This is a genomic window from Mycobacterium scrofulaceum, from assembly GCF_001667885.1.
Classification (GTDB): domain Bacteria; phylum Actinomycetota; class Actinomycetes; order Mycobacteriales; family Mycobacteriaceae; genus Mycobacterium; species Mycobacterium scrofulaceum_C.
In genome coordinates, this window is the sequence record NZ_LZJW01000075.1 from 113,230 (window position 1) to 169,018 (window position 55,789).

The window sequence follows — 55,789 nt, forward strand, 5'->3', positions numbered from 1 at the left end:
GAACTGGTGGCGCGCACCTCCCTGACCGAGGACGAGATCGGCGAGTATTCGGGTGAGCGCAAGGAGATTCGGCCCGTCACCATCTCGACGTACCAGATGATCACCCGCCGCACCAAGGGCGAGTACCGGCATCTGGAGCTCTTCGACAGCCGCGACTGGGGCCTGATCATCTACGACGAGGTCCACCTGCTGCCGGCGCCGGTGTTCCGGATGACGGCCGACCTGCAGTCCAAACGACGCCTGGGCCTGACCGCCACGCTGGTCCGGGAAGACGGCCGCGAGGGTGACGTGTTCTCCCTGATCGGCCCGAAGCGCTACGACGCCCCATGGAAGGACATCGAGGCGCAGGGCTGGATCGCGCCGGCGGAGTGTGTCGAGGTGCGGGTGACCATGACCGACAACGAGCGGATGATGTACGCCACCGCCGAACCCGAAGAGCGCTACAAGCTTTGCTCGACGGCGCATTCGAAGATCGCGGTGGTGAAGTCGGTGCTCAGCCGGCATCCCGACGAGCAGACGCTGGTGATCGGCGCCTACCTCGACCAGCTCGACGAGTTGGGCGCCGAGCTCAACGCGCCGGTGATCCAGGGGTCGACTCGAACCAAGGAACGCGAGGAGTTGTTCGACGCGTTCCGCCGGGGCGAAGTGTCCACGCTGGTGGTGTCGAAGGTCGCCAACTTCTCCATCGACCTGCCGGAAGCCTCTGTGGCGGTTCAGGTTTCGGGAACGTTCGGCTCGCGCCAGGAGGAGGCGCAGCGGCTGGGCCGGTTACTGCGCCCCAAGGCCGACGGCGGTGGCGCCATCTTCTACTCCGTGGTGGCGCGCGACAGCCTGGACGCGGAGTATGCCGCGCATCGGCAACGTTTCCTCGCCGAGCAGGGCTACGGCTACATCATCCGCGACGCCGACGACCTGCTGGGACCGGCGATCTAGCCGCCGAGTCGCTCTCGGGGCCGTGCGCCACTCTTCGAAGTCGATATCGCCGGCGATATCACTTCCCGGGGCCCGCCCATGGTCCCGCCCGATGCCGCGCATCCGATGGCCGTCGTCCCCGAAGCGCCAAGCCGTGCAGACCCCTCCGGCTAAATTGCCTAGTGCAATTGTTGCATAGTGCTATGATAATCTCGAGCACGCCACCCGTCGAGGAGGGCCGCACATGAAGATCGCCGTTGTCGGCGCCGGCATCGCCGGCCCCACGCTCGCGTACTGGCTGTCCCGGTACGGCCACGAAGCAACTCTCATCGAGAAGGCGCCGCGGCTGCGTACCGGCGGCTATGTCGTGGACTTCTGGGGCGGCGGGTATACCGTCGCCGAACGCATGGGACTGACCGCCGAGTTGCACGCCGCGGGTTACGCGGTGCGCGAGGTGCGACTCGTGGACCGCAATTCGCGACGCGTGGGCGGGTTCGCGGCGGAATTGTTCCGGCGCAACGTCGGTGGGCGATTCGTCACGGTGCCCCGCGGTGACCTGTCGGCCATGATCTATCGCGCCATCGAGGGCCGCACCGAAACGTTGTTCGGTGAAAGCGTTTCGGCGATCGATCAGACCGACTCCGGCGTGCGGGTCGCACTCGAGGGCGGCGGGACACGGCAGTTCGATCTGCTCATCGGTGCGGGTGGCGTTCATTCGCCCGTGCGGGACTTGGTATTCGGCCCCCCATCCCGATTCGAAACCGACCTCGGCTACCGGGTCGCGGCGTTCGAGGCCGAGGGCTATCAACCGCGAGACGAACTCGTCTACCTCGCCTACACCATGCCGGGGCGCATGATCGCCCGATTCGCGATGCGCGGCGAGAGAACCATGTTTCTTTTCGTTTTCACCCCCGACCACCTGCCCGGCCGCGACCCACGAGATGTGCCGCACGCCAAGGCAATCCTGCATGAGGTCTTCGGCGACGCGGGCTGGGAGTGCCCGGAGATCCTGCGCGCCCTCGACGACGCCTCCGACGTGTACTTCGACCGCACCAGTCACATCGTCATGGATCACTGGTCGAACGGGCGCGTGGCGCTGATCGGGGACGCCGCGGCCGCGGTTTCCTTGCTGGCGGGCGAAGGGACGGGGCTCGCGATGGTCGAAGCCTACATACTGGCGGGCGAGCTCAATCGCGCCGGAGCCGATCACGGGGAGGCGTTTCGTCGCTACGAGCGTCGGGTGCGGCCGATCGTCGAGGCAAGACAGCGCTCGGCCCGCGTATTCGCCACGATGTTCGCGCCGAAGACGGCGCCGGGCCTGTGGATCCGCAATCAAGGGTCCAAACTGTTGAACGTTCCGCGGTTGGCCGACTGGGTCGTCCGCAGCGAGTTCCGCGACGACATCGCATTACCCGAGTACGCCGCATAGCCGCGGGCGCAAGGCCTTTCGAACCATGCGGCGTTCGCCGAACTTGATATCACCCGCGCTATCAAGTTCGCGCACGCACACATGCCCCATGACCAGCGGCGCCGAGGCGAACTAAAGCGACAGAATCGTCGCCGACGCCGTGCCCGGCGCGCCGTAGACCTGCGCCAGGCCGACGCGCGGATTGCCGGGCACCTGACGCTCCCCCGCCTCGCCACGCAACTGACGCACCAGCTCGTGCATCTGCCGCAGCCCCGACGCCCCGATCGGCTCGCCGTTGGCGATCAACCCGCCGTCGGTGTTGACCGGCAATGAGCCGTGGATCTCGGTCGCGCCGTCGGCCAGCAGCTTTTCCTGTTCGCCGTCGGAGCAAAGGCCCGTCTCCGCCATGTGGATGACCTCGTTGCCGGCGTCGGTGTCCTGCAGTTGGGCCACGTCGACGTCCTCGGGACCGATGCCGGCGGCCTCGTAAGCCGCCTTGGCGGCGTACACCGTCGGCGACACGTCGCCGTCCAGCGGGGCGAAGGTGGCGTGCACCTCGTAGGCACCGTAACGGCGCGTACGGATTTCGCACGCGCGCACATACACCGGCTTGTCGGTGTACTTGTGCGCGATGTCCGCGCGGCACATGACGACCGCGGCGGCCCCTTCGTCGGGCGCGCAGAACATGTACTGCGTCAGCGGGTAGTTGAGCACCGGCGAGTTGAGGATCTCCTCCTCGGGAATCGGCTTGCGGCGGAAGGCGTTCGGATTCAGCGCGCCATTGCGGAAGTTCTTCGCGGCCACCTTGGCCAGAGTGGCCTGCGAGATGTTGTGGTCGTGCAGATACTTGTTGGCCTTCATCCCGAAGAACTTGGTGGTGACGAACTGGCCGTTCTGTGCGTACCACTGCGGCAGCGCCAGCTTGGCGGGGTCGTCGGTGAACGCGCCGCGCGGGTGCTTGTCCAGCCCGATGGCGATGCCGATGTCGTACTTGCCCAGCCGGATGGTGTCGGCCGTCTGTTGGATCGCGCTGGCCGCCGTGGCGCACGCGTTGAACACGTTGGTGAAAGTGATGCCGGTCAACCCGACCAGACGCGTGACGGCGTCCGGGTTGGACACCTCGTGGCTGCCGCCGAAGCCGAACTGGATGTCTTTCCAGTCGACCCGGGCGTCGGCCAGCGCGGCTTGGATGGCCTCGGCGCCCATCTGCATCGCGGTCTTGTCGAACCGGCCGAACGGGTGCAGGCCCACGCCGATGATGGCGACATCGTTTGTCATCTCAGTCTCCCTATGGGTGGATGGTGGCGATCGCCACTAGACCGGCTGAAAGGCGAACGTCATGATTTCGGCGCCCTCTTGATCGGTGGTGAGCGGGACCATCGTCAGCTCGACCTCCTGACCGAACCGCAGTTTGGCCGGGTCGTTCTCGGTCAGCCGTCCCTCGACTCGGATCACGTCGTCCAGCTGGACCAGCCCGACGCCGAACGGGACGAAGTCCTTGCCGGTCGGGCCCGCGTATGGGGCCCCGGGCGGAAAGCCCTGGGTGGTCCACGCGACCAGCGTCCCGCGGCGCGGCAGGAGCACGTCGGTCATCTCGCCGAGGCTGCAGCGCGGGCACCACTGCTGCACCGGGAAGGTCGTGGCGCCGCAACTGCCGCACCGGCTGCCGATCAGCTGCGGGCTCTCATCGGGCCAGGTCGAGATCTCGGGGGCGAGCGCCTTTTGCATCGGGGGATCCTCCACAAGCGTCCACGGTGCGGCCAACAGAATGTTGCTCACTGAACCGTATAACAGCTTTCCGAAAAGTGGAAACCACATTCTCATTCCCGGTGGCGGGCCACGCTGCCGGCCCCGATATCTTGAGACCGCCGCCGCAACCGAGGAGACGACCATGCCAGTCACGGTGATACTCGAACTGCAGTTCAAGCCCGACGCGGTGCCGCAAGGGCGTGACGTGATGGGCCGGGCGTTGCGCGACACCCGGGCATTCGCCGGCAATCTCCGTACCGACGTGCTGGTCGACGAGGACGACGAGGCCCACTGGCTGATCTACGAAATCTGGGACACGGTCGAGCACGACGAGGCCTACCGCGCCTTCCGCGCCGGCGACGGCAAGCTGACCGAGTTGCCGCCGCTGCTGGCCGCGCCCCCCGTCAAGAAGCGGTACGTCACTTCCGACATCTGAGGGGCTAGCTGAGGGCGGGAATCACCTCTCGCTCGAACAACTCGATGCCGGAGCGGTCGTACGCGGCCTCCGGGAAATAGCAGATGGCGTATTCGCAGCCGAGGTCGCGCAGCTTGGCGATCCGCTCGATCACCTGTTCCGGTGTGCCCGTCGCCGAATCGGGTCCGCTACCTGCGGCGAGCATCGCATCCGCGGCCGCCTCGGGCACATGGCGGACGAGGCGGTCGCGGACCCGCTGGAGCCGGTCCTTGACGTCGGCGTCGGACGTTCCGACAACGGCGTTGACGTTGGCCGAACGCACGATGGCATCGAAGTCGGTACCCACCTCCCGACAATGCTGTGCCAGCACCTCCGACTTGTGTGCGAACGCCTCGGGTTCCGCCGTGAAGTTCGTGTACTGCGCGTATTTCGCGGCGATACGCAAGGTCACCTTCTCGCCGCCGCCGGCGATCCACAGCGGAATCCCGTTGTGCTGCAGCGGTTTGGGGGCAACGATGGCGCCGTCGACCTGGTAGTGCTTACCGTCGAAGCTGACCTTGCCGTCCCGCCAGGCATCCCGCATGATCTGCACGCCCTCGTCCAGCCGGCCCAGCCGGACGCCGGCCGATGGGAAACCGTAACCGTAAGCGCGCCACTCGTGTTCGTACCAGCCCCCGCCGATGCCCATCTGGATCCGCCCGCCGGAGATGATGTCGGCGGTCGCCGCCACCTTGGCCAGGTACACCGGATTGCGGTAGCTCATCGCTGTGCACATCTGGCCGAGTTTGATCCGCGACGTGACGGCGCCGTACGCGGACATCAGCGACCACGCCTCGTGGGTGGCTTCGCCGGTCGGAATCGGGACGGTGTGGAAGTGGTCGTAGACCCAGAGCGAATCCCAGGCGCCGTTATCGGCGTAGCTGGCCAGGTCGCGCATCACCGCCCAGTGCTGCTCCGGTTCGATGTCGACCAGATCCATTCGCCAGCCTTGCGGGATGAAGAGACCGAAGCGCATAGCAATGGACTCTAGCCGCGACGGTTCACAGCAGATCGATGAGTGACGCCCGGCCGGCCGCTGACATCGCAGCCGTGAACCTACCCCCGCTAGGCTTACCCATCGTCAAGCGAGCGGGAGGTCGGCATGCGCGTACTGGTCTCCGGCGCCAGCATCGCCGGTCCGGTGCTGGCCTACTGGCTGAACCGTCACGGCTTCGACGTCACGGTCGTCGAGCGCGCGCCCGCGCTGCGCAAGACCGGCGGCCACGCCGTCGACCTGTTCCGCCCCGCGATGGAGATCTCGGCCGAGATGGGCGTTTTGCCCCGGATCGAAGCGCTCGCCACCGGAACGAACCGCATGATCATGCATCGGGAAGGTCGCGCGCGGCCCGTCGAGATCGATCTCACCAAGATCTACGCCGCCACGTCGGACCGGCACGTGGAGATCATGCGCGACGACCTCAGCGAAATCTATTACGCCGCCGGTCGCGACGACGTCGAGTACCTGTTCGGTGACACGATCACCTCGATCGACCACGACGGCGAGGTGACGTTCGAGCATGCCGCCGGTCGCCGGTTCGACGTCGTCGTCGGCGCCGACGGGCTGCACTCCAACGTCCGGCAGCTGACCTTCGGCGACGAAGCCAACCTCACCCGGTTCCTCGGCGGCTATCTGGCCGTGGTGTCGACACCCAAGGCGCTCGCCGGCCGCGGCCAGATGACCTGCCACGTCGGCGTCGGCCGCCTCGCGGCCATCTACACCGCCGAGCACCTCGACGACGCGCGCGCCGTGTTCCTGTTCCGCAGCAACCGCGAATTCGACTATGACCACCGGGATGTCTTGCGGCAGAAGGACTTGTTGCGGGCGGCGTTCGCGAACATGCACGAGCAGGTGGACGATTGGCTCGGCGAGGTCGACCGCACGCCGGCCTTCTACTTCGATGCCATCAGCCAACTGCGACTGGACCGATGGTCACGCCGGCGCGTCACCCTCGTCGGCGACGCCGGCTACTGCCCGGGCCCCGCGGTGGGCGGTAGCACCAGCCTCGCGGTGCTCGGCGCCTACGTATTGGCCGGCGAACTCGCCCAGGCGGACGGCGACCTCCTGCGCGCATTCTCCGCCTACGAATTGCAGATGCGTGAGCCGGTACACCAGAGCCGCGCGTTCGCCCGCGGCGCCGCCAGGGGAATCATCCCCGGATCGCGGCTCGGGGTGTGGGCGCTGACCCGGGGAGCGCAACTGGTTTCGGCGATGCCCGGGTCGGTGTCGCGATCGCTGGCCCGACTGAACGCCAAGGGCGTCCGGATGCACGACTCGATGCGGGTACCCGACTACAGCGCGACCGATCTACAAGCGAACGAAGGGGACAACCGCCGATGGAACTAACCGGTGTGGGGATCTGGAGCAGTCAGCTGCGATACGGCGACCATCCCTCCCATTGCCGCGACACTTAAACCACGGCGACGACACGCCGTAGCGCGCCGCCGTGGTTTAAGTCTCGCGGCACCACACCACGCAAAAGCCCCCGAAGACAAGCGCTTCGGGGGCTTTCGCGACTGCGAGAACTACGTCAGCGAGTCCGGCGGCAGGAAGCGGTCGCCGTACTTGGCGGCCAGCTCGCGTGCCCGCGCCACGAAGGCCTCCTTGCCGATACCGCCCGGACCCTCGTAGCCGACGATGAACTGCGCGCTGCCGCCGGTGTACGGCGGGAAGCCGATGCCCATGATCGAGCCGATGTTGGCGTCGGCGGTCGACGTCAACACGCCTTCGTCGAGGCACTTCTGGGTTTCCAGCGCCTCGGCGAACAACATCCGGTCGATCATGTCCCGCAGCGGCGGCTGCGACGAGCCCGACTTGAACGTCTCCCGCAGGCCCGGCCACAGACCGGTGCGCTTGCCGTCGACGTACTCGTAAAAGCCCGCGCCCTTCAGCCGCGACGGGCGGCCGATCTCGATCATCTTCTCCACGACCGCCTCCGCCGGGTGCGGCTCGTATTTACCGCCGGCGTCCTCGACACCCTTGCGGGTGGCCGCGGCGATCTTGTGCATCAGCTCCAGGTTGAGCTCGTCCGAGAGCTGCAGCGGCGGGGCGGGGTAGCCCGCCTGCGAGCCGGCGTGCTCGATGCTGGCGGGCTCCACGCCCTCGCCCAGCATCGCCAGGGCCTCGTTGACGAAGGTGCCGATGACGCGGCTGGTGAAGAACCCGCGGCTGTCGTTGACCACGATCGGGGTCTTCCCGATGGCCAGCGTGTAGTCGAACACCCGGGCCAGCGCCTCGTCAGATGTCTTCTCGCCCTTGATGATCTCGACCAGCGGCATCTTGTCCACCGGAGAGAAGAAGTGGATCCCGATGAAGTCCTCCTGGCGCTTGACGCCGGTCGCCAGACCGGTGATCGGCAGCGTCGAGGTGTTGGATCCCAGCAGCGCGTTCGGCTCGACGATGTCCTCGATCTCCTGGAATACCTTGTGCTTGAGTTCCTGGTTCTCGAAGACCGCCTCGATGACGAAGTCGACGCCCTTGAAGTCGGCGGGGTCGGCGGACGGAGTGATGCGGTCCAGCAGCGCCTTGCTCTTCTCCTCGGTCGTCTTACCGCGCTGAAGTGCCTTCGCCTCAAGCTTTTCCGAGTAGCCCTTGCCCTTCTCGGCCGCCTCGATGCTGACGTCCTTGAGCACCACGTCGAAACCGGCCTTGGCCGACACGTACGCGATGCCCGCGCCCATCATGCCGGCGCCGAGCACGCCGATCTTGTTGATCTTGACCGGCTCGATGCCGTCGGGCCGCGAGCCACCGCCGTTGATGTGCTGCAGGTCGAAGAAGAACGCCTGGATCATGTTCTTGGCGACCTGGCCGGTGACCAGCTGGGTGAAGTAGCGGCTCTCGATGCGGGTGGCCGTGTCGAAGTCCACCTGCGCGCCCTCGACGGCCGCGTCCAGGATGGCCCGCGGGGCGGGCATCGGCGCACCCTTGAGCTGCTTCTTCAGCAGCGCCGGGAACGACGGCAGGATGCCGGCCAGCGCAGGGCTGGACGGGGTGCCGCCGGGCATCTTGTAGCCCTTGGCATCCCACGGCTGGGTGTGCGAGTCCGGGTTGGCCTTGATCCACGCCTTGGCGGCGGGGACCAGTTCGTCGACCGAGCCGACCAGCTCGTCGACCAGTCCCATTTCCTTCGCCTTCGCCGGCTTGAAGCGGGTGCCCTGCGACAGGATGTTCATGAAGGCGTTCTGGATGCCGAACATCCGCACGGTGCGGGTCACGCCGCCGCCGCCGGGCAGCAGGCCCAGCGTCACCTCGGGCAGGCCCAGCTGGCTGCCCTTGACGTCGGCGGCGATGCGGTGGTGACAGGCCAGCGCGATCTCCAGGCCGCCGCCGAGCGCGGCGCCGTTGATGGCGGCCACGACCGGCTTGCCCAGGGTCTCCAGGGTGCGCAGGTCGCGCTTGATGTCCTCGACCTCGGTGAAGACGTCGCCGGCGTTCTCGGGGCCGGCGTTGATCATGCTCTTGAGGTCGCCGCCGGCGAAGAACGTCTTCTTGGCGCTGGTGATCACCACGCCGGTGACCGAATCCTTCTCCGCCACAAGGCGTTCGACGGCTTTGTGCATCGACTCCTTGTAGTGCTCGTTCATCACGTTCGCCGAACCGGTGGGGTCGTCGAGCGTCAGCGTGACGATGCCGTCGTCGTCCTTGTCCCAAGCGATGGTGTTCTCTGCCATGGTCTTAAACCCTCTCGATGATGGTGGCGACGCCCATGCCGCCGCCGATGCACAGCGTGATCAGCGCGCGACGCGCGTTGCGGCGCTCGAGCTCGTCGACCATGGTGCCGGTGATCATGGCGCCGGTGGCGCCCAGCGGGTGGCCCATCGCGATGGCGCCACCGTTGACGTTGAGCTTCTCGTCGGGGATGTTGAGGTCCTTCTGGAACTTCAGCACCACGGACGCGAACGCCTCGTTCAGCTCGAACAGGTCGATGTCGTCGACGGTCAGCCCGGCGCGGTCGAGGACCTTTTGGGTGGCCGGGGTCGGGCCGGTCAGCATGATGACCGGGTCGGAACCGCTGGTGGCGGTGGCGACGATGCGCGCCCGCGGCGTCAGGCCCTGCGACTTGCCGGCGGCCTCGGAGCCGACCAGCACCAGCGCGGCGCCGTCCACGATGCCGGAGCTGTTGCCGCCGGTGTGGACGTGGTTGATCTTCTCGACGTAGTGGTACTTCTGCAGCGCCACGTCGTCGAAGCCGCCCATTTCGCCGATGCCGTCGAACGCGGTCTTCAGCTTGGCCAGGCCCTCCATCGTGGTGTCGGGCCGCATGTGCTCGTCGTGGTCGAGGATGACCAGACCGTTCTGGTCACGCACCGGCACCACCGACTTGGCGAAGTAACCGCCCGACCAGGCCTCGGCGGCCTTCTGCTGCGACCGCAGCGCGTAGGCGTCGACGTCCTCGCGGGAGAAGCCCTCGATGGTGGCGATCAGGTCGGCGCCGATGCCCTGCGGCACGAAGCCGATCCGGTAGTTGGTCTCGGGGTCGGTCGCCCAGGCGCCGCCGTCGGAACCCATCGGCACGCGGCTCATCGACTCGACGCCGCCGGCCAGCACCAGGTCGTCCCAGCCGGAGCGCACCTTCTGCGCGGCGGTGTTGACGGCCTCGAGGCCCGAGGCGCAGAACCGGTTGAGCTGCACCCCGCCGGTGGTCTCGGGCAGCCCAGCCACCAGCGCCGCGGTCCGGGCGATGTCGCCGCCCTGGTCACCGACCGGGGACACCACGCCGAGGATCAGGTCGCTGATCAGGTTCTCGTCGAGGTCGGGGTTGCGCCGGCGCAGCTCGTCGACCAGCCCGACGACGAGGTTCACCGGCTTTACCTCATTCAGCGAGCCGTTGCGTTGCTTGCCGCGCGGCGTGCGGATGGCCTCGTAGATGAAGGCTTCTTCGGACATGTGGAGTTCCTCTTCGCAAGTGGGTTTCGGATCCGTATTTAAGGTAGGTCCGGATACCGCACCCTAACAAAGTGCCCGGCCAACCTGTTGGTTGGGCCGAGCGCCGCTGGTGAGCGCCCGACGGTGCGGCCGGCCGCACACTCGGCTGCCAATGCGCGGCCAGCCGCACACTCGCCTCGTCGGCCACCCTAAGCTCGACCAGCATGACGGTGTCGCGACTGCGTCCGTACGCGACCACGGTGTTCGCCGAGATGTCGGCGCTGGCCGCGCGGGTCGGTGCGGTCAACCTGGGTCAGGGCTTCCCCGACGAGGACGGGCCGGCGGCCATGTTGAAGGCCGCCCAAGACGCCATCGCCGAGGGGAACAACCAATACCCGCCGGGCATCGGCGTGGAGTCGCTGCGGCGCGCCATCGCCGCCCAGCGGCGGCGCCACTTCGGCATCACCTACGACCCCGACACCGAGGTGCTGGTGACGGTCGGGGCGACCGAGGCCATCGCGTCCGCGGTGCTGGGCCTCATCGAGCCCGGCTCGGAGGTCCTGCTCGTCGAGCCGTTCTACGACTCCTACTCGCCGGTGCTGGCGATGGCCGGCGCGCACCGGGTGGCCGTCCCCCTGGTCCCCCACGGCCGCGGCTTCGCCCTGGACGCCGACGCGCTGCGCCGGGCGGTGACGCCACGCACCCGCGCGCTGATCATCAACTCGCCGCACAACCCGACCGGCACGGTGCTCAGCGCCGCCGAGCTGACCGCCATCGCGGAGGTCGCGGTCGCCGCCGACCTGTTGGTGATCACCGACGAGGTGTACGAGCACCTGGTGTTCGACCACCACCGGCACCTGCCGCTGGCCGGCTTCGACGGCATGGCCGAGCGCACGGTCACCATCTCCAGCGCGGCCAAGATGTTCAACTGCACCGGCTGGAAGATCGGATGGGCTTGCGGCCCAGCGCAACTCATCGCCGGTGTGCGGGCGGCCAAACAATACCTGAGCTACGTCGGCGGCGCGCCGTTCCAGCCGGCGGTCGCCCTCGCGCTGGACACCGAGGACGCGTGGGTCGCCCAGCTGCGCGGCTCGTTGCAGGGCCGCCGCGATCGGCTGGCCGCCGGGCTGTCCGACATCGGCTTCGAGGTGCACGACAGCGCGGGCACGTACTTCCTGTGCGCCGACCCACGCCCCCTCGGCTACGACGACAGCGCCGCGTTCTGCGCGGCCCTTCCGGAAAAGGCGGGGGTGGCCGCCATCCCCCTGTCGCCGTTCTGCGACCCGGCCGCCGCGCACGCCTCGGCACAGGCCAAGGTGTGGAATCACTTGGTGCGCTTCACCTTCTGCAAACGCGAGGACACCCTCGACGAGGCGATCAGGCGGTTGGCCGTCCTTCGGTGACCGGCCGGCTACCCGGCCGGGCCGTAGCCCTCGATCACCCGCTTCCGCAGACCCTCCAGTGCGGCATGGAGGATCTTCTTGCGCGCCCGGTTGACCCAGAACTCGGGCAGCGGCGCCCACGGTTCGACCGTGATGGTGAATCGCACCCGGGTCTTGTCGTCGCTCACGCGGCTCAGGTTGTACTCCCCGTGCTGACCGCGTTGCTGGGCGGTTTTGGCGGCGTCCCACACCATCCAGTCTGGGCCCCAGTGGTATTCGAGCAATTCGGTGTCGTGAATGCCCGTGACGGCGATGGTGACCTTCACGTGGTGCGGGCGACCGTCGGGATATTTGTCGACGACCTCCACCCGCTTGTGCACCGAGGACCAAGACGGCACGGCGTCCATGTCGGCGAGCGCCTCCAGAATCACCTCCGGGGGCGCGTCGATCACAATTTCCGACGATGCTTGAACGGCCACTGCTAATAAGTTAGCAACCGCTCAGGTGGTCCAGAAGGCAAAATGCGTGCCGCCGGCTATTCCGATTCGGCCGACCCGTTGACGTGCTTTACCAATTCACACAATCCCTTTACCGCCGAGTCGAGGACGCTTTCGCTGGCCCGCCGGACGATGAAGGCGGGCATGGGTCTACCGGGTTCGACCGTCACGTCGAAGCGCACCCGGGTCTTGTCGACGCCCTCGGGGGTGAGGTTGTACTCGACGTGCTGACCGTGCTGCTGGGACGTCCCTTTGGCGTCGTAGACCACCCAGTCGGGGCCCCAGTGATATTCCAGGATCTCCTTGTCGACGAGCCCCAGAATTTTGATGGTGGTTTTTACGTGGTGCGGCCGACCGTCGGGATAACGGTCGATCACTTCGATGTTTTTGTGGAGCGGCGACCACGACGACAGGACGCCGACATCTGTCAGCGCCTCCATGACCACTTCGGGCGGCGCGTCGACGACGAATTCGCGTGATGCTTTTACGGCCACTGAGCTCAACCTAGCAACGTCGGCCCGGGTGCGGATCGATTCGGCGTAAAACGCGGGCTACCAATCGATTTCGGCAAGGGGCGTGGTGGCCGCCGGCGGCCGCCCGACCGGTGCCGCGGGGGTGCGCGAGAAGCGCGGGCCGGGCGCGGCCTGGTCGACGCCGTGGGCGGTGATCACCGTGGACCGTGCCCTCAGGTGGTCGTCGGCCGCCGCTTCGCTCCACGTCAGCACCGGGGTGACGCACGCATCGGTGCCGGCGAACGTGGCCGTCCACTCGTCGCGCGTCCGGCTGGCGAAGCGTCGCGCGAAGGCGTCGTACATCTGCGGGTAAGACCCGACGTCGAGCTGGCCCGGCACCTCGTCGGCCGACAGGCCGAGACCGGTCAGCAACGCCGCGAAGAACTGGGGCTCGATGGCGCCGACGGACATGTACTTGCCGTCGGAGGTCTCATAGCAGCGGTAGAACGGGGCGCCCCCGTCGAGCAGGAACGACTCGCGCCGGTCCCGCAGCGCCCCAGTCGACTTCATGGTCCACATCATCTGGGCGAGCAGGCTGACGCCGTCCACCATCGCCGCGTCGATGACCTGGCCGAGGCCGGACCGCTCGCGTTCGTAGAGCGCGGCGGCGATGCCGAGCAGCACCAGCATCGAACCACCCCCGAAGTCGGCGACCAGGTTCAGCGGCGGCATCGGGGGCCGGTCGGCGTAACCCAGCGCGGAGAGCGCGCCGGTCCGCGACAGGTAGTTGATGTCGTGGCCCGCCGTCCGGGCCAGCGGCCCGTCCTGCCCCCAGCCGGTGATCCGCGCGAAGATCAGGCGCGGATTGACCGCCGCGCACGCGTCGGGACCGATGCCGAGCCGCTCGCAGGTCCCCGGCCGAAAGCAGTCCAGCAACACGTCGGCCTTGGCGGCCAAATCGAGCAGTGCCGCGGGCTGCGTCTTGACGTCGAGGTCGACGATCCGCTTCCCGCGATGCAGCAGATCGCGGTCCTCCGCCGGCATCGTCAACCCGCCGGCCGGGCGCCGCACCCGCACCACGTCGGCGCCGAGGTCGGCGAGCATCATCCCCGCGTGCGGGCCCGGTCCGATTCCGCCGAGCTCGATAACCTTCACCCCGGCCAGGGGCCCGGCGCCGCCCACCGCGACTACTTGCCCTTCTTCACTTTCAGCACCCGCTCGCGCAGCGCCTTGGTCGCGGAATCGATCGTCCCCTTCACGGCCCGTTTCAGGACGAAGCCGGGCAGTGGCACATTCGGATCCGCGAGGAGCTCGAACTTGACCAGGGTGCCGTCCCCCTGCGGTATCAGGGTGTACTTGCCGTCCTGCGCCTTCTGCTGCGAGGAACTCACCAACGTCCAACTCACCGCGTCAGCCGACCAGGTGTAGGCCACCACCTGGTCGTCGGTGATGCCGGCGACCTTCACCTTCATCTTCACCTGGCTGGGCCGCCCGTCATCGCCGGTCGACAGGATCTCCGCACTCTGATGGGGTTCGGACCACTCGGGCATCGCCTCGAAATCGGCGATGACGTCCAGGATCTCCTCGGGACTGGCTTCGATGACAATGTCGCGGGATTCTTTGAGTGCCATGGCCCGCACGATACTGAAACGGCGTGGCCCCCGGAATGAATTCGACCGAGGTACCGTCGTGCTTGTGCCTGACAACCAGCCCGTCTACACCGTCGGCGACTACCTGTTGGACCGCCTCGCCGAACTCGGCGTAACCGAGATCTTCGGCGTCCCCGGTGACTACAACCTGGAGTTCCTCGACCACATCGTCGCGCACCCGACCATCCGCTGGGTGGGCAACGCCAACGAGCTGAACGCCGGTTACGCCGCCGACGGATATGGTCGCCTCCGCGGAATGTCCGCAGTGGTAACGACTTTCGGTGTGGGCGAACTGTCCGCGGCCAACGCGATCGCGGGCAGCTATGCCGAGCAGGTGCCCGTCGTGCATATCGTCGGCGGCCCGTCCAAGGACGCGCAGGGCACCCGGCGCGCGCTGCATCACTCGCTCGGCGACGGAGACTTCGAACACTTCTTCCGCGTCAGTCGCGAGATCACCTGCGCCCAGGCCAACCTGATGCCGGCGACCGCGCGCCGCGAGATCGACCGGGTGCTGTCCGAGGTGCGCGAGCAGAAACGGCCCGGGTACATCCTGCTGTCAACCGACGTGGCCCGGTTCCCCACCGAACCGCCCGGGGACCCACTGCCCCGCTACACCGGCGGTACCAGCCCGCGCGCGCTGTCGATGTTCGTCGAGGCCGCCTCCGACCTCATCGGTGACCACCAGCTGACCGTGTTGGCCGACCTGCTGGTGCACCGGTTGCAGGTGGTCAAAGAGCTCGAATCGTTGCTGGCGGCCGACGTGGTGCCCTATGCGACGCTGATGTGGGGTAAAAGCCTGCTCGACGAAAGCTCCCCCCATTACCTGGGGATCTACGCCGGGTCGGCCAGCGCCCCCGCGGTGCGCACCGCGATCGAAGAGGCGCCGGTGTTGGTGACCGCCGGCGTGGTGTTCACCGACATGGTCAGCGGCTTCTTCAGCCAGCGGATCGACCCGGCCCGCACCATCGACGTCGGGCAGTACCAAAGCACCGTGGCCGGCGAGGTCTTCGCCCCGCTGGAGATGGGCGCCGCGCTGGAGGCCTTGGCCACCATCCTGACCCGGCGCGCGATCACGTCGGCCCCCGTGGTGTCGCCACCGGCCGACCCCCTGCCCCCGCCTCCCCCGCGCGATCAACCGCTGACGCAAGAGATGCTGTGGGACCGCCTCTGCATGGCCCTCACACCGGGCAACGTGGTCCTCGCTGATCAGGGCACCTCGTTCTACGGCATGGCCGACCACCGCCTGCCGCAGGGCGTGACGTTCATCGGCCAACCCCTGTGGGGCTCAATCGGATACACGCTGCCCGCGGCGCTGGGAGCCGGGGTGGCACATCCGGACCGGCGTACGGTGCTGCTGATCGGTGACGGCGCCGCGCAGTTGACCGTCCAAGAGCTCGGCAACTTCTCACGGGAAGGGCTGTCGCCGGTCATCGTGGTGGTCAACAACGATGGCTACACCGTCGAACGGGCGATCCACGGAGAATCGGCGCCCTACAACGACATCGTGAACTGGAAGTGGACCGACATCCCCAACGCGCTGGGGGTTGCCGATCACCTCGCGTTCCGGGTGCAGACCTACGGTGAGCTCGACGACGCCCTGATCGCCGCGGCGGAGCATCGGGACCGCATGGTGCTCGTCGAGGTGGTGCTGCCGCGGCTCGAAATCCCGCCCCTGCTGGTCGAACTCGTCCAGCCGATGTCGCCGGACGGCAGCGTTCGCCGCTAGGGGCGCTGCCTGCTCAGGGCCCCGGGCGGGTGGGGGCGCCGTTCGGATCCGATGATCGCAGCATCGCCTGGACGGTTCTCCGGCACCGCCCGCAGTCGGCGCCCGCCCCGCAGGCCTGGGCGACGTCCTTGGTGGTGCAGGCCCCGGCTTGCACCGCCTCGGTCACCGTTTGGCTGGTGACTCCGTTACACAGGCACACGAACATTCGCGCGGGCCGCTCAATCCGCCTCGATGCGCATCATGTTGGAGAATCGACCGACGAAGACCGGCGGGTAGGGCCCCACCCCGGCGCCGCTCATCCACTCGGCCGCCGCGTCGGGGTGCTCGATCCACCGCCGCGCGCTCTCTTCGTCGGGCAACTCCGACATGATCAGCACCTCGTGCTCATCGTCGAAGGCCTGAAAGATCCACGTCTTGCGGATCCCGGCCGCCACGAATCTGTCTCTGGCCGAAGCGACTTCGGCGGTGAGCGCCGAAACGTCGTGGACGGAGGCGATGGTGGCGACCACGACGCCGGGCGCCCCGGGAGCAGCCGGTGGCTCCGGGACGAACCTGTGGACGATTTCGCCGGCGAAGACCGCGGGAATATCGTCGACGCCGGCCGCATCGAACCACTCGAAGAAGACGCGCGAGCGCAGCAGCTCGACGATCGGCTCGCGACTGTGGACTCCGATCATCACCAGCACCCGGCCGTAGTCATGCGTGGAGGTGTAGACCAGGACGTGATGGGCGCCGATGTCGGCCAGCGCCGCCTGTCTGCGCTCGAGCAGCGGCCAAACCCGGCTCGGGTCGGGAACGCGATAGTCCGAAGCGATGACCATCGAATGAATGTCGCCGTCGCTCAACGGAGTTGATCCTTCATCACTTTCCCGGTCGCATTGAGCGGCAGCTCGTCGAGAAACGCGATGGATCTCGGCGCTTTGAATCCAGCCATCCGCTCCCGGCACCATATCAGCAGGTCATCCTCGGAGACCCGGGTTTTCGCAACCACAAAGGCCTTGCCGACCTGGCCGAGTCGCTCGTCGGGAACCCCGATCACGGCGGCCTGGGCCACGGCCGGGTGCTCCAGCAGGTAGCCCTCGATCTCCGCCGGGTAGGCGTTGAACCCGCCGACGATGAACATGTCCTTCTTGCGCCCGTCGATGCGCAGCCGGCCCGCCGCGTCGAGGCGGCCCAGATCACCGGTGTGCAACCACCCGTCCGTATCGATCGCCGCGGCGGTGCCCTCGGGGTCGTCGAGGTACCCCTGCATGACGCCGTAGCCGCGGACCAGCACCTCGCCGTCATCGGCGATGCGCACCTCGACCCCTTCGCAGGGCACGCCCGCGGTGGTGGCGACGTCTTCGAACGAATCTCCCGGCAGCGACAGCGTGACGTTGCCGGCCTCCGTGAGCCCGTATCCGGTCATCAGCGTCTGGAACGGCAATTCGTCATGGATGCGACGGACCAGCTCGACGGGAATGTCGGCGGCGCCGGTCACGCCGGCCCGCAGGGTCGACAGCTTGGACTTGTCGGGGACGGTGAGCAGTGAGTGGTAGAGCGTCGGAGGTCCGGGAAGCATCGTGATGCCTTCGCGCGCAATGAGTTCCACCACGGTTGCGACGTCGAACACCGCCACCGGCAGCATCGTCGCGCCCCGCAGGAACGACGTGATCAGCCCGGCCTTCAGGCCGAAGGTGTGGAAGTAGGGGTTGATCTGCAGATAGCGGTCACCCTCGCGCAGATCGGCGAGCGTCGCCCATTCCTCGTACATCCGCAGCGTTTGGCGATGGTTCATCATCGCGCCCTTCGGGCGGCCGGTCGTACCCGAGGTGAAGATGATGTCGGCGATGTCGCCGCCGCTGACCGCTCGCTCGAACGGTGAACCGCTGGACAGGAAGTCGGACTTCAGATCGATGACGGGCGTGCCCGCGGACGCGGGGTAGTCCTGGCCCAGAAAGCCCTTCTGGACCAGGACGGCCTTGACCTTGCTGCGGGCGATGATGTCGCCCGCCTCCTCCGCCTTGAACCGCGTGTTGACCGGCACCAGCACACCGCCCGCGGTGAGCAGCCCGAAGGCCGCGATGATCCACTCCGCGGAATTCGGCGCCCAGACGGCGACGCGATCACCCTTGTCGACGCCCAGCTCGGCAAAAGCGCCCGCCGCACAACGGATTCGCTCGACGATCTCGGTGAAGGTGAAGCGCAGCGGACCGTCGACGACCGCTTCCGCGTCGCCGAAGCGGTCCGCCGCGCTCAGGACCATCTCGGGGATGGTCTGCCAGTTTTGCCGGTCTGTCACACCGTGACGAGTCGAGCGAGGTTGCCGCCCATGATCTTCGCCTGGTCGTCCGTCGACAGGTGCGACAACGCCTCGATGTAATAGGTCGGCTCCGCCAGCCCCTCCGGGTGCGGCCAGTCCGAGCCGTAGAGCACCTGATCCACGCCGACGAGGTTGACCAGGTCGTCGATGCCGTCCTCGAAGAACGGGCTGACGTGAATCCGACTCTTCACCATCTCGACCGGGTCGCTCGGGAACGCTTCGGGGGCCTTACGGAAGACCTCGGCCAGGCCGTCCAGCAGCGGCGTCATCCACTTCGAACCGGCCTCGACGATCGCGACCTTCAGCTTCGGGTGGCGATACAGCGCGCCGTGGATGACCCACGAGCCCACCGCGTCCTGGATGGGCCGCCACTCGTTGAGGATGCCCATCGCGTTGGTCTGGAACGGCAACATCTCCTGCTCGGCGCCGTCCCACTCGGAGGTGTACCGCGAGTAGCCGCTGTCGCTGGAGTGCATGCCCACCAGCACGTCGTGCTCGACGACCCGCTCCCAGAACGGGTCGAACTCGGGCACCGCGAACGACCGCGGACCGCGGAAGCCGGGGACCGGCGCCGGGCGGATCAGGATGGCGCGGGCGCCACGCTTGACCGCCCACTCCAGCTCCTCGATCGCCTTTTCGACGATCGGCAGGGTGATGACCGGCGTGGTGAAGATGCGGTTCTGGTAGTTGAAGCCCCAGACCTCGTCCAGCCACTCGTTCAGCGCGTGGACCAGAACGTGGATGGCGACCGGGTCGTCACGCAGCCGCTCCTCCAGGAGGCTGGCCAGGGTCGGGAACATCAGGGTCTTGTCCAGGCCCAGCTCGTTCATCGTCTCCAGGCGTGGGCCGGGCTCGAAGAACGCCGGGATCGCGCGCATCGGCTCGCCGAACAGCTCGCGCTTGCTCTTGCCCTCGGGGTTGCCGTACTTGAAGTACTCCTCCCAGGCGCCGGGCCTGGCGACGACCTCGAAGGTCGGGTTGGGAATGTAGTTGCTGATCTGGCCGCGGATGGCGATCTTGGTGCGACCGTTGATCTGCACGTACTGGACGTAGTCCTTGTACTCCTTGGGCAGGAACTTGGTCAGCGCCTCCGGCGGCTCGTACAGATGGTTATCGGCGTCAAAGATCGGGAACGGGACGTCCACCCTGTGCGACAACTGGCCCATGAAATCCTCCTTCGCGAATTATGAGAATACTATTCTCAAGAGGCTCCGGACCGCAACGGGGCCCCGGTGATCGCGGCGAAAGACCCGGTCAGCAAGTCACAACGATTTTGAACGTCGCGGAGGCGGGCTCACTGGGTTTGTCGGCCTTGTACCCGTTGGCGGTGCCGCTGAGGGTGAATTTGTCACCGGTCACGCTCAGGTCGGCGCTGCCGCCGTCACCCCGGGAGTACATCCCGCTGAACCCGCCCAGGTTTTGGATGCGCACGGACTCGGCCGTCGCGGGTTGGGCATTTTCGTCGATGATGATCTTGGCTCCGGCGAAGTTGCCGCCGATGTCGATCGTGCGGGTCCACTGCAACTGGCCGCACTTGACGATGTGGAAGGTCCGATCGTTGCCGTCGACCGTCACCGATGCCGTGCTGGAGATCTGAGTGGGTGGTCGCGACGCGCATCCCGCAAGTACTGCAACGGCCAGTGCCGCCGCCACCGCGGCCGCGCTTCGATTCGGCACCGAGCACCCCTGTCTTCGTTGACGATAGCCCTTCGGCCTGCAGCGACGATGTTATTGTCGCACCGAGAGAACGCCAATATCGTGCATTCTCATCCGAGGAGCGATAAACGCATGGTGGACCTGGAGATCGACGACGGGTTGGCGGTGCTGACCATCGATCGCCCGCAAGCGCGCAATGCCATCGCGCTGGACACCATGCAGCAGTTGGAGAAGGCGCTCGATGCGGCGGCGGGCGCCAAAGCGTTGGTGATCAAGGGCGCTGGTGATCGGGCTTTCGTGTCCGGCGGTGACCTCAAGGAGTTGCGCGCACTGCGGACCGAAGAGGATGCCGCGGCGATGGCCAAGCGGATGCGAGCGATCTGCGACCAATTGGCCAGCTTCCCGGCGCCGGTGATCGCGGCGCTGAACGGTCACGCCTTCGGCGGCGGCGCCGAGGTTGCGGTCGCCGCCGACATCCGGCTGGCGGCCGACGACATCAAGATCGCGTTCAATCAGGTCGAGCTGGAGATCATGCCGGCGTGGGGCGGCGCCGAGCGGCTGGCCGCGCTCGTCGGAAAGAGCCGTGCGCTGTTGTTGGCGGGCACCGGAGCTGCGCTCACGGCGGCCGAGGCCGAACGGGTCGGCCTGGTCGATCGGGTACTGCCGCGCGCGGAGTTCGACCAGGGATGGCAATCGGTCGCGAGGTCGCTGGCCCGGCACCCGGCAACCGAGATTAAGCGCGTAATCAGCGGGATTTCGGCCGACGAAGCGATAGCATCCTTTGCGCGGCTATGGGTTGCCGACGCACACTGGCGGGCCGCGGAGCGAGTCATGAACCGCACCACGAGTGCGGGTCGGGCAGCCGGAGGAGTGAGATGACGGGCAGACGGTTGGGCGTGGGAGCCGCGACGCTGTCGGCGGTGTTGGTCGGTGTGACCGGTCCGGTCGTGAGCGCCGCGCACGCCGTGGCCGACCCGGCGATGCACCACGTCACGTACACCGTCACCGCGCAAAACCCGATCTACACCGACATCTATTACCTGGACCACCAGCCGGAGAAATTCTCCGACTACAGCCACAACCCCTACTCGTTCACACCGCACGTCGATGTCGATCTCGGCCCGGGCAAACCGTGGAGCTTCGACCTGGACATGTCGAACCCCGGTGACTACGCGATGGTTGTGGCAAGCACGGGCACGGAGCCCGGCACGCCGGGGCTTCACTGTGACCTGGCGGTGGACGGAGCCGTCGTCGTATCCAAGGACGGCCCCAAAGGCGTGCTCTGCTCGCTGCGCAACTGGTGAACCACCCAGGTCGGCGGGACATCTTCGATGGGCCGCGGCTCGCCCTCTAGGCGACGCAGGTATTTCTCGACCAACTCCACGGTCTCGGCGTGACCGCCGGACATGCCGATTGCCTGCTCGAGCACCAGCATTCGCGACAAGCTGCTCATCAGCACCGTCCAGACCACCGCGGGCACATCGTCGTTCTCGGCGCCGTAGCGCTGCAACGCCGCGGCCACCGCTTTGCGCTCCTCCTCGCGAAAACGCTCGGCGTAGTAAGCGATTTCGCGCCGCATGTCTTTGCGATGGTTGGCCAGCGCCATGAATTCCATCGAGATCCGGGTGAACGCCGGGTCGGTGCCGAACCGCCAGAGCGCCCACAATGGTTGCGGCGACTGCAGCAACCGGGCCTGCGCCTGCAGCCCTTCGTCGGCGCGGCGGCGGAAGACCTCCAGGAACAGCTCCTCCATGGTGCGGAAGTAGTAGTGCACCAATTGCGGTTTCAGCCCGGCCTTGTTCGCGAGGCGGCGCGACGTCACGGCGGCATAGCCCTCTTCGAGCATCAGCTGCTCGGCCGCGTCGAGCAGCAGGCCGCGATTCTTCGCGTCCGGCGCTCCGATCCGGCGGGCCGCGGAAGCAGATGTCATGCCGTCACTCCATGCTCTCGAGACTCCGGTGTCGACCTAGTCAGATCGTAGCCAGGTCAGCGCGGTGCCTCGGCGTTGCGACCTTGACCCTGACATTACCGCCATGCTAAGCAGGTGCTCAGCACATTTTCGGTTTCCGAATCGCGCGGCCCACAGCCTGCCGCCGAACCCAGCCGGTAATCCAAGCCCAGGGAGACGCAATCCGATGAGCGATTACGAGTCGATCGACTTCTTCACCGACCCGTCTCTGGTACCCGATCCGCACCCCTACTTCGATTACCTGCGCAGTCAGAACCCGGTGCTGCGCCTGCCGCACTATGGCGTCATCGCGGTGACCGGCTACGACGAAGCCTGCGAGATCTACAAGGATCCCGACACGTTCTCCAACATCGTCGCGCTGGGCGGGCCGTTCCCGCCGCTGCCGTTCACGCCCGAAGGCGACGACATCAGCGTCCAGATCGATGCGCACCGCAGCTCTTTTCCGATGAACGAACACATGGTCACCATGGATCCGCCGGACCACACCAGGGCGCGGTCCGTGCTGGCCAAGCTGCTGACCCCGAGCCGGCTGAAGCAGAACGAGGAGTTCATGTGGCGCCTCGCCGACCGTCAGCTCGACGAATTCCTGAGCAACGGCGAGTGCGAGTTCATCGCCGAGTACTCGAAGCCCTTCGCCACGTTGGTGATCGCCGACCTACTCGGCGTCCCCGAGGAGGATCACAAGGAGTTCCGCACCGTCTTGGGCGCCGACCGCCCGGAGGCGCGGGTCGGAGCCCTCGATCACCAGTCGGTCGGCATCAACCCGCTGGAGTGGCTCGACGACAAGTTCTGCAACTACATCGAGGACCGTCGGCGCGAGCCCCGCAACGACGTGCTGACGTCGCTCGCGTCGGCGAAGTATCCGGACGGCTCGACGCCCCCGGTCATCGAGGTGGTCCGTTCTGCGACGTTCCTCTTCGCCGCCGGCCAGGAGACCACCGCCAAGCTGCTCAGCGCCGCCCTGCAGGTGCTCGGCGATCGGCCGGACATCCAGCAGCAGCTGCGCGAGGACCGCAGCCTGATCCCCGGGTTCATCGAGGAATCGCTGCGGATGGACAGCCCGGTCAAGAGCGACTCGCGACTGGCCCGCAAGGCCACCACCGTCGGGGGCGTCGACATTCCCGCCGGCACGGTGGTGATGGTTCTGCCCGGCGCCGCGAACCGCGATCCGCGACGGTTCCAGAACCCGCACGAATTCGACTTGCGGCGCAAGAACGTTCGCGAGCACATGGCCTTCGCCCGGGGTGTTCACTCCTGCCCGGGCGGTCCGCTCGCGCGCGTCGAGGGCCGCGTCTCGATCGAGCGCATCCTGGACCGGATGCCCCACATCGAGATCAACGAAGCGCATCACGGGCCGGCCGCCGAGCGGCGCTACACCTACGAGCCGACGTACATCCTGCGGGGCCTGAGCGAACTGCACCTCACCTTCACCACCGCCGACGCGGTCGCGGTCGCGGGCTGACTCAAAGGCTGGTGCCGACGAAGTAGCAGCTGAGCAGCGCGACGCCCATCAGCAGCACCCACGCGTCGGTGAGCCGGCACAGCAGCGCGGGAGCGTTTCGTACCTCCATGAATTCGCGAAAGATGATGCGCACCTTGACGAGTGCGATCACGATAACGCTCGACGTGACCACCGCACTGGATTTCAGCGTCCCGGCCTGGCCCGCGGAGTGGTCCAGCCACAGGTAGCCGAGGGTGAGTGCGGCCAGGATCACCCATACCGCCAGCAGTCGTTTGTTGAATTTGATCGGAGATCACCTCACCACGTAGAGCAGCGCGAAGATGAGCACCCACAGGAAATCGACGGTGTGCCAGTAGGTAGCGCAGGTTTCGACGAGTTGCTGGGTTTCCCGGCCGTCGTGCGCCTTTCGTGTCGTCGCGCGAAGTTGATAGACGATGACGCCGAGGGCGACGAAGCCGATCAGCAGGTGCACGAAGTGAATGCCGGTGAGGAAGAAGTAGTAGGTGAAGAAGTCGTTGCTGTCGAATCCATTGCCCATGCGCACCAAGCGGGCCCACTCGAACACCTTGACGAAGAGGAAGACCGCGGCGAACGCGGCGGTGATGAACACGTCCCGCAGGGCCGCGCGGAAGGCGCCCGCCCGGGCCGACTGGACACACCGCGCCACCGACCACGAGCTCAGCAGCAAGACCAGGGTGTTTAACACCCCGACCCGCAGGTCGAGCTGCGACTGCGCATGCAGGAACAGGTCGGGATTGCGGGCGCGGTAGAAGAGATAGAAACCGAAATAGCCGGTGAAGACCGATGTTTCGAAAAGCACGAACGCCCACATGTCCGGCTGTCCCGGCACGAACCTGGCACGTTGCTCGGCCACGTCGGTCATCACGCGGCCACCATTTCCCGATCGCGCTCCGGGAGGGGCCCGGTGCCGAAGTCCTCGCGCCGGATCATCCGGAACAGCATGACGATGAAAGTGACTTGGTAGACACCGAACACGACCATGTCCAGCCACCACGCGATTTGACCGTTCCATGCCAGCACGCCGCGCTGGAATATCCAGCACGGTGCCACCACGACCTCGGTGAGCGCATTGCACAGGTTGAGATAGCCGAACCACTTGGGGAAGACGCGATTCGTGTCGAGCAGGATCGCGACCATCCAGATCAGCGAGCCGATCAGGAAGACGCCCATGGTTCCGTCGAAGGACAGGAAGGCGAAGTCGTAGAGCCAGCCGACCGCTTCGGGGTCGCGCTCGGGGCGGAGCGTCCCGACGATCAGCGCGATGTTGAGCAGCAACATGCCGGGAATAGCGCTGAGCGAGTAGATGATCAAGTACGAGTACGCGAACGCCGGGCTGACCGACATCCGTCGCATCGAATAGGCGATCAGTGCGTTGTTGATCGCGATCATGCCGCTGATTGCGAAGATGACGCCGAACCCGACGGGTATCCCGAGGTGGCGTTCGGAAAACCAGTGAACCTGCGTGGCGAGGTCCCAGGTCGGCTGCGGCGGCGGCTGAACTTGGGCCACGATGAAGAACATCGGGAAGAACAGGCCGTAGAACACCATGAGGATCGCCCACGCCAACCACAGTTCTCGCTTGGGGTCGCGCCGGAGATGCCAGCCGATTCGTTGATGCAGGGGTCCCGAAGGTGGCGTGCCCGGGGATGCCTGCGGTGTGACAACCGCGCTCATGCATCCACCAATTCCTCAGTAGTTCTCGGGTTTTCGGCCCGCTCGCGATAGATCGCCCGACCCAACACGACGCCCATCACGACGATCCAGACCGCGATCGCGACGTTCTTCACCCAGAACGACAACAAGCCGTCCCAGGCCAGCGGGCCCGTCAGGCTCGTGCCGACGAACGCCGCGGGAACCAGCGCGGCGGCCACCGCCAAGTTGAAGTAGGCGACCCAACGGCTGAAGACCGGGCGCGGCTGATCGTCGAAAAAGATTGCCAGGGCTAGGATCACGCTCTGTCCGATCAGGAAAGGAACCAGAATCGTGAACGTGATCCAGGCGAAATCGTTGAGCAACTGGGTCAGCTCGGGGTTGCGTTCGGTGCGAAAGGCGGCCAGTAGCCAGCACACGTTCGCAACGAGGAAGAGGGTCGGGCCGGCCGCGACGCAGCCCAGCATCGCGTAGGCAAAAATCGGCGTCCGGTGCGCCATCCTGCGGATCTGCAAGACGATCAGCGCCAGGATCGGCACCAGGCACACGCCGAACCAGTTGAACAAGATCATGCTGTAGCGGATCTCCGGGAGGTGGGCCGGATCGCGATAGAACGCGGCCACCTGTTCCGCCGGCATCGTCGGCGACATCGGCGGATTGAAGCCCGGAAACAGGAAGAATGCGGCGACCCAGAGGATCAAGGCCACCGGCAACGTCCAGAGCAGGATCACTTCACCGTCTGTCCGCCTCAGCGCGTCTCGCCTCAACCCCGGGCGCCGTGCCTCGCCAGCCTCGACGTCGGACATCGGACCCTCCCCTACGAGATCGCCAGCCTGCACGCGGTTAATCTGCGAGGCTAGCCGATCGGCTAGCCTCGCACAAGAGAGTCGTCTAGTCTCGGTGCGTGGGAACAGCACGGCGACCGGTCACCGGTGAGCAGTTCTGGCTGGTCGAGCACAGCCCGGCCCGGACGCGGGTCCTCGATGCCGCGTTGGATCTATTCGCCGCCCACGGTGTCAGCGGCACGTCGCTGCAGATGATCGCCGATGCCGTCGGCGTCACGAAAGCCGCCGTCTACCACCAATTCCGAACCAAAGAGCAGATCGTCATCGCGGTGACTGAGCGCGAACTCGGCCGACTCGAGCCGGCGCTCGAAGAGGCCGAAGCGTACGACGACGGCCCGCAAGCACGAGATGCCTTGCTGGTGCGCGTCATTGAGATGGCCGTTCGTGACCGCCGGTTGGTGCGCACGCTGCAATTCGATCCCGTGGTCGTCCGATTGCTGGCCGAACACAAGCCGTTTCAAGTCTTCATGGACCGTCTTTATCGGGTGCTGCTGAGCGATGCGGGCCTGGATGGGCGGATCGAGGCGGCCATGTTCTCCGGCGCGCTCAGCACCGCCGTCATGCATCCGCTGGTTACCGACATCGATGACGAGACGTTGCTCGCCAGGGTCACCGACTTGAGCCGGCGCCTGCTCGGTCTGCCCCGGGACGGGCCCGGCTGACCGGAAACGCTGTGGCTACGTGTCCGCGCGGACCCAACTCGCTATGCCGTCGTGAGCAATACAAATCAGGAACAGACCGTCAGGTGCCTGCGCGACGTAGTTCAGGTAGTTCTGGCAGTTTGCGTTCTCCTCCTTGACCCCCGCCATCGGAGGTGAGCGGAACCAACGCGGCTGGTACCTCCTCGGCGAGCCGCAGAACATCAAGCGTCCGGGCTCCGAGGCGAACGAGACATAACCGTCGGCGACGCCGAAGGCGTAATAGGTGGTGTTGTCACACGGCGCGCCCAAAACCTGATGCGGCATGATCCCCGGGGTGCAGGCGGGGTAGTCGCAGACCGTCGGCCCCGCGAAGGATGGCGGCGCCGCCAGCAGACCGGCGCCGACCAACGCGGCTGCCATCGCCACGATGAATCGCACCCAGTTACTTTGCCACACGCGAAAAGAAAATTCTCCTGCTTGGAGAAGATGACGCAGGGCGAACGGTCATCGAGGCCGAGCCGCCCGACAAGGCGCCGTGCCGTGACCGAACGACCGAGCATTTCCGCATGTGAGAGGTACGAAAGCGGCCGCCGGTAAGGCCGTTAAGCCCGGGCCGGAGTGATAAGCTCCTTCTCCGTGCACGATCCGGAGGGCCCTGGCGCCGAGCCTTGCGATGACTCCGGCGCCGCGCTCCCCGTCGCGGAAGTAGACCCGGACGACGAAGTTGCCAAGGCTGAAGCGCGCGCCGCGGCGGCTCGGGCGCGCCTGGAAAGCCTGCGCGGGGCAGCCGAAACCGGGGACGCCAAGGACGACGCCCACGACGTCGAGCAGCGATCCGCAACGTCCACCCGGAAGCGGTTACGTTTGTCGCGGCGACCCAGGCGGCCACGGTGGCTACGGCGCCCAGGGCGGAAGACCGTAGCCGCCGGCATCGGCATCGTTCTCTTCTCCACTTCTCTCGCCGCGAGCGGCTACATGCTGTGGCAGCATCACGCCGCGTTGCATAATCGCCAACTCGCCGCGGAGTTCAGTGCAGCCGCCCGGCAAGGGATTACGGCCTTCATGTCGATTGACCCCGATCATGCCAAGGAGAGTGTCCAGCGCGCCATCGATGCCTCCACGGGCGACCAGAAGGACCAGCTCTCCGTGCTGTCGCCCCTGATGGTCAAGAGGGTCGAGGAGACTAAGGTCGGCGCCAAGGTCACCATCGAAGCCGTCGCCGTCCAGTCGTTTGGCGACAATTCCGGAGTAGTGCTTGTGGCGGCGAAAACCGATCCCATTGGGCCGGATACCGCCAAACCGCCGCCCGCCTTGTTTCGGCTCAGCGTCAATATGGACCGCGACGGCGGCCAGCTCAAGATGTCGAAAGTTGAATTCGTGCGATGACTGTCGAACCCGGCTCGCCGCCGGACGGGACCGCAGAGTCGATTGATGGCGCCCATACTTCACCCGACGACGAGGACGGACTGGCGCCCGCAGGAGTGGGATCGGCGCGCTTGCACCGGCTGGCGGAGGCCCGGCGCAGGGCCCGCCGGTATTCGGCAAGGTGGCGTTCGATCGCCGCGACTACGTTGGTTGTTGCCGCACTGGGAGTCGCTGCCGGCGTGTACTTTATCGTGTACCGGCCGGATCAGCAGGTCGCCGATGTGGCGGCGCACCGGGCGATCCAGGCAGCGTCAGATGGCGCCGTGGCGGTGTTGTCGTATTCCTATGAGCATTTGAACCGCGATTTCAGCAACGCGAAGTCACATCTCACCGGCGACCTTCTGGCGTATTACAGCAAATTCAGCGATGATGTCGTCGCGCCGACGGCGCAGAAGGGACAACTGACGGCGTCGGCCAAAGTAGTTCGGGCCGCAGTCTCGGAATTGCATCCCGATTCGGCCGTCGTGCTGGTTTTCGTTGACCAGACGACGAAAAGCGAGCAAAAGAAGGATCCCGAAAACACGCAGAGTAGCGTCCTGGTCACGCTGTCGAAAGTCAACGGCTCCTGGCTGATCGCGAAATTCGACCCGGCCGGATGAGCGCTGCTGATCTTGCGTTAAGAGTTAACCGGCGGCCCGAAGCGGTGTAACGTCATCGCTCAAGAGCGCCGCAACCGACGGCGAAAAGGTGCCACAGGCACTCTCGGATTACCCGGTTCGAGGAGCAGCCGATGCGTCCAGCGAAAACACTCAGCACTGCAACGCTGGTGGCTCTCACCGCCTTCGGCGGTCTGAGCACTGCATCCACGGCCAAGGCTATAACCAAGGAAGACGTGGCGATCAATGGGACTTACCGCGCCACGTCCATCGGCGACTGGGCCCAGAGAAATGACCAGTACTTCGGCGAACCGACCGTCTACCAAGTATGGACCATCAACTCGACGTGCGAAACCACCCAGGAGTGCCATGGCACGGTCACGAGCGACCAGGGTTGGAGCGCGCCCCTGTATATGAACGATGGTCAGATGTGGAAGGTGAAACGCGAAGTGCCGAACTGGGAACGGTGTGAAGATGGCACCGCGTTCCCCGGGATGCAGGCCTTCTTTTTCTACCCGGTGAACGACAATGGTGGATTCCAAATCGGGTCGCGCGTCTTCTCGGGCAAGGACAAGACCGTCGGCCCAAGCGGCGCCTGCGGGCAGAACAATTGGCTTGATATCACGATGCCGTTGCGCCTGGATCAGCTCTCCTGACCGGGCGGTCGTAGCCGCAGGCCAGCCCTGCTGACCGCTTCATGTCGGGGCGAATTCAGGTGGGGAGCATGTCCTTCCACGTCCTGGGCGCTTTCGGAGCAACGAGGTCCGACTGCTGATACAGCTTCCCATCCGGGCCGACATAACGACCGGTGCGCGGATCGTACTTTGCCACCACGACCGAGGGCGCGGGTTTAGATGCCTTGGCTCCGAACGAGCTTGGCGCAGCCTGGGGTCCTCCGCCGCCAGCTGTGTCTGCCGGTGCCGGATCGGAAGGAACGGGCGGGGCCGGCGGCGGTGCTGGCGCAGCGGGCGGTGCGGGAAGCTCTCCGGGCGCAGGGACGTCGAGTGGCGCGAAGGGCGGAAGGTCCGCCGACATTCTCGACATGGGCGCTAGCGCAGGGGGTCCGGACGAAGGCATGGGCGGTACAGCAGCTCCCACCGTGCCCGGTGGGGGATTTTCGCCCCGGGGCCCCGCGGGTGAGCCGCGTGGCACCGCCCCGGGCGGCAGCGGCGTGCCCTCGACTGGGCCGAAAATCCTGTCGTTGGTGGTGATCCGGTCATCGGGCGGGACGCCCTGGGCTAGTAGATTCGGATCCAGCGGATAGGGACCGAGGGCGTGCTGGCGCATCGCCAGCGGCATGAACGGCTTGTCGCTGTTACAGATTTCGACGGTCGGCGCCCGCTTACCCGGGTGACCCATGCAGGGGTAGTTGCGGGCGCCGCGAACCGCGATCGGTGAATCCTGCGGGAGTTTGCAATACAACCCGTCCGGTGTGTCGATGTCGGTGAGGTCGTCCGGGGATCGCCATGTGTTGGGCGGCATGAAGCCGACCGTGCAGATGGGTGGATCCTCGACCGTGGCTGCGAAGTCACCGTAAGCCCTACCGTCGGGGTGGTTCTCACCCGCAGCGGCCTGCTCGATTGCGACGCCCGACGGAAGCAATACGAGCAGCTGCTCGATCGAGGGATGGTAGGTGACGCCGATCTGGCCGATGGTGGTGAGGTTGGCAAGCAACACCGGCAGCGTCGGTTTGATTTGTTCGAGGAGCCGGGATGCTTCGTTCGCAGTCTCCGGACCCGTTTGCAGGATGGTGCGGAAGTGAGAATCGTTGGTCACCAGCGTATCCGAAATGCCCGCGAAGCTACGCGCCCACGTTCTTATCGAATCGAGGGTGCGCGCCTGGGTGTCCAGCAGCGGCCCGGTGTCTTCGGTGAGGGCCCGGGTGCGATCGACCACGCCGTTGGCGTCGCGGGACAACGTCTGTGAGGAGTCGAGCAGTGACCCCAGGTCGTAACCGGAACCGTTGAAGCCCTGGAACGACTCGTCGAGTAATTGGCCGAGTTTGGTCTTCGGGATGCTCTGGACCAACGCATTGACCTGCTCGAGCATTGGGGCGACCGGTTGCGGAATTGTCGTGTCGCGCACGGCAATAACCGAGCCGTCGTGCAGGTAGGGCGGCGAGTCGGTTCTGGGCCGAAGGTCCACGTACTGTTCACCCACCGCGGAGACACTGAGCACCTCGGCGGTCAAGTCCGCCGGGACCTTGGGTGAAGTGCTAAGCGACAGCGTCGCTTTGGCGCCGGTCGGCGTCAATCCCACGGCGGTGACCTTGCCGAGCTGAACTCCACGATAGGTCACGTTGGAGAACCGATACAGGCCGCCGGTGGCCGGCAGCTCCAGCGTCACCGTCATCCGACCGATGCCCAGTAGCGTCGGCGCTTGGATGTAGAACAGGACCATCGCGATCACGCCAATGGTCCCGGCGATCGCGAAGATCGCCAGCTGGATCCGAACGAAGCGCGTCAGCATCTAACCACCGGCTCCCGTTCCAGGCGCCTCTGCGGGCGCCGGCGTCTGACCAGGACCCGCGTCGGGCGGCGGGGCCGCAGCCGGCGGAGGTCCGGGTAGCGGTCCATAGTTCCCCAGCCCCGGTCCGGGTACCGCACCCGGCGGTGGCGGGGGCAGCGGTAATGCATTGGGATCGATCCACGGCGGCCGTAGCGGGTTATGCAGCGGATCGAGTGTGTAATTCAGGCGATACGGGTCCCCGGGCACCGGCGGCTCGGGCATATCCAGCTGTCCCCAGTGGGTGCCCAGGAACAAGCCCCTCTTAAGCCGGGGAATCGTCAGGTCGAAATCGAAATGCAGGTTGAAGAAGTCGCCTCGTACCGCTCGGTCGACGAAGTTCTGCGTGAACGGGAACACGAACGACCCCGCGATGGCCGCGCCGAACTCCGGCCCGACGTCGGCGAGCGCCTTGATGGTCGGCTCCAGGTTTTTGAGGTTCGTGACCAGATCGGCCTGCGCATCGTTGATCAGCCTGTTGGCGGTGTTGCTGAACACGCGGAGGTGGTCCAGGGCGGCCGTCAGACGAGGCCGCTCCCTGGTCAACACCTCGAGCGCCGGCGGTATTTTACGCAGCGCATCGGTAAGAACGTCGCGTTGGTCGGCGAACGTTGCCGACAGCCGATTCAGCGCCTGGATGGAGGCGACGATGTCGTCGCGCTGGTCGTCCAAAGTCCCGACGAACGTGTCCAGGCGGGTAATCAAATCACGCACGGCGCCCTCGTGCCCGGACAGGGCGGCCGAGAAGTTGTGGATGACCTCCCCGATCTGTCCTAGTCCACCGCCGTTGACGACCGCGCCCAGCGACGACAGCGTCTGCTCGGTCGACGGGTAGGCCGATGACCGACTCAGCGGGATGGTGGCGCCCGGCAGCAGCCGTCCGCTTCCCTGCTGACCCGGCGGAGTATTGAGCTCCACATGCATCGAGCCCAGCAGGCTCGTCTGACCGACGGTGGCCACCACATTGGCTGGGACCACCACATCGCGCTTGACCGAGATCTCGACGTCCGCGTGCCAGCCTTGCACCTTCATCGCACCGACACTGCCGACGACGACGTCATCGATCATCACCGGCGAATTCGACTCCATCGTACCGACATTCGGAAGTTCGACGTGGTAGATGTTGGCTCCGGGCCCGCGTCCGACCGCGCCGGGCAGCGGTAACGAATTCAGGCCGTGGAATGCGCATCCCGTGGCCGTCACCACCACGCAACATCCGGTGGCGAATACCCGCTTGGCCGCAACCCGCGCGCTCATTGTTGTGGCCCTCCGTCTGGCAGCAGCATGCCCGACACGCTGGGCGCCGGCGGTGGTAGCACCGGGGTCGACGGTGGCGGCGGCAGCGGCATCGCCGCGCCCGGTATCCGCTCCGGCGGCACCGCCCCCGGGGGACCGACCGGATCGCCCGGCAGCCCGGTGTAGGCCGACACCGCGGGCGGGATCTCGGGCGGTCCGGGTTTCGGACCCTCGCCGCCGGGCGCCAGGCGCTGTTCGGTGTAGAGAACCTTGGACGGGTCAATCGACTTGTGTAGGAACGGGTTGATGGGAATGGGCGAGTTATTCCAGCTGGTCTGCCGCAGTCCGGGTCCGAGGAACAGCGAGCACAGCTTGCCGGATTCGACCGCCGTGATGTTCTCGATGGCGCCGATTTGCGTGCAGCCCGGTACGGACAGCAGAACCTGACCGCCCCATGTCGGATTCGCCGCATTCATTAGCCCGAATCCCCCGATGATCGTTCCGGTGTCGGCGTTGTAGTCGTTGAAGAAGTTGCCGAACGCGTTCGGCGCCGCGTGCAGGATGTTTTCCAGGGCCATGTGGTGATCGACCAGGTTCTGCGTGACATCGGCCAGCCTGGCGATTTGCTCGCTGGTCTGGTTGCGAGTCCCGGCGATGAATCGCTGCACCTCGCCGACCGCCGTCGAGAGATCGGTCAAAGCCGCGTCCAGTTCGGATTTGCTGTCATTGACCACACTGGTGAGCGTGGCCAGGCGGTCATTGAACTGCACGAGCTGGACGTTGCTGTCGCGCAGCGCGCCGACAAAGGTCTGCAGGTTTTTGATGATGTCGACGATGTTGCCGCTGCCGTTGGCGAGGATCCGGCCCACGCCCGACAATTGACCGAGCGTCTGGCGCAGCTTGTCGCCGTTGCCGTCGAGCGCATTGGCGGCGCTGTCGATGAATCGGCCCACCGACGTGCCCGATACTCCGCTCTTGGGCCCCAAATCCGTTGCCAGCCGCATCAACTGGGTTTTGACCTCGTCCCACTCAACCGGCACCGCGGTCCGTTCAATCGGGATGACCGCCCCGTCGCGCATCACCGGCCCACTGTCGCGATAAGCCGGCGTGAGCTGGACGTAGCGGGCAGCCACCAGATTCGGGGCCACGATAACGGCCTTCGCGTCGGCCGGGATGGGCACGCCGCGGTCGACCGTGAGGACCATCTTGGCCTGGGTGCCTTGCGGCGCAATGGACTTGATGCTGCCGACTTTGACGCCCGAGACCCGTACCTCGTCATGGGGATAGATCGCGGTGGCGGTGGTGAAGTAGGCGGTGATCGTTCGTGGGCCGAAAAACGTATTACGGACGAGCACGGCGGCGGCGGCAATTGTCAGCCCGACCAAGACAACCGCCGTGACGGCCGCCAGCCGCTTGCGCGGAATCCGGGAGGTCATTGTGATCCCCCGATCCGTCCGCCCAACGTGCAGCCAGGGCACTGCGGAATGGAGTTGTACGGCCAGGGGGTCAGCGCCCGAGGCACCGGTGACGGGAAGCCCGGACCCTTTGAAGTATCGAAGGTGCGGAATCCCCAGAGGTAGTCGAAGAACTCCTGGAAAAGTTGCGGGACAAGGAAGTTCGGGACGAACGCCTGGTAGGCGTACATACCGGAGATGGCCTCACCGACCGTGATCTGGAATTTGGCGAGGCCCGGCAGCGCCTTGCCGATGTTGTCGCGGTTCTTTTCCAAGACCGCGAGGACCCTGTTCAGCCTCTCCAGCGTTGGCGCCAAGGTGCTTTCGTTGTCGTGCACCAAGCCCGTCAGCTGCTTGGCCACGACCGAGGTGTTGGCCAGCAGGTCCACGATCTCTTGCCGGCGTGCGACCAGCACTTGGAGCAGGGAATCGGAGTTGAGGATGAGCTTGTTGACCTGCATGCTGCGTTCGGAAAGTATCCCTGTGACATCACTGGCACTCTTGAATAACTCGCCCAGGTTCTTGTTGCGGCTGTTGAGGGTTCGCGATAGCCGGGTGAGCGCGTCGAAGGCCGGCCCCATTTGGGGTGCGATCTGGTCGAGCGTTGCCGCCAGCGTGTCCAACGACTGATTCAGCGCGGCGGTGTTGGTGCCGGCCGTATCCGACGTGAAGTCGCTGACCGCTTCCGTCAGCGAGTACGGAGAAGAGGTGCGCGAGACGGGGATAAGAGCCATCGGGTGCATCGTGCCGGTGCCGGCGGACTCCACCGTCAGCATGCGCTCGCCCAGTAGCGTGCCCGTGCGGATGTGGGCGGACGTTTCCGAGCCGAGCAGGACGTCGCCCTTCATCGCGAACGTCACGAGAGCGTCGCCGTGCCGCAGCTTCACATCCGACACCGTGCCGACCTTCATCCCCGACACGATTACCGGATTGCCCTTCGCAAGGCCGCCGGCTTCGGTGAACAGCGCCTGGTACCTGACCATCGTCGCCCATTGGATGAATCGGTCCGGTGACAGGCCGACCAGGATGACCATCACCGCCAGGATGACGCCGATGAAGCCAGGCTTCACGAGCTGAGCTCCGCGATACTTGAGCATCAGGGTTCCGTGCACCTTCCTGCATCTGACCGATAGATGTTGGCGCGCACTGTCTTACCCGAAAGATCTGTGCCGCGGATCCCGAACTGGCAGAGGTAGTACGGGATGGTGGCGCCGTTCACGCCGAGCCGGACCAGCTTGCGGTAGTTCTTCGGCGCCTTCTGAAGTGCGCCGTCGAGGCGGTCCTTGTCGTTATCGAGAATCGGCGCCAGCCGATTCAGCTGAGCTACTGTGCCAGACAGCGGCGGGCGGGCCTCGGCAAGCAGATCCGCCAATGACGCGGTTCCCTTGTCCAAGGCGTCGATGGCGGAGCCGATCGTGTCGCGGTCATTCGACAGGCCGCTGACAAGCTGCTCGAGTCGATCGATCGTGCCCGAGAACTGTTTGCCGTCTTTGGAAACCGTGCCGATCACGATGTTGAGGTTGTCGATCAGTTGCTGGACGGTTTGATCGTTGTCGGCTAGGGCGTTTGAGAACGACGTCGTCTTGGCGAACAGCGAGTCGAGGGTCCCGCCCTGCCCCTGGAAAACCTGTAACAATCCCGCGGTCAACGCGTTGACGTCACGCGCATTCAGGCCTTGGGTAACGGGTTTGAGTCCACCGAGTAGCAGATCGAGGTCGAGTGCCGGCGCCGTCCGGTTGACGGGGATCTGCCCGCCGGCCGGCAGCCGCTTGGTCGAGCCCGGGCCATCGACGAGTTCGAGGTAGCGGTCGCCCACCAGGTTCAGGTAGCGGACCGCCGCCCGGGAGCCCTCCGTCAAGACGATGTTGCGGTCGACGTCGAACTTCACCACGACTTTCTTGTCCGGCTGCAGAGAGACGCCGTTGACGGTGCCGACCCGGATCCCGGCGACCCGCACCGACTGCCCCGGCTTGAGACGCGAAACATCGGTGAACACCGCCGAATACCCGTTCGTCGCACCCGTCCGGTACTGGCCGAAGATGAAGAACAGGAAGGCGGTGAGCGTCGCCATCACGATCGCGAAGATCGTGAATTTGACCAGCGTGGCGCGCGTTCTCATCCCGGTTGTCCGATCTGGGCGGAGTTGCGCGGCGGTCCGGCGATCGGTCCGTACAGCAGCTCTTTGAGCAGATCGGAGTTGATCAGCAGCTGCGGATTTCCGTACCCCACCGGGTCCGCGCCGATGTCGGCGATCAATTGCGGTGGCGCGGTATTGAACGGCAGCGACGGCAGACCCACGCAGCGCGGACCGCCCGTCGCCGCAACCTTGGGCAGGTTCGTCGGATACCGATAACGTTCGGCACCCCAGACAAGACTCGCCGAGATGTTGATACTGGGTTCCGACAGTGGCGCCGCGTGCGATAGGCGTACGAGTCCGCCGAAAGCGCAGGTAAGCGCGGGGTTGTACTCATTGGTCAGATCGGTGGTTGGCACCAGCAGATGCATGACGTTCGTCAGCGGTTGGCGGTTCGCCGACAGGACGTCGTTGCCGATGTCGGCCAAGCCGATCGTGCTGATCAGCAACGCATCCAGGTTGTGCTGCTCATCGACAATCGTCTTGCTGATTCGGGTCGCGTTAGCCGCGGTCTTCACCAGGTCGGGTGCCGCGTCGGCATAGGCGTTGGCTACCGCCGGTAAGACCGAGAAGTCATGACGGAACGCGGGCAGGCTCGGCTCCAGCTTGGCCAGGAACGAATCCAGGTCACTAAGGGACTGCCCAAGCTGCGGGCCCCGCCCGCTGAACGCTTGGGCGAGGGCGCCCAGCGACTCGTTGAGCTTCGGCGGGTCGATGTGGCTGAGCACCGAAACCAGTTGCTGGAACACGGTATTGATTTCGACCATGACGTGCTGGCCTTGCAGCGTCTGGCCCCCGTGCAGACGCTGGGCCGCGGGCTGGGCGGGCTCCACCAGCTGGACGGACTTCGCGCCGAACACCGTCGACGACGCGATGTCGACGAGCACGTTGCTGGGGATGAAGCGCAATTGCGACGGGTCCATCGCCAGATGAATGGCGGCCTCGCCGTTGGGCAGCGGCTCGATCGAGGAGACCTTGCCCACCTGCACGCCGCGCATCTTGACCTTGGCGTCGGGATTCATGACAAGGCCGGCTCGTTGCGAGATCACCGTCACCGGCACGGTTTCGGTGAAGGAGCCCTGAAACAGACCGACCGCCACGGCGAAAATCAAGCCAATGATGAGAACCGTGGCCAACCCGATCAGGGGCGGCAGGTAATGCCTTCCGGCCGGCGGACGCGCATGGCCGGTGCGCACAGGTCGGCCGGCGACCGCGCCGCGACCCGCTGGCACACTCTGCGTCATTGCCGTACCACCTCCTTTGCTAACCGGACAGGTTGAAGTTGCCGTTCGTACCGTAAATAGACAGCGAAACCAACAGCGTTACCGACACCACGACGATGAGCGAGGTGCGCACCGCGTTGCCGGTGGCGTTGCCCACGCCGGCAGGGCCACCCGAAGCGAAATAGCCGTAATAGGTGTGGATGAGCAGGATGGTGAGCGCCATCAAGATGGCCTGCAGGAACGACCACAACAGGTCGATCGGGTTCAGGAACGTGTTGAAGTAGTGCTGGTATAAACCCTGCGACTGTCCGAGCAAGAACGTCGTGGTGAACTGGCTGGCCACGAACGACAAGATCACGGCAATCGCGTACAACGGCGTGATCGCCAGCATGCCCGCCAGAATCCTGGTGCTCACCAAGTAGGCAACCGGCCGAATTGCCATGCTCTCCAACGCATCGACTTCCTCGTTGATCCGCATGGCACCCAGCTGGGCGGTCACCCCGGCGCCGAAGGTGGCCGCCAGGCCGATCCCGGCCACCACCGGTGCCGCGATGCGCACGTTGATGAACGCGGACAAGAAACCCGTCAGCGCCTCGATGCCGATATTGCCCAGCGAGGTGTAGCCCTGAATCGCCAGCGTGCCGCCGGCCGCCAGCGTCAGGAACCCGACGATCACGACCGTTCCGCCGATCATCGCCAAAGTGCCCGCGCCCATGCTGATCTCGGCGACCAATCGAACGACTTCGCGTGTGTAGCGGGTAGCCGCGAAGGGCACTCCGGCGAGCGCCCTGCCGTAGAACAGGGTGTGGTCGCCGATCCGCCCCATCAAGGCGACCGGCCTCTCGAGTTGGCGGGTCAGTCGCGGATATGTTGCCCTCAGCGCCATTGACAGCCCCTATTTCGCCGTCATCTTGATGCCGATCGCGGTGACCACCACGTTGACGACAAACAGGGACATGAAGGCGTAAACGACGGTTTCGTTCACCGCGTTGCCGACGGCCTTGGCACCCCCGCCGGTGATCGACAGGCCGCGATAGCAGGCGACCAAGCCGGCGATGAGGCCGAAAAGCGCTGCCTTGACACACGAGATGATCACCTCGGGCACGCCGGTGAGCAAGGTGATACCCGCGGCGAACGCGCCGGGATTGACGTCTTGGACGAACACCGAAAACACGTAGCCGCCCAGTACGCCGATGATGACCACGAGGCTGTTGAGCAAGAACGCGACCAGTCCGGAAGCCAACATGCGCGGTGTGACCAGCCGTTGCACCGGGTTGATGCCCAGCACCTCCATCGCGTCGATCTCTTCACGAATTGTTCGCGCGCCCAGGTCCGCACACATCGCCGTGGCGCCCGCGCCCGCCACGATCAAAACCGTGACCAGCGGCCCGAGCTGGGTGACCGCGCCGAACGCGGCACCCGCGCCGGACAGATCCGCCGCCCCCAGTTCGCGCAGAAGGATGTTGAGCGTGAAGCTGACGAGGACCGTGAACGGAATCGCGACCAACAGGGTGGGAGCCAGCGACACCCGCGCGACAAACCAGGACTGCTCCAAGAACTCCCGCCACTGGAACGGCCGGCGGAAGGCGAACTTCACCGCGTCGGCGGACATGGCGAACAGAGCCCCGACGGCCTGCATAGCCCCCGACATGTCGAACTTCAGTTTCAGCTGCGGCAGTCCCGCTGACCAGTGGTCGGCGCCCTTAGTCGCCATCGGCGCCAGCCCCTTTCCACGCTACGAGACTGACAGTCTTGTTGCCGCGCAGCGGCTGCGGTAGATTCGGCTGAACCGGCGAAGCCGAATGGTCGCGTCTGATGACGAAACGCCCAGCGGACGGCCGACATTCGGTCGGCGTGGCAGCGCTTCGAATCCTCACGCCGGTGCCTCCGTTCAATCGCGTGAGTTGGCGCCGCAAGGCAAAGTGCTCCGCGCCTTGAAGCGTTCGGCGATTATGACTCATGCCGAGTCCAGGGGGAGCAAAAAACGCTTAACCGTTATGGAACAGTCCGTAACCTCAGGCACGGGGCTCCGAAAGCGGTTCCCGGCAACCACTACAGCGGGCCGTAATACCAACATAGACAAGCAGCTCCAGTCTTAAGTGACGGCACCGGCCGTCTTGAGCTCGATGATGCGATCCCAATCGAGGCCGAGTTCCAGCAGTATTTCGTCGGTCTGCTCAGCGAATCCGGGTGCCGGACCGGTCTGCGGCGCCGCGACATCGAACTGAACCGGGTTGGCCACCAGTTCCAGCTCGCCCGCGCGGACCATGTATTCATTGGCCCGGATCTGCGCGTCCTCGGCCGCCTGCAGCGTGTCTTGCACCGGCGCCCACGGTCCCGCCAGCGTGGCGAACCGTTCGCTCCACTCGGCCAGCGTGCGAGCCGCGATGGCCTTGGTCAAGAGCTCGACCGCCTCCGCGGTGTTGGCGGCGATCTCCTCGACGGTCGCGAAGCGCGGATCGTCGGCCAGTTCCGGCAGATCGACGTGCCGACACACGTCGGCCCAGAACTTGGTGGGCTGCATCATCACGAAGGAGATGTACCGGCCGTCCGAGGTCGTGTACAGGCCCACCAACGGATTGTTGGGTGCGCCATGCACTCCCGGTGGCGGGGCCTCGAGTCGCTGCCCGAGATGGTTCGTGAGCGCGACCGTGTGCCCCATCGACCACAGGCCGCTGCCGAGCAGCGACACATCGACGACCGACGGTTCTCCCGTGCGTTCGCGCTTGAGCAATGCCGCCGCGATGCCCCCGGCGAGGTTGGTGCCGGAGATGGTGTCGCCGTAGGCCGGTCCGGGCGGCGCGATCATCCCCGGCATCCCCGCCGGGGTGATGGTCGCGGCGGTTCCGGCCCGGCACCAGAACGCGGTCATGTCGTAGCCGCCCTTCTGCGACTCGGCGCCACGCGGCCCGAGCGCGCTGCCGCGGGCGTAGACGATGTTCGGGTTGACCGTACGAATGTCGTCGACGTCGATGCCGAACTTCTTCCGGTGAGCGGGAAGGAAGCTGGTGAGGAACACGTCCGAGCGGCGGGCCAGCTCGTAGAGCACTTCCTTGCCCTCGGGCACCGACATGTCCAGTCCGATGCTGCGCTTGCCGCGGTTCGCGTGTTCGATGTTGGGGTTCGGATCCCCTTCGACGCGCAACATTCCGGTCTGCCGCAGGCCGCGTTGCGGATCGCCGGTCACCGCGTGCTCGACCTTGACGACGTCGGCGCCCCACTCGGCCAGCACGGCGCCCGCCGACGGGACGAACCCGTACATGGCGACTTCCAGGACGCGGATGCCCTCGAGCGGCCTCACGCCGGGGCCCCCAGCGCCGGCACCGCGTAGGTCTTGCGCTCCAAGAATTCCTCGAGGCCGGCCACCCCCATCTCGCGGCCCACCCCCGATTGCTTGAAGCCCCCGAACGGGCTGTCGGCTCCGAAGTAGTTGCCGCCGTTGATCGAGAACGAGCCGGTGCGGATCCGGCGCGCCACCGCCAGCGCCCGGTCCTGATCGCGGCTGAAGACGGCTCCCGCAAGGCCGTAAATCGAGTTGTTCGCGATGCGGACCGCGTCGTCGTCATCGTCGAAGGCGATGACCACGAGCACCGGCCCGAAGATCTCGTCCTGCGCGATCTCGCTGTCGGGATCGACGTTGGTGAGGAGCGTGGGTGCATAGAAGTAGCCCGGATCCAACCGCTTGCCGCCGGTAACCAGGGTCGCCCCGGCGGCGACGGCCCGCTGGACCATCCCGTCGACCTTGTCCCGCTGGCGCTCGTTGATCAGCGGCCCCATATAGGTCTTGGGATCGGCCGGGTCGCCGTGGCGGACCTTCGCGAAGTTCTGCGCGATCAGTTCGACGATCTCGTCGTGGTGCGACCGGGGCACCAACAGCCGCGAGGTCAACGCGCAGCCCTGGCCCGCGTGGGTCACCATGCTGAACGCCGCGAACATGGCCGCCCCGGCGAAGTCGGCATCGTCGAGCACGATCGCCGCCGACTTGCCCCCCAGCTCCAGGAAGACGCGCTTGACCGTCTCGCTCGCGGCGGCCATGATTTTGCGCCCCACCGCCGTCGAACCGGTGAAGGTGACGACGTCGACGTCGGGACTGGTGGTCAGGGCCTCACCCGCCTCGGGACCCGAGGAGCTGAGGACGTTCACCACGCCGTCGGGGATGTCGGTGTGGCTGGCGATCAACTCGCCGAGGGCCAGCGTGATCAACGGGGTGTCCGGTGCGCCCTTGAGGACCACGGTGCACCCCGCCGCCAGCGCCGGGGCCAGCTTGGCCAGCGCCAGCTGGTTCGGGTAGTTGTAGGCGATGATCGCCGCTACCACCCCCGCGGCTTCCTTTTCCACCCAACGGCGATGCCGCATGCCCCGCGATTCTTTCTCGCCGAGGTCCTCGGAGAACTGATAGCGCCGAAGCAGATCGGCGTAGAAGCGCACGATGCCGATCGGCTCATCGAGCTGGGCGCCCTGCGTCAGCGCTCGGGTCGCGCCGACCTCGGCGATGGTCAGCTCACGCAATTCTTCGGCGTGGTCGATCAGCGCCCGGTGCAGCTGGTCGAGGCAGCGGACCCGCAAGTCGACGTCGGTGGACCACCCGGTGGTATCGAACGCGCGTCGGGCGGCCGCGATCGCCGCTTCGGCCTCCGCCGCACCGGCGTCCGGGGCATGCCCGATGACGGCGCCGGTGGCGGGATTGCTGGACGGGAAGGTTCTGTCGGCGGTGACCAGCCGGCCACCGATCAGGAGTCGACGGGATACGTGTGACTCAGGCGCGGCATCCGCGATGGTCGCGGCGGGTGCTGCCGTGTCCTGGGCAGGCATTCCGACCCCCTCATGTGGTGACGGTCACGATAATTTCATTCTCTTCCCCGGCGAATCTTACATTCGCATCTCGATAATTCAAGAAACTCTCAGGAATGCCACTGGGCCGCTGACCAGCGACACAAGCGCCACCGGGCTGCCGGGCCACCCAGTTCGACGCAGGCCAAACAGTATTTCCCGGGCTCATTGCAACCCACTCCGCCGGGAGAGTAGGGTTCTCATAATTGCAAGCGACGTTCTTTGTGGCTGAGACGGTCACCGATGGATTAGGGGCCTCAACGTGAAGACTGCGGTGGTCACCGGCGGCGGATCCGGCATCGGGCTCGCCGTCGCGCAACGCCTGCGCGCCGACGGTCTGGACGTCGCCACCATCGACCTCCGGCCGTCCGACGGCGACCACTCGTTCACCGCCGACGTCACCGACCGAGCTCAGGTGGACGCGGCCTTCGGGGCGATCCGCGCCATGCTGGGGCCGGTCACCGTTCTCGTCAACGCCGCCGGCCTGGACGGGTTCAAGCGATTCAACAACATCACGTTCGAAGACTGGCAGCGCGTGATCGACGTCAACCTCAACGGCGTCTTCCACACCATCCAGGCGGTGCTGCCCGACATGATCGAGGCGAAGTGGGGACGCATCGTCAACATCTCCTCGTCGAGCACCCATTCCGGCGCCCCCTATATGAGTCATTACGTGGCGGCCAAGTCCGCGGTCAACGGGCTCACCAAATCCTTGGCGCTCGAGTACGGGCCCAGCGGCATCACGGTCAACGCCGTGCCACCGGGCTTCATCGACACCCCGATGCTGCGCGCCGCCGAGAAGAACGGATATCTGGGCAGCATCGACGAGACCATCGCCCGAACGCCGGTGCGCCGCATGGGCAAGCCCGAAGACATCGCCGCGGCGTGCGCCTTCCTGGTGTCCGAGGAGGCCGGCTACATCACCGGCCAGATCTTGGGCGTCAACGGCGGTCGCAACACCTGAGCCGTCGCGCCCCTCGAGGATTGTCGGCAAATCAATTCGCAAGGAGACACCGTGAAGGTCTGGGTCGATCCGGAACGCTGCCAGGGTCACACTCTGTGCTCGATGATCGCACCGGATTCGTTCGAACTCAGCGACATCGACGGTAGTTCGTCGGCCATCGACGAAGTGGTCCCGGCCGATCGGGAGGACCAGGTTCGCGAAGCGGCGCAATCGTGCCCGGAGCAGGCCATCATCATCACCGAATGACGCGTAAAGGGAGACGAACCGTTGAGTGTCGACGACGTGGTCAGCGATAGCGACCGCAAGAAGAAGCGGTATCAGTTCGAGCGGCATTCCGCGGAATACCGGTCGAACTTCAAGGCCATCACCGAAGAGATGCACGCGAAGTGCCCGATGGCCTGGAGCGACACCTACGGCGGCCACTGGGTGGCGGCCGGCAGCCATGAGGTGTTCGAACTCGCTCGCTGCCCCGCGGTGTCCAACGATCACGATGTCAACAACCAACGGCGCGGCTACAAAGGCATCTCCATTCCGACTGCCAGCCGGATCAACGGGGTGCGCGGCGGCATCCTGGAGATGGACGACCCCGAGCACCGCATCTACCGCAACGTGCTCAACCCCTATCTGTCGCCGGCAGCCGTCAAGCGTTGGAAGCCGTTCATCGACGACGTGACTCGTGCCTGCCTCGACGAGAAGATCGAGGGCGGCGAGATCGACTTCGTCGACGACCTGGCCAACGTCGTGCCGGCGGTGCTGACACTGGCCATGCTCGGCATCCCCCTGAAGAACTGGCAGATGTACAGCGAGCCGACCCATGCGGCCGTGTACACGCCCGAGCATTCCCCGGACATCCAGCGTGTGACGGAGATGCACCGGCAGATGGGGCTCGACCTGGTCAACAACATGATCGAGATTCGCGAGAACCCGCGGCCCGGCATCGTCAATGCGCTGCTCGAGATGCGCATCGACGGCGAACCCGCCCCGGATCTCGAGATCCTCGGCAACCTCGGGCTGGTGATCGGCGGCGGCTTCGACACCACGACGGCGCTGACCGCCCATTCGCTGGAATGGCTCTCGGAGCACCCCGACCAACGCGAGCTGCTTAGCGAGCAACGCGACACCCTGCTCGACCCCGCGACCGAGGAATTCCTGCGGTACTTCACGCCGGCGCCCGGCGACGGCCGAACCTTCTCCGACAACGTCGAGCTCGACGGCACTCAGTTCAAAGAGGGTGAGCGGTTGTGGATCTCGTGGGCCATGGCGAACCGTGACCCAGCGGTGTTCAAGGACCCCGACGAGATCATCCTGGACCGGAAAGGCAACCGCCACTTCAGTTTCGGTCTCGGCGTCCACCGATGCATCGGATCCAACGTCGCGCGCACGGTGTTCAAATCGATGCTGACGGCGGTTCTCGATCGAATGCCCGACTACCGGTGTGACCCCGACGGCACCATTCACTACGAGACCATCGGCGTCATCCAGGGCATGCGCAAACTGCCGGCCACCTTCACCCCCGGCCGCAGAGTGGGGGCCGGCCTGGACGAGACGCTGGAGAAGCTACAGCGGATCTGCGACGAGCAGGAACTCGCCCGACCGATCACGGAGCGCAAGGAAGCCGCGGTAATCGATTAGTTGGGCTCGCTACGTCACCCCGGCGACGGCCGAACGCGGACTGCTCCAATTCTTTCGAGTAGCCCTGTTCAGGGTGGCCGCGCCTTATATTGGCCCGAGCGCGTATGCAGAGATGGGAGAGCATCGGTGAAGACTTTCGCAGTGAGCCTTGCGCTCGCCATGGTCGCGCTGACTGTCACGCCCAGCGCCCACGCCGACATGCTGTATGCCAACTACCGGGTGGACACGAACCGGGATCCCGGCCACAGCTGGATCTGGTCGATCAATCCGTGCGCCCATCCAGCGCCGGGATGCCTGTCTGTTTACGCAACTCCGCAGCCCAACGGGCAAGCGGCGCCCTGGCGGGCAGACGCACACCTATCCGATGGCCGATACATCTTGACCGTTGATGATCCCTTTGGTGTGCGCTGCGTGGTCCAGTTCTTTCCCTCGCATGACGTCTACTCGTGGGATGCGGTGACGCTGGCGGGTCAGGTCGACTCGACGTTCGACACCGGCTGCGGCGGCGGACCGGGGGGCACCAACAGTTGGCCGTTCTCCCTCGTGCGATGGTAGCCGCGTGAGAGGTATAGGAGTCGGTCGGTCATGAGGGCTGCGGGCAGTAAGCACGATGGCTGAGGCAAAGAAAACGCAGGACGATTCGGCCACTTCGAAAGCCGACGTGAAGGCGTTACTCGAGGAAGCCGAGGCCGAGGCAGCCGAAGCCGAAGCGCTGGCGGCCGCGGCGCGCGCCCGCGCCCGTGCCGCCCGGCTCCGGCGCGAAGCGCTGGCCCAGGCTGAGGCCGAGCCGGAGGCGCAGACCGCGGAAGAGACGCCTGACGCCATCGAGGACACCACCGACGCCGACGAGCCGGAGACCAAGGACGACGCCACCGACACGGCCGCGATAACCGACGACGACGAGACAACGGCCGAAGAAGTCCCCGGCGAAACCGCCGAAGACACCCAATCTGGATCCAAACCGACTCGCAGGCGACGCCTGCACGTGCCTTCCTGGTCCCTGGTGTGGAAGGCGGCCGTCATTGTCCTTATCTGCGCCTTCACCGCGGCCAGCGGATACATGATGTGGAACCGCCACGAAACCGTCGAGCGCAACCAGCGCGCCGCGAACTTCATCGCGGGAGCCCGCCAGGGTGTCGTCAACCTGACCTCCATGGACTTCAATAAGGCCAAGGAGGACGTCCAGCGGGTGATCGACAGCTCGACCGGCCAGTTCCGGGACGACTTCCAGGCGCGTGCAAAAGATTTCACGACCGTCGTCGAGCAGTCCAAAGTGGTCACCCAGGGAACCGTGAATGCGGCGGCCGTGCAATCCATAAACGGGGATTTCGCGTTGGTTCTCGTCGCGGCGACATCGCACATCACCAACGCCGCGGGCGCAAAAGATGAACCACGCAATTGGCGACTCAAGGTAACCGTCAAGGACGAAGCCGGGCAATACAAGATGTCCAACGTGGAGTTCATCCCATGAGCGAGGACAAGCAGAGCACCGACACCGCCGACGACTCTGCCGAACAGACCGACCGCGATAAAAGCAACGGGCCTCGCGCGCGGCGGAGAGTGAAAGCCGTTCCCGTCATCCTGATTTCACTGCTGTTGATCTCCGGTGGTGTGGCGACCTGGCTGTACTTCAAGCAATTCCGGCCCGACAAACAAACCGACACCCGCGTCGCGAGCGCCGTCGTGAGCGCGGCGTCCGACGGTACAGTCGCCTTGCTCTCCTACTCGCCCGACACCCTCGACAAGGACTTCGCCGCCGCGAAGTCGCACCTGTCCGGGGATTTCCTGTCGTACTACAACCAGTTCACCGACCAGATCGTTGCTCCGGCAGCCAAACAGAAGTCGCTGAAGACCAGCGCCCGGGTGATCGGGGCCGCGGTTTCGGAATTACATCCGAACTCGGCGGTCGTGCTCGTGCTGGTCGACCAGAGCACCACCAGCAAGGACAACCCGGATCCCGCGATGGCGTCCAGCAGCGTGCTGGTGAGTTTGACGCGAGTCAACGGCCAGTGGCTGATCACCAAATTCGACCCGGTCTAAACCGTCGAATATTGCTGCGGTAGGACGGAACTCGTCGCGCCAGGGGCTAGCCCCGCGGGAGGCCGAGCACCCGCTGGGCGATGATGTTGCGCTGAATTTCCGAGGTTCCCCCGGCGATCGTCCCGGAGAAGCTGCGGGCGTAACGCTCGAACCAACTGGCGAAATAGTGGTCCAGGTTCATGTGCGCGTACGGCCCGGTCAGCCCGGGGTGGACGAGCCCATCGGATCCCGCCGACGTCAGCGCCAGCTCCATGCCGCGCAGCTCGGCCTCGGACCCGAGCAGCTTGAGCACGGAGATCGCGGCCACGTCGTCTTCGCCGCGCGCGGCACGCGCCAGCGTCGCCGAACCCAACAACCGCAACGCCTGCTTGTCCATGATCGTGCTGGCGTATTGGTCGCGCTCGACGTCGGTGCTGGGGCGAAAGTCGTCGATCATGTTCTCGAGTCGATCCGCGAAACCCAGCCACATCATGGTCCGCTCGTGGCCCAGCGACCCGTTGGCCACCCGCCAGCCCTGGTCGAGCTCACCGACCAAGTTTTCCGCCGGGACCCGCACGTCGGTGAAGAACACCTCGTTGAAGTCCAGGTCGTCGGCAGCACAGATCGACGGGAACGGCCGCCGCACCAGGCCCGGGGTGTCGGTGGGGATGATCAGCGCGCTGATCCCCTTGTGCTTCGGCGCATCCGGGTTGGTGCGCACGAAGGTCAACAGGACGTCGGCGTCGTGGGCGCCCGAGGTCCACACCTTCTGCCCGTTGACCACGAAGTTATCCCCATCGAGCACCGCGCGGGTGCGCAACGACGCCAGGTCGGAACCCGCGCTGGGTTCGCTCATCCCCAGCGACGCGGTGATCTCGGCCCGCAGGATGGGCACCGCCCAGCGCCGCTTCTGTTCGTCGCTGCCGAACGACAACAACGACGCCGCAACGATGTTCACGCCCTGCGGGTTGAAGCTGTGGTAGATCCGGCGGCGGCTGAGTTCCTCCAGGTAGACGAACTGCTGGATGACCGTCGCGTTGCGTCCACCGAATTCCGGCGGCTGACTGGGCAACAGCCACCCGTTGTCGAACAGCAACCGCTGCCACCGGCGCGCCCACTGCGGCATGTGCGAAACCGACCGCGGCCGCTCGAGCGTTTCGCTTGCGGGAGGCAGCTTGTCGTCGAGGAAGGCGGAGAACTCGGCGCGGAACTCCTCGACGTCGGAATCAAAAGTCAGCTGCACGGTATTCCTCCGCGATCCGCGCCCGGTGCTCGGCGGCGCCGCCCAGCATCAGCTCACCGGCCTTGGCCCGTTTCAGCGCGAACTGCAGATCGTTCTCCCACGTGAATCCCATTGCGCCGTGAAGCTGCAGGCCGTGCCGGAACACCAGCGACTGGCACTCCCCCGCCGACGCCTTGGCCATCGCCGCCGCCAGCCGGCGGCGGGGATCGTCGGCCGCGATCGTCAGCGCCGCGAAGTACGCCAGCGCCCGGGCGCGTTCCACCGCGACGTGCATATCGGCGGCCTTGTGCTGGACGGCCTGGAACGACCCGATCGGCACCCCGAATTGCCGGCGGCCGCCGACATGTTCGAGCACCAGGTCGAGGATGCGCTGGCAGGCGCCGACCATGGTGATCGCCATGCCCGTCAGGGCGATGTGATGCGCGCGCTCGGAGTCGACGGTGAGCCGGGCGGTGTCGGGCACGCGGACCTCGTTGAACGACAAGTCGGCGACGTGCAGGACGGGATCGAAGACCGCGGCGCGCCGCGCCGACACCTGATTGGCCCAGATGATGAAGACCCCGGCGTCGGTGACCACCGCCAGGCGGTCGACGCGGTCGCCGTCGAGGACATGGCGGGCCGTACCGTCCAACACCCAGCCCTCGGGGTCGCGGTGCGCCACCACCCCGGTGTGCACGGCAGTGCCCGACTCGTGGGGGTCGAACTGTTCGGCCGCCAGCGGTGCGTACTGGCTCATCGTGGCCAGGAACGGGGTGGGGTCGGTCGCCCGCCCCATTTCTTCGAGCACGATGGCCAGCTCGACGGCGCTCTCAGGATCGCTCAGCTCGGTCCAGCCCTGGTCCACGTATGACTTCCATAGCGGGGTGGGGTCGACGCCGTCCTCGGCCACGCTGCGCACCAGCGAGGGCGGGCATTGCTTGGCGACGGCGTCGCGAACGGTCTTCTGCCACAGCCGCTGATCGGCATCGAACTCCAACAGCATGAAGGCCGCCTCCTGTCACCACCGTCTCGCGAGAATATCATTCTCGCACGCGGAAGTAATAATCTCGGAAACGGGTTATGGCCTGACCGCAGCGACGAGGGCGAGCGGGTACGCCGGCCCCGGTCGCGGGCGGGCTGCTCCCAGCGGTGACATCACGTCCCGGATCTCGCTGCTTGCTCCGGTCATCGCCTCTTCCCGTTGATTGCGTGCGGCACAACAGATTCCGGCGACAGCGCAGCCACGGGGAAGCTCGGCGAGACGAAAGTGATCCCCGACTGTGGACCGTGCGAAAGGGCGGCGATGCAAGACTGCGCTCAGGCGATGCTCCCACCACGAAGGAGAAGACCATTGGATCGCGAAACCTACCAACGCGGGCTGCACGTCCGCTCCGAGGTGCTCGGCGAGGAATACGTCACCCGCGCGCTGGCCGACGCGGACGACTTCACCAAGCCGCTGCAGGATCTCGTCACCGAATACTGCTGGGGAGCGGTGTGGGGGCGCGAGGAGCTGCCGCGCAAGACCCGCAGCATGCTCAACCTGGCGATGATCTCGGTGCTGAATCGACCGAACGAATTGCGCACCCACGTCAAGGCGGCGCTGACCAACGGCGTCACCCGCGACGAGATTCGCGAGATCTTCCTGCAGGTCGCGATCTACGGGGGCGTGCCGGCCGCGGTGGACAGCTTCCGCATCGCGCGCGAGGCATTCGCCGATCTCGAGCGGGAGTAGGGCTTCGTCATGGAGGTCGGATTCATCGGACTGGGAAACATGGGTTTTCCCATGGCGCTCCGCCTGATTCAACACGGCCACGACGTCGTCGCCTTCGACACGCGCGGCGCGGCGCTCGGCCGCATCGTCGCCTCGGGTGCGCGCGCCGCGGCGTCGCCGAAAGAGGTCGCCGACCGCGCCGAGACCGTGATGGCCAGCCTCCCGACGCCGATCGCCTCGCTCGAGGTGGCAACGGGCTTGACCGAGGGGGCGCGCATCAAGCGCTATGTCGACTTGTCCACGGTGGGCGCCCGCACGGCGACGCAGATCCATCGGCGACTCGCCGAACGGGGCATCACCGCACTCGACAGCCCGGTCAGCGGCGGCGTCAACGGGGCCGAGCGGGGCGCGCTCGCGGTCATGGTGTCCGGCCCACACCGTGAATTCGAGGCCGTCCGGCCCGCGCTCGAGGCGATCGGCCGGCCTTTCTACGTCGGAGCCAAACCCGGCTCGGCACAGACGATGAAGCTCGCCAACAACATTCTGGCGGCCAACGTCTTGGCCGCGACCGCGGAGGTCGTCGTGATGGGCGTCAAGGCCGGCCTCGACCCCGCCGTGATGATCGAGGTGCTCAACGCCGGCTCCGGCGCGACGAGCGCCAGCCGGGACAAATTCCCCCGCGCGATCCTCCCGCGGACGTTCGATTACGGGTTCGCCACGGGCCTGATGGTCAAAGACGTTCGGCTGTACCTCGACGAGGCGCAAGAACTTGGCGTGCCGACGGAGGTCGCCGCCACGATCGGCCGGCTGTGGGAGACCGCCGCGGAGGACCAGGGACCCGATTCGGACTTCACGACGGTGATCAAACCGCTGGAGAAGGCGGCCGGGGTGACCGTCGGCCCGTCCTTCGCCTAGCCGCGAGATTCCTCGTCGGCTAGGGGCGGATGGCCCTTATCCGCCGGACGGAGAATGGTATTATCCGCATTTAAGAACCTTACTTGCACGAAGCGCCCGAAACCGCCCTTTACCTGCGACGATGATTAAACGAAACGCTTACCGGAAACCCATTGATCGGCCATCGAGAGAAATGTTAGATTGTCTATCATATGACCCGCCTGGGCTCACTTTCACTGCCCGAGCCGGAGGACGGCTTTCGTGATCGAACACGCTGACGGAACCCGCACGCCGCTGATCGACGCGAGCGTGCACATCTTCTTCCCGTCCAACAAGGCGCTGCGCGGCGTGCTGCGCGAGCCGTTCAAGAGCCGCGGTTTCCCCGACTATGAGATGGACTGGTACGGCGCCCCTGGCGGTGAGTACGCACCCAACACGGAGGGACCGGACCGGCAGTACCCCGGCTCCGATCCGGAATTTGTTGCCCACGAACTGTTTACGAAGCGCGGGGTCGACGTCGCGGTCCTGCATCCGATGGGACGCGGCATCATGCCCGACCGGCACCTGGGCAGCGCGCTGCACGCCGCGCACAACGAGATGATGGTGTCGGACTGGTTGGAGTCGGGCGAGTTCGGCGAGCGGTTCCGCGGCACCATCCGGGTGAATCCCGACGACATCCCCGGCGCCCTGCGCGAGATCGAGAAGTGGCGTGCGCATCCTCGCGTCGTTCAGATCGGGGTGCCACTGCAATCCCGCGAGCTCTACGGCAAGCCGCAATTCTGGCCGCTCTGGGAGGCCGCGATCGACGCGGGCCTGCCGGTTGCCGCGCACATCGAGGTGGGCAACGGCATCATGTTCCCGCCCACGCCGTCCGGCAACACCCGCACCTACGAGCAATACGTCAGCTTCATGGCGCTGAATTACATCTACCACCAGATGAACATGATCGCCGAGGGCGTGTTCGAACGCTTCGACGGCCTGAAGTTCGTCTGGGCCGACGGTGCCGCCGACTTCCTGACACCGTTCATCTGGCGGATGGACACGTTCGGCCGGCCGCACCTGGAGCAGACGCCGTGGGCGCCGCGCATACCCAGCGACTACCTGCCGGGGCACGTCTACTTCGTCCAGGGCAGCCTCGATGGGCCCGGTGACGTCGATTTCGCCGGCGAATGGTTCGGCTTCACCGGCAAGGACGACATGGTGATGTTCGGCTCCAGTTACCCGCATTGGCAGTTCGGTGACGCCACGAAGCTGCCCAGGGCGCTCTCGAGCGAGCAGCGCGAAAAGGTGTGCTGGCGCAACGCGGCGCGGCTCTACGGCATAGACATCCCCGCCGAAGTGGGCGCACAGTAGAAGCAGGACGCGAGACCGAGGAGTTCCACATGACGTTGACCCATTCGCAGGAGCGGGTTCCCGCTGCCGAGCGCATAGCCGTCCGCTGCGTCGACTCGGATGTCCACCCCGCGCCCAAACGCGGCGAGCTGCTGCCCTACATCCCGGAGCCCTGGCGCAGCAAGTACTTTCTCAACCGCAACGTGGGTGAGTTGATCTACTACGACGCGCCGGATTACGCGCATTCCTACGCGATGCGCGTGGACTCCTTCCCGGCCAACGGCGAATTCCCTTGCAGTGACCCAGATCTGGCGTTCCGCCAGCTCATCATGGAGGCGGGATCCGACATCGCGATCCTGGAACCCGCCGCCTACCCGGCCCGGCTGCCCGAGGCGCAGCACGCGATGTCGTACGCGCTGAACGACTGGCAGGCCAATCACTGGCTGGACAGCCACAACAACTGGCACGAACGGTGGCGCGGATCGATCTGCCTCGCCATCGAGGAGCCCGAAGCGTCCGTGCGCGAGATCGAGCGGTGGGCCGGGCATCCGTTCATGGCGCAGATACTGATCAAGGCCGAGCCGAAGCCGTCCTGGGGCCATCCCAAATACGACCCGATCTGGGCCGCTGCGACCAAGCACGACATCACCGTGAGTTGCCACCTGTCGCGCAGCCAGTACGACGAGCTACCGATCCCGCCGGTGGGCTTCCCCAGCTACAACCACGACTTCATGGTGACGTACTCGCTGCTGGCCGCGAATCAGGTGATGAGCCTGATCTTCGACGGCGTCTTCGACCGGTTCCCGACGCTGCGGATCGTCTTCGTCGAGCACGCGTTCAGCTGGATCCTGCCGCTGATGTGGCGCATGGATGCGATCTACGAAGCGCGCAAGTCGTGGGTGGATATCAAGCGCAAGCCGTCGGAGTACGTCAAGGACCACATCAAGTTCACCACCCAGCCGCTGGACTACCCCGAAGACAAGACGGAGTTGACCCGCGCGCTGGAATGGATGGAGTGCGAGAAGATCTTGCTCTTCTCCTCGGACTACCCGCACTGGACGTTCGACGACCCCCGCTGGTTGGTCAAGCACCTTCCGAAGGCGGCACGCGATGCGGTGATGTACAAGAACGGCATTGCGACCTACCACCTGCCCGAGACCGTCCCGGTCCTCGAGGGTCAGACCCGGGTGCTCTGAGTTGACCGAAGAAATCAAACGGCCCGAGCCCCGTCTCGCCCAGGGCCGCGAGCATGTCGTTGCCACCGTGGACGAGATTCCGCCGGGCAAACACAAGCTGGTCCCCATCGGGCGGCACGGCGTCGGGGTCTACAACGTCAACGGCAGCTTCTATGCGATCGCGAACTACTGTCCGCATCAAGGCGGCCCCTTGTGCTCGGGCCGCGCGCGGGGGCGCACGATCGTCGACGAAACCGCGCCGGGCGACTCGGTGATGGTGCGCGACCTGGAGTACATCTACTGCCCCTGGCACCAATGGGGTTTCGAGCTGGCCACCGGTACGACAGCGGTCAAACCGGAGTGGAGTATTCGCACCTACCCGGTGCGCGTCGTCGGCAACGACGTTCTGGTGCAGGCCTAACCACAGGAGAATCGCGTGCCTTCTATCGAGATCAACGGGGGAAACGTCGTCTACGAAATCCTCGGTGACTCAGGAGATCTCATCGCCTTGACGCCGGGCGGCCGGTTCAGTAAGGAGATCGAGGGTTTGCGGCCGCTCGCCGACGCGCTGGCCGCGGGCGGATACCGCGTGTTGCTGTGGGACCGGCCCAACTGCGGTGCTTCCGAGGTGCAATTCTACGGGCAGAGCGAATCACACATGCGCGCCGAGACACTGCACAAGCTGGTGACGGGGCTGGGATTCGAGCGCTGCATCCTCGCCGGGGGATCCGGCGGGGCACGCGATTCCATGCTGACCACGATGCTCTACCCGGAAATGGTCACCAAGCTGGTGGTGTGGAACATCGTCGGCGGCATCTACGGCACCTTCGTGCTCGGCTCCTTCTACATCATCCCGAGCATCCTCGCGGTGCGCGGCACCGGCATGGACGGCGTGGTGAAGGTGGCCGAATGGCGCGACCGCATCGAGGAGAACCCCAACAACAAGCAGCGATTCCTCGACTTCGACCCCGACGAGTTCCTCAAGGTGATGCTGCGCTGGCTGAACGCGTTCGTCTCCAAGCCGGGGCAGACCATCCCGGGCGTCGAGGACGAGATGTTCGACCGAATTAAGGTCCCCACGTTGATCATTCGCGGCGGCGAGAACGACATGGATCACCCGAAGCGGACGTCGCTCGAGGTCAGTTGCCTGATCAAGGGATCGAAGCTGATCGATCCGCCGTGGCCGGAGGATGCGTGGGAACGCGCGTCCGAAGACCGCGCGGCGGGCCGGGTGCAGCACTTCAACATGTTCGACACGTGGGTGCAGGCGGCGCCCGCGATCCTCGAGTTCCTGGGCTCGTGATGGCGTTAGACGGTGCGGATGTGAACCTCGCAGTTGAGCGAGGCCTCGAGAGCCGTGTGGACCCGGCTCTCCGGGATGCGTTCGAGGTCCTGCTCCCGCAGCGTCACGTATACGATGTCGAATCCGTCTTCCCCGGGCATCCGTTCGATGTCACCGGTGAGCCCGAATCCGGCCAGCACTCCGTGGGCGTCGTCGTCGGTTCCCCGGCTGATGAAGGTGACCACCCCGGGTACCGCAATGTCGCCGAACACCTTGGCGCACAGGTTCATTGCTCGCTGCTTGGCCGCGTCGCCGTCTTCGGCGACGATCAGCAATTCGACTTCCCGACGCCCCGCGGGCATGGCCGCGAGGTCGTTCTCGACCACGCCGGCGCCCGCCCGCGCCGCGAGCTCAAGGAGCGCTGCCATGCCGTCTCGTAGCTGCGCCGCCGTGGACACGCTTTGCGGGTCGACGTTGACGCGCACCACCGCAGTTCGCATGCGCGCAAGCGTAACCAAGATGATGGCGGACCGGCCGTGAGCACCGCGCAATCCACCCCCATCACCACCGCCACCGTGCCCGGCTGCGAACCGCGGCTGCTCTTCGGACCAACCGGCCACGCGCCCGAGGATGTCGCGGCGTACCGAGAGCGGGGCGGCTATCGGCCGCTCGCCGACGCCGATGGATTGCTGAGCGAGGTGGAGGCCAGCGGCCTGGTCGGTCGCGGTGGTGCCGCCTTCCCGCTGGCGATCAAGTTGCGCGCGGTGCGCGATAACGGCCGCATTGCCGGCGGCGCCGTGGTCGTCGCGAATGGCGAAGAGGGAGAACCGGCTTCGGTCAAGGACCGGTGGCTGCTGCGCAACCGGCCGCACCTGATCCTGGACGGGTTGCGGTTGGCCGCCGCGGTCGTGGGCACGAACCGCGCCCACGTCTACCTCTCCGATCCGGAATCGGCGCGCAGCGTCGAAAGGGCGCTCTCCGAGACCGATCCCGTCGCGCTCGGCGGTGTCACCGTCAGCATGCTGACCGTGCGGCCCGGATACGTGGCCGGCGAGGAAACCGCCGCCGTCCGCGCGCTCAACGGCGGGCCGGCCAAGCCGACGGACAAGCCGCCGCGGCCGTTCGAAGCCGGCGTCGACGATTGGCCCACGTTGGTGAGCAATGTCGAGACCCTGGCCCACCTGCCCTATCTGCAGTGCCACGGCGCCGGAGCGTTCCGCTCGCAAGGCACGTCGTTGTCGCCGGGGACGTTCCTGGCCACCATCACCGGCGCTGGCCGGCCGCCCGTTCTCTATGAACTGCCGTACGGCCTAGCGTTCACCGAACTCCTTGCCCTGCACGGTGTTCCGTCGGAGCAGGTGCGCGGGGCGTTGATGGGCGGTTACTTCGCCGGCCTGCTCAACCGCCGCGTGCTGGAGACAACCTTGGACCACGAGACGATGCGGCGTGTCGGCAGCGGTTTGGGAGCGGGCGCCATCGCGCTGCTCACCGACGACTGCCCCGTCGCGGTCGCGGCG

58 protein-coding genes and 1 pseudogene (2 of these 59 running past the window's edge) are annotated in these 55,789 nt (G+C 66.0%); 26 read left to right on the forward strand and 33 right to left on the reverse strand.

The genetic code is table 11. From position 1 onward, the window contains the following. On the forward strand, window positions 1-933 hold the 3' portion of the coding sequence (locus tag A5681_RS10965; protein ID WP_067273581.1) for a DNA repair helicase XPB. 717 nt of this gene lie to the left of the window's left edge; the window shows 933 of its 1,650 coding nt (coding positions 718-1,650); its start codon lies off the left edge, out of view; its stop codon occupies window positions 931-933. 223 nt (window positions 934-1,156) lie between these two features. After that, window positions 1,157-2,341: an FAD-binding domain gene (locus tag A5681_RS10970; RefSeq protein WP_067273584.1), complete on the forward strand. Its 1,185-nt coding sequence runs from the start codon at window positions 1,157-1,159 to the stop codon at window positions 2,339-2,341. Window positions 2,342-2,452: 111 nt separating this feature from the next. Here A5681_RS10970 and A5681_RS10975 read toward each other — a convergent pair whose 3' ends face one another. Continuing rightward, entirely contained in the window at window positions 2,453-3,598 is a 1,146-nt protein-coding gene (locus A5681_RS10975; RefSeq protein ID WP_067273587.1) for a thiolase family protein, read from the reverse strand. 36 nt (window positions 3,599-3,634) lie between these two features. Then, complete coding sequence (locus tag A5681_RS10980) at window positions 3,635-4,048, reverse strand: Zn-ribbon domain-containing OB-fold protein (protein WP_067274085.1); 414 nt, start codon at window positions 4,046-4,048, stop codon at window positions 3,635-3,637. Between the two features lie 163 nt (window positions 4,049-4,211). On the opposite strand from A5681_RS10980, the gene A5681_RS10985 reads away from it, so the two are divergent. Further along, on the forward strand, window positions 4,212-4,505 hold the full coding sequence (locus A5681_RS10985) for a putative quinol monooxygenase (protein ID WP_067273590.1): 294 nt from the start codon (window positions 4,212-4,214) through the stop codon (window positions 4,503-4,505). A 4-nt stretch (window positions 4,506-4,509) separates the two neighbouring features. Here the strand turns inward: A5681_RS10985 and A5681_RS10990 are convergent, their stop codons facing one another. Further along, window positions 4,510-5,499, reverse strand: a complete 990-nt coding sequence (locus A5681_RS10990) for an LLM class F420-dependent oxidoreductase (RefSeq protein ID WP_067273594.1) — start codon at window positions 5,497-5,499, stop codon at window positions 4,510-4,512. 126 nt (window positions 5,500-5,625) lie between these two features. Here A5681_RS10990 and A5681_RS10995 point away from each other — a divergent pair, with 126 nt between their 5' ends. Next, window positions 5,626-6,867: an FAD-dependent monooxygenase gene (locus A5681_RS10995; RefSeq protein WP_067273597.1), complete on the forward strand. Its 1,242-nt coding sequence runs from the start codon at window positions 5,626-5,628 to the stop codon at window positions 6,865-6,867. A gap of 179 nt (window positions 6,868-7,046) precedes the next feature. Here the strand turns inward: A5681_RS10995 and A5681_RS11000 are convergent, their stop codons facing one another. Further along, window positions 7,047-9,191: a 3-hydroxyacyl-CoA dehydrogenase NAD-binding domain-containing protein gene (locus A5681_RS11000; RefSeq protein WP_067273600.1), complete on the reverse strand. Its 2,145-nt coding sequence runs from the start codon at window positions 9,189-9,191 to the stop codon at window positions 7,047-7,049. A gap of 4 nt (window positions 9,192-9,195) precedes the next feature. Further along, window positions 9,196-10,407: an acetyl-CoA C-acetyltransferase gene (locus tag A5681_RS11005; RefSeq protein WP_067273603.1), complete on the reverse strand. Its 1,212-nt coding sequence runs from the start codon at window positions 10,405-10,407 to the stop codon at window positions 9,196-9,198. Between the two features lie 203 nt (window positions 10,408-10,610). Here A5681_RS11005 and A5681_RS11010 point away from each other — a divergent pair. Further along, a pseudogene (locus A5681_RS11010) lies at window positions 10,611-11,802 on the forward strand (pyridoxal phosphate-dependent aminotransferase); the annotation flags it as partial. Here the strand turns inward: A5681_RS11010 and A5681_RS11015 are convergent. The 4 genes from A5681_RS11015 to A5681_RS11030 are packed head-to-tail and all read right to left on the reverse strand — an operon-like array spanning window position 11,798 to window position 14,348. Further along, a complete protein-coding gene (locus tag A5681_RS11015) occupies window positions 11,798-12,247 on the reverse strand; it encodes an SRPBCC family protein (protein WP_082968309.1) in 450 nt (149 codons plus the stop codon). The pseudogene A5681_RS11010 and the gene A5681_RS11015 overlap by 5 nt on opposite strands. Window positions 12,248-12,303: 56 nt before the next feature. Next, a complete protein-coding gene (locus A5681_RS11020) occupies window positions 12,304-12,759 on the reverse strand; it encodes an SRPBCC family protein (protein ID WP_067273611.1) in 456 nt (151 codons plus the stop codon). 57 nt (window positions 12,760-12,816) lie between these two features. Beyond that, complete coding sequence (locus tag A5681_RS11025; protein WP_067273614.1) at window positions 12,817-13,899, reverse strand: CaiB/BaiF CoA transferase family protein; 1,083 nt, start codon at window positions 13,897-13,899, stop codon at window positions 12,817-12,819. A gap of 5 nt (window positions 13,900-13,904) precedes the next feature. Beyond that, window positions 13,905-14,348 carry an SRPBCC family protein gene (locus tag A5681_RS11030; RefSeq protein ID WP_067273620.1) on the reverse strand — a complete coding sequence of 148 codons (444 nt, stop codon included), beginning with the start codon at window positions 14,346-14,348 and terminating at the stop codon, window positions 13,905-13,907. Here A5681_RS11030 and A5681_RS11035 point away from each other — a divergent pair. Then, window positions 14,347-16,092 (forward strand): alpha-keto acid decarboxylase family protein, encoded by a 1,746-nt coding sequence (locus tag A5681_RS11035; protein WP_419866311.1) that lies wholly within the window; start codon window positions 14,347-14,349, stop codon window positions 16,090-16,092. The genes A5681_RS11030 and A5681_RS11035 overlap by 2 nt on opposite strands. Before the next feature lie 13 nt (window positions 16,093-16,105). On the opposite strand, the gene A5681_RS26475 is transcribed toward A5681_RS11035, so the two are convergent. The 5 genes from A5681_RS26475 to A5681_RS11055 all read right to left on the reverse strand — a co-directional run bounded on the left by A5681_RS26475 (window position 16,106) and on the right by A5681_RS11055 (window position 20,071). Continuing rightward, on the reverse strand, window positions 16,106-16,297 hold the full coding sequence (locus A5681_RS26475; RefSeq protein ID WP_082968310.1) for a (2Fe-2S)-binding protein: 192 nt from the start codon (window positions 16,295-16,297) through the stop codon (window positions 16,106-16,108). 13 nt (window positions 16,298-16,310) lie between these two features. Continuing rightward, a complete protein-coding gene (locus tag A5681_RS11040) occupies window positions 16,311-16,937 on the reverse strand; it encodes a fatty-acid--CoA ligase (protein WP_067273624.1) in 627 nt (208 codons plus the stop codon). Beyond that, a complete protein-coding gene (locus A5681_RS11045) occupies window positions 16,934-18,337 on the reverse strand; it encodes a FadD3 family acyl-CoA ligase (RefSeq protein WP_067274092.1) in 1,404 nt (467 codons plus the stop codon). The genes A5681_RS11040 and A5681_RS11045 overlap by 4 nt, the downstream gene beginning before the upstream one ends. A gap of 32 nt (window positions 18,338-18,369) precedes the next feature. Continuing rightward, the gene (locus A5681_RS11050; protein ID WP_067273628.1) at window positions 18,370-19,560 is read right to left on the reverse strand and encodes an amidohydrolase family protein; all 1,191 of its coding nucleotides are present in this window, start codon (window positions 19,558-19,560) and stop codon (window positions 18,370-18,372) included. 88 nt (window positions 19,561-19,648) lie between these two features. Beyond that, a complete protein-coding gene (locus tag A5681_RS11055; RefSeq protein ID WP_067273632.1) occupies window positions 19,649-20,071 on the reverse strand; it encodes a lipoprotein LpqH in 423 nt (140 codons plus the stop codon). 111 nt (window positions 20,072-20,182) lie between these two features. Between A5681_RS11055 and A5681_RS11060 the strand changes: the two genes are divergently transcribed. Beyond that, a complete protein-coding gene (locus tag A5681_RS11060; RefSeq protein ID WP_067273636.1) occupies window positions 20,183-20,929 on the forward strand; it encodes an enoyl-CoA hydratase/isomerase family protein in 747 nt (248 codons plus the stop codon). Between the two features lie 41 nt (window positions 20,930-20,970). Continuing rightward, entirely contained in the window at window positions 20,971-21,354 is a 384-nt protein-coding gene (locus A5681_RS11065) for a hypothetical protein (protein ID WP_419866314.1), read from the forward strand. Here A5681_RS11065 and A5681_RS11070 read toward each other — a convergent pair. Further along, complete coding sequence (locus A5681_RS11070; protein ID WP_067273645.1) at window positions 21,270-21,980, reverse strand: TetR/AcrR family transcriptional regulator; 711 nt, start codon at window positions 21,978-21,980, stop codon at window positions 21,270-21,272. The two genes, A5681_RS11065 and A5681_RS11070, sit on opposite strands and share 85 nt — an antisense overlap. Before the next feature lie 205 nt (window positions 21,981-22,185). On the opposite strand from A5681_RS11070, the gene A5681_RS11075 reads away from it, so the two are divergent. Further along, window positions 22,186-23,481, forward strand: a complete 1,296-nt coding sequence (locus tag A5681_RS11075) for a cytochrome P450 (protein WP_067273649.1) — start codon at window positions 22,186-22,188, stop codon at window positions 23,479-23,481. Between the two features lies 1 nt (window position 23,482). On the opposite strand, the gene A5681_RS11080 is transcribed toward A5681_RS11075, so the two are convergent. The 4 genes from A5681_RS11080 to A5681_RS11095 are packed head-to-tail and all read right to left on the reverse strand — an operon-like array spanning window position 23,483 to window position 25,958. Further along, window positions 23,483-23,767, reverse strand: coding sequence for a cytochrome C oxidase subunit IV family protein (locus A5681_RS11080; protein WP_067273653.1), 285 nt, complete (start codon window positions 23,765-23,767; stop codon window positions 23,483-23,485). Window positions 23,768-23,773: 6 nt separating this feature from the next. Further along, the gene (locus tag A5681_RS11085; RefSeq protein ID WP_067273657.1) at window positions 23,774-24,364 is read right to left on the reverse strand and encodes a cytochrome c oxidase subunit 3 family protein; all 591 of its coding nucleotides are present in this window, start codon (window positions 24,362-24,364) and stop codon (window positions 23,774-23,776) included. Next, a complete protein-coding gene (locus A5681_RS11090) occupies window positions 24,364-25,176 on the reverse strand; it encodes a hypothetical protein (RefSeq protein ID WP_067273660.1) in 813 nt (270 codons plus the stop codon). The genes A5681_RS11085 and A5681_RS11090 overlap by 1 nt, the downstream gene beginning before the upstream one ends. Next, window positions 25,173-25,958 (reverse strand): hypothetical protein, encoded by a 786-nt coding sequence (locus A5681_RS11095; protein WP_067273662.1) that lies wholly within the window; start codon window positions 25,956-25,958, stop codon window positions 25,173-25,175. The genes A5681_RS11090 and A5681_RS11095 overlap by 4 nt, the downstream gene beginning before the upstream one ends. A gap of 98 nt (window positions 25,959-26,056) precedes the next feature. Between A5681_RS11095 and A5681_RS11100 the strand changes: the two genes are divergently transcribed. Continuing rightward, a complete protein-coding gene (locus tag A5681_RS11100; protein WP_067273666.1) occupies window positions 26,057-26,659 on the forward strand; it encodes a TetR/AcrR family transcriptional regulator in 603 nt (200 codons plus the stop codon). Window positions 26,660-26,674: 15 nt separating this feature from the next. On the opposite strand, the gene A5681_RS11105 is transcribed toward A5681_RS11100, so the two are convergent. Further along, window positions 26,675-27,058 (reverse strand): hypothetical protein, encoded by a 384-nt coding sequence (locus tag A5681_RS11105; protein WP_197498574.1) that lies wholly within the window; start codon window positions 27,056-27,058, stop codon window positions 26,675-26,677. 216 nt (window positions 27,059-27,274) lie between these two features. Here A5681_RS11105 and A5681_RS11110 point away from each other — a divergent pair, with 216 nt between their 5' ends. From A5681_RS11110 to A5681_RS11120, 3 genes are all read left to right on the forward strand, one after another. Then, window positions 27,275-28,024: a hypothetical protein gene (locus tag A5681_RS11110; protein ID WP_067274100.1), complete on the forward strand. Its 750-nt coding sequence runs from the start codon at window positions 27,275-27,277 to the stop codon at window positions 28,022-28,024. Further along, window positions 28,021-28,662 carry a hypothetical protein gene (locus tag A5681_RS11115; RefSeq protein ID WP_067273669.1) on the forward strand — a complete coding sequence of 214 codons (642 nt, stop codon included), beginning with the start codon at window positions 28,021-28,023 and terminating at the stop codon, window positions 28,660-28,662. Before A5681_RS11110 ends, A5681_RS11115 begins: the two co-directional genes overlap by 4 nt. A 131-nt stretch (window positions 28,663-28,793) precedes the next feature. After that, window positions 28,794-29,315, forward strand: a complete 522-nt coding sequence (locus A5681_RS11120; RefSeq protein WP_067273672.1) for a hypothetical protein — start codon at window positions 28,794-28,796, stop codon at window positions 29,313-29,315. 55 nt (window positions 29,316-29,370) lie between these two features. On the opposite strand, the gene A5681_RS11125 is transcribed toward A5681_RS11120, so the two are convergent. The 10 genes from A5681_RS11125 to A5681_RS11170 all read right to left on the reverse strand — a co-directional run bounded on the left by A5681_RS11125 (window position 29,371) and on the right by A5681_RS11170 (window position 42,023). Further along, window positions 29,371-31,128 (reverse strand): MCE family protein, encoded by a 1,758-nt coding sequence (locus A5681_RS11125; RefSeq protein ID WP_067273677.1) that lies wholly within the window; start codon window positions 31,126-31,128, stop codon window positions 29,371-29,373. Then, the gene (locus tag A5681_RS11130; RefSeq protein WP_067273681.1) at window positions 31,129-32,421 is read right to left on the reverse strand and encodes an MCE family protein; all 1,293 of its coding nucleotides are present in this window, start codon (window positions 32,419-32,421) and stop codon (window positions 31,129-31,131) included. Then, on the reverse strand, window positions 32,418-33,836 hold the full coding sequence (locus A5681_RS11135) for an MCE family protein (RefSeq protein ID WP_067273683.1): 1,419 nt from the start codon (window positions 33,834-33,836) through the stop codon (window positions 32,418-32,420). The genes A5681_RS11130 and A5681_RS11135 overlap by 4 nt, the downstream gene beginning before the upstream one ends. Beyond that, window positions 33,833-34,951, reverse strand: a complete 1,119-nt coding sequence (locus A5681_RS11140) for an MCE family protein (protein WP_067274103.1) — start codon at window positions 34,949-34,951, stop codon at window positions 33,833-33,835. The genes A5681_RS11135 and A5681_RS11140 overlap by 4 nt, the downstream gene beginning before the upstream one ends. Beyond that, window positions 34,951-35,973, reverse strand: a complete 1,023-nt coding sequence (locus tag A5681_RS11145; RefSeq protein ID WP_067273686.1) for an MCE family protein — start codon at window positions 35,971-35,973, stop codon at window positions 34,951-34,953. Before A5681_RS11145 ends, A5681_RS11140 begins: the two co-directional genes overlap by 1 nt. Beyond that, the gene (locus tag A5681_RS11150; RefSeq protein WP_067273690.1) at window positions 35,970-37,232 is read right to left on the reverse strand and encodes an MCE family protein; all 1,263 of its coding nucleotides are present in this window, start codon (window positions 37,230-37,232) and stop codon (window positions 35,970-35,972) included. The genes A5681_RS11145 and A5681_RS11150 overlap by 4 nt, the downstream gene beginning before the upstream one ends. A gap of 19 nt (window positions 37,233-37,251) precedes the next feature. Then, window positions 37,252-38,097, reverse strand: a complete 846-nt coding sequence (locus A5681_RS11155) for an MlaE family ABC transporter permease (RefSeq protein ID WP_067273694.1) — start codon at window positions 38,095-38,097, stop codon at window positions 37,252-37,254. Between the two features lie 9 nt (window positions 38,098-38,106). Then, window positions 38,107-38,925: an MlaE family ABC transporter permease gene (locus A5681_RS11160; RefSeq protein WP_067273697.1), complete on the reverse strand. Its 819-nt coding sequence runs from the start codon at window positions 38,923-38,925 to the stop codon at window positions 38,107-38,109. A gap of 381 nt (window positions 38,926-39,306) precedes the next feature. Next, complete coding sequence (locus tag A5681_RS11165) at window positions 39,307-40,512, reverse strand: CaiB/BaiF CoA transferase family protein (protein WP_067273699.1); 1,206 nt, start codon at window positions 40,510-40,512, stop codon at window positions 39,307-39,309. Beyond that, window positions 40,509-42,023 (reverse strand): aldehyde dehydrogenase family protein, encoded by a 1,515-nt coding sequence (locus A5681_RS11170; protein WP_067273703.1) that lies wholly within the window; start codon window positions 42,021-42,023, stop codon window positions 40,509-40,511. Before A5681_RS11170 ends, A5681_RS11165 begins: the two co-directional genes overlap by 4 nt. Before the next feature lie 280 nt (window positions 42,024-42,303). On the opposite strand from A5681_RS11170, the gene A5681_RS11175 reads away from it, so the two are divergent. The 6 genes from A5681_RS11175 (at window position 42,304) to A5681_RS11200 (ending at window position 46,677) form a co-directional block, all read left to right on the forward strand. Further along, complete coding sequence (locus tag A5681_RS11175; protein ID WP_067273704.1) at window positions 42,304-43,005, forward strand: SDR family NAD(P)-dependent oxidoreductase; 702 nt, start codon at window positions 42,304-42,306, stop codon at window positions 43,003-43,005. 51 nt (window positions 43,006-43,056) lie between these two features. Further along, on the forward strand, window positions 43,057-43,251 hold the full coding sequence (locus A5681_RS11180) for a ferredoxin (RefSeq protein WP_067273711.1): 195 nt from the start codon (window positions 43,057-43,059) through the stop codon (window positions 43,249-43,251). Between the two features lie 21 nt (window positions 43,252-43,272). Beyond that, complete coding sequence (locus A5681_RS11185; RefSeq protein ID WP_067273714.1) at window positions 43,273-44,637, forward strand: cytochrome P450; 1,365 nt, start codon at window positions 43,273-43,275, stop codon at window positions 44,635-44,637. 159 nt (window positions 44,638-44,796) lie between these two features. Continuing rightward, complete coding sequence (locus tag A5681_RS11190) at window positions 44,797-45,192, forward strand: hypothetical protein (RefSeq protein ID WP_067273717.1); 396 nt, start codon at window positions 44,797-44,799, stop codon at window positions 45,190-45,192. 55 nt (window positions 45,193-45,247) lie between these two features. Continuing rightward, a complete protein-coding gene (locus tag A5681_RS11195) occupies window positions 45,248-46,108 on the forward strand; it encodes a hypothetical protein (RefSeq protein WP_067273720.1) in 861 nt (286 codons plus the stop codon). Further along, window positions 46,105-46,677 (forward strand): hypothetical protein, encoded by a 573-nt coding sequence (locus tag A5681_RS11200; RefSeq protein WP_067273723.1) that lies wholly within the window; start codon window positions 46,105-46,107, stop codon window positions 46,675-46,677. The genes A5681_RS11195 and A5681_RS11200 overlap by 4 nt, the downstream gene beginning before the upstream one ends. A gap of 46 nt (window positions 46,678-46,723) precedes the next feature. On the opposite strand, the gene A5681_RS11205 is transcribed toward A5681_RS11200, so the two are convergent. Continuing rightward, the gene (locus tag A5681_RS11205) at window positions 46,724-47,899 is read right to left on the reverse strand and encodes an acyl-CoA dehydrogenase family protein (protein WP_067273726.1); all 1,176 of its coding nucleotides are present in this window, start codon (window positions 47,897-47,899) and stop codon (window positions 46,724-46,726) included. Beyond that, window positions 47,883-48,881, reverse strand: coding sequence for an acyl-CoA dehydrogenase family protein (locus A5681_RS11210; protein ID WP_067273730.1), 999 nt, complete (start codon window positions 48,879-48,881; stop codon window positions 47,883-47,885). The genes A5681_RS11205 and A5681_RS11210 overlap by 17 nt, the downstream gene beginning before the upstream one ends. A 348-nt stretch (window positions 48,882-49,229) precedes the next feature. On the opposite strand from A5681_RS11210, the gene A5681_RS11215 reads away from it, so the two are divergent. The 6 genes from A5681_RS11215 to A5681_RS11240 all read left to right on the forward strand — a co-directional run bounded on the left by A5681_RS11215 (window position 49,230) and on the right by A5681_RS11240 (window position 54,293). Further along, window positions 49,230-49,610 (forward strand): carboxymuconolactone decarboxylase family protein, encoded by a 381-nt coding sequence (locus tag A5681_RS11215; protein ID WP_067273733.1) that lies wholly within the window; start codon window positions 49,230-49,232, stop codon window positions 49,608-49,610. A gap of 9 nt (window positions 49,611-49,619) precedes the next feature. Beyond that, window positions 49,620-50,504 (forward strand): NAD(P)-dependent oxidoreductase, encoded by an 885-nt coding sequence (locus A5681_RS11220; protein WP_067273737.1) that lies wholly within the window; start codon window positions 49,620-49,622, stop codon window positions 50,502-50,504. Window positions 50,505-50,744: 240 nt separating this feature from the next. Continuing rightward, entirely contained in the window at window positions 50,745-51,836 is a 1,092-nt protein-coding gene (locus A5681_RS11225) for an amidohydrolase family protein (RefSeq protein ID WP_067273740.1), read from the forward strand. Between the two features lie 29 nt (window positions 51,837-51,865). Beyond that, window positions 51,866-53,011 (forward strand): amidohydrolase family protein, encoded by a 1,146-nt coding sequence (locus A5681_RS11230; RefSeq protein ID WP_067273744.1) that lies wholly within the window; start codon window positions 51,866-51,868, stop codon window positions 53,009-53,011. A gap of 1 nt (window position 53,012) precedes the next feature. Further along, window positions 53,013-53,411 carry a Rieske (2Fe-2S) protein gene (locus A5681_RS11235; RefSeq protein WP_067273746.1) on the forward strand — a complete coding sequence of 133 codons (399 nt, stop codon included), beginning with the start codon at window positions 53,013-53,015 and terminating at the stop codon, window positions 53,409-53,411. Window positions 53,412-53,426: 15 nt separating this feature from the next. Next, window positions 53,427-54,293, forward strand: coding sequence for an alpha/beta fold hydrolase (locus A5681_RS11240; RefSeq protein ID WP_067273750.1), 867 nt, complete (start codon window positions 53,427-53,429; stop codon window positions 54,291-54,293). A 5-nt stretch (window positions 54,294-54,298) separates the two neighbouring features. Here A5681_RS11240 and A5681_RS11245 read toward each other — a convergent pair whose 3' ends face one another. Next, window positions 54,299-54,772: a hypothetical protein gene (locus tag A5681_RS11245; protein WP_067273755.1), complete on the reverse strand. Its 474-nt coding sequence runs from the start codon at window positions 54,770-54,772 to the stop codon at window positions 54,299-54,301. A gap of 36 nt (window positions 54,773-54,808) precedes the next feature. On the opposite strand from A5681_RS11245, the gene A5681_RS11250 reads away from it, so the two are divergent. Then, window positions 54,809-55,789: the 5' portion of an NADH-ubiquinone oxidoreductase-F iron-sulfur binding region domain-containing protein gene (locus A5681_RS11250; RefSeq protein WP_067273760.1), read on the forward strand. Its footprint extends 327 nt past the window's final position; the window shows 981 of its 1,308 coding nt (coding positions 1-981); the start codon lies at window positions 54,809-54,811; the stop codon falls past the right edge of the window.

What these genes read in the sequence shown, in the direction of transcription:
- A5681_RS11220 (WP_067273737.1), top strand. Translation starts at nt 49,620, where the DNA reads ATGGAGGTCGGATTCATCGGACTGGGAAACATGGGTTTTCCCATGGCG.
- A5681_RS11090 (WP_067273660.1), bottom strand. Translation starts at nt 25,176, where the DNA reads ATGAGCGCGGTTGTCACACCGCAGGCATCCCCGGGCACGCCACCTTCG.
- A5681_RS11070 (WP_067273645.1), bottom strand. Translation starts at nt 21,980, where the DNA reads ATGACATCTGCTTCCGCGGCCCGCCGGATCGGAGCGCCGGACGCGAAG.
- A5681_RS11150 (WP_067273690.1), bottom strand. Translation starts at nt 37,232, where the DNA reads ATGACGCAGAGTGTGCCAGCGGGTCGCGGCGCGGTCGCCGGCCGACCT.
- A5681_RS11135 (WP_067273683.1), bottom strand. Translation starts at nt 33,836, where the DNA reads ATGACCTCCCGGATTCCGCGCAAGCGGCTGGCGGCCGTCACGGCGGTT.
- A5681_RS11195 (WP_067273720.1), top strand. Translation starts at nt 45,248, where the DNA reads ATGGCTGAGGCAAAGAAAACGCAGGACGATTCGGCCACTTCGAAAGCC.
- A5681_RS10985 (WP_067273590.1), top strand. Translation starts at nt 4,212, where the DNA reads ATGCCAGTCACGGTGATACTCGAACTGCAGTTCAAGCCCGACGCGGTG.
- A5681_RS11145 (WP_067273686.1), bottom strand. Translation starts at nt 35,973, where the DNA reads ATGAGAACGCGCGCCACGCTGGTCAAATTCACGATCTTCGCGATCGTG.
- A5681_RS11245 (WP_067273755.1), bottom strand. Translation starts at nt 54,772, where the DNA reads ATGCGAACTGCGGTGGTGCGCGTCAACGTCGACCCGCAAAGCGTGTCC.
- A5681_RS11035 (WP_419866311.1), top strand. Translation starts at nt 14,347, where the DNA reads ATGGCCCGCACGATACTGAAACGGCGTGGCCCCCGGAATGAATTCGAC.
- A5681_RS11050 (WP_067273628.1), bottom strand. Translation starts at nt 19,560, where the DNA reads ATGGGCCAGTTGTCGCACAGGGTGGACGTCCCGTTCCCGATCTTTGAC.
- A5681_RS11075 (WP_067273649.1), top strand. Translation starts at nt 22,186, where the DNA reads ATGAGCGATTACGAGTCGATCGACTTCTTCACCGACCCGTCTCTGGTA.
- A5681_RS11115 (WP_067273669.1), top strand. Translation starts at nt 28,021, where the DNA reads ATGACTGTCGAACCCGGCTCGCCGCCGGACGGGACCGCAGAGTCGATT.
- A5681_RS11170 (WP_067273703.1), bottom strand. Translation starts at nt 42,023, where the DNA reads ATGCCTGCCCAGGACACGGCAGCACCCGCCGCGACCATCGCGGATGCC.
- A5681_RS11160 (WP_067273697.1), bottom strand. Translation starts at nt 38,925, where the DNA reads ATGGCGACTAAGGGCGCCGACCACTGGTCAGCGGGACTGCCGCAGCTG.
- A5681_RS11085 (WP_067273657.1), bottom strand. Translation starts at nt 24,364, where the DNA reads ATGACCGACGTGGCCGAGCAACGTGCCAGGTTCGTGCCGGGACAGCCG.
- A5681_RS10970 (WP_067273584.1), top strand. Translation starts at nt 1,157, where the DNA reads ATGAAGATCGCCGTTGTCGGCGCCGGCATCGCCGGCCCCACGCTCGCG.
- A5681_RS11130 (WP_067273681.1), bottom strand. Translation starts at nt 32,421, where the DNA reads ATGAGCGCGCGGGTTGCGGCCAAGCGGGTATTCGCCACCGGATGTTGC.
- A5681_RS10975 (WP_067273587.1), bottom strand. Translation starts at nt 3,598, where the DNA reads ATGACAAACGATGTCGCCATCATCGGCGTGGGCCTGCACCCGTTCGGC.
- A5681_RS11045 (WP_067274092.1), bottom strand. Translation starts at nt 18,337, where the DNA reads ATGGTCCTGAGCGCGGCGGACCGCTTCGGCGACGCGGAAGCGGTCGTC.
- A5681_RS10995 (WP_067273597.1), top strand. Translation starts at nt 5,626, where the DNA reads ATGCGCGTACTGGTCTCCGGCGCCAGCATCGCCGGTCCGGTGCTGGCC.
- A5681_RS11120 (WP_067273672.1), top strand. Translation starts at nt 28,794, where the DNA reads ATGCGTCCAGCGAAAACACTCAGCACTGCAACGCTGGTGGCTCTCACC.
- A5681_RS11000 (WP_067273600.1), bottom strand. Translation starts at nt 9,191, where the DNA reads ATGGCAGAGAACACCATCGCTTGGGACAAGGACGACGACGGCATCGTC.
- A5681_RS10990 (WP_067273594.1), bottom strand. Translation starts at nt 5,499, where the DNA reads ATGCGCTTCGGTCTCTTCATCCCGCAAGGCTGGCGAATGGATCTGGTC.
- A5681_RS11200 (WP_067273723.1), top strand. Translation starts at nt 46,105, where the DNA reads ATGAGCGAGGACAAGCAGAGCACCGACACCGCCGACGACTCTGCCGAA.
- A5681_RS11140 (WP_067274103.1), bottom strand. Translation starts at nt 34,951, where the DNA reads ATGCTCAAGTATCGCGGAGCTCAGCTCGTGAAGCCTGGCTTCATCGGC.
- A5681_RS11210 (WP_067273730.1), bottom strand. Translation starts at nt 48,881, where the DNA reads ATGCTGTTGGAGTTCGATGCCGATCAGCGGCTGTGGCAGAAGACCGTT.
- A5681_RS11105 (WP_197498574.1), bottom strand. Translation starts at nt 27,058, where the DNA reads ATGGCAGCCGCGTTGGTCGGCGCCGGTCTGCTGGCGGCGCCGCCATCC.
- A5681_RS11125 (WP_067273677.1), bottom strand. Translation starts at nt 31,128, where the DNA reads ATGCTGACGCGCTTCGTTCGGATCCAGCTGGCGATCTTCGCGATCGCC.
- A5681_RS11230 (WP_067273744.1), top strand. Translation starts at nt 51,866, where the DNA reads ATGACGTTGACCCATTCGCAGGAGCGGGTTCCCGCTGCCGAGCGCATA.
- A5681_RS11005 (WP_067273603.1), bottom strand. Translation starts at nt 10,407, where the DNA reads ATGTCCGAAGAAGCCTTCATCTACGAGGCCATCCGCACGCCGCGCGGC.
- A5681_RS11095 (WP_067273662.1), bottom strand. Translation starts at nt 25,958, where the DNA reads ATGTCCGACGTCGAGGCTGGCGAGGCACGGCGCCCGGGGTTGAGGCGA.
- A5681_RS11190 (WP_067273717.1), top strand. Translation starts at nt 44,797, where the DNA reads ATGGTCGCGCTGACTGTCACGCCCAGCGCCCACGCCGACATGCTGTAT.
- A5681_RS11060 (WP_067273636.1), top strand. Translation starts at nt 20,183, where the DNA reads ATGGTGGACCTGGAGATCGACGACGGGTTGGCGGTGCTGACCATCGAT.
- A5681_RS11155 (WP_067273694.1), bottom strand. Translation starts at nt 38,097, where the DNA reads ATGGCGCTGAGGGCAACATATCCGCGACTGACCCGCCAACTCGAGAGG.
- A5681_RS10980 (WP_067274085.1), bottom strand. Translation starts at nt 4,048, where the DNA reads ATGCAAAAGGCGCTCGCCCCCGAGATCTCGACCTGGCCCGATGAGAGC.
- A5681_RS26475 (WP_082968310.1), bottom strand. Translation starts at nt 16,297, where the DNA reads ATGTTCGTGTGCCTGTGTAACGGAGTCACCAGCCAAACGGTGACCGAG.
- A5681_RS11030 (WP_067273620.1), bottom strand. Translation starts at nt 14,348, where the DNA reads ATGGCACTCAAAGAATCCCGCGACATTGTCATCGAAGCCAGTCCCGAG.